The organism is Pantoea sp. UBA5923, from assembly GCF_002431095.1.
Lineage (GTDB): Bacteria > Pseudomonadota > Gammaproteobacteria > Enterobacterales > Enterobacteriaceae > Pantoea > Pantoea piersonii.
In genome coordinates this window covers 1-40626 of the sequence record NZ_DJDN01000025.1, presented here as the reverse complement: position 1 = coordinate 40626, position 40626 = coordinate 1, and the positions used below count along the sequence as shown (strand labels likewise).

Here is a 40626-nt window from a genome sequence, read left to right as displayed (position 1 = left end):
GGCAACCAGCAGAAGGTGCTGCTGTCGCGCTGGCTGGTGACCAGACCGCAGTTTCTGATCCTTGACGAGCCGACGCGAGGCATCGACGTTGGCGCGCACGCCGAGATTATTCGCCTGATCGAATCCCTCTGCGCCGATGGTCTGGCGCTGCTGGTGATCTCCTCTGAGCTGGAGGAGCTGGTGGGTTATGCCGATCGCGTGGTGATTATGCGCGACCTGAAACAGGTGGCGGAGATCCCGCTTGAGCAACTGTCGGTGGCGTCGATTGTTAATGCTATCGCGGATGGAGGGGCACAACATGCTTGAATCCCATATGACAAAGCCAGAACGCCGTAAATTCCGTCTGCCGCCGGGGCTGCCGCAGGTCGCCGCGCTGATTCTGGTGCTGCTGGTGGATAGCCTGGTAGCGAATAACTTTTTCGCTGTGCATCTGCAGGATGGCCGCCTGTTCGGCAGCCCCATTGATATCCTTAACCGCGCCGCGCCGGTCGCGCTACTGGCGATCGGCATGACGCTGGTGATCGCCACCGGCGGCATCGATCTCTCCGTGGGCGCGGTGATGGCGATTGCGGGCGCGACCGCCGCGACCTTAACCGTTGCGGGTCACAGCCTGACAACGGTGATTTTTTCCACGCTGGGCGCAGGTCTGCTGTGCGGGTTATGGAACGGCGTGCTGGTGGCGCTGCTGCGCATTCAGCCCTTTGTCGCCACGCTGATTCTGATGGTGGCGGGGCGCGGCATCGCGCAGCTGATTACCCAGGGGCAGATCGTCACCTTTGACAGCGCAACGCTGGGATGGCTGGGCAGCGGTTCATTGTGGCTGCTGCCGGTGCCGGTATGGATTACGCTGGCGGCGGCGCTACTGGTCTGGCTGCTGACGCGCAAGACCGCGCTCGGGCTGTTTATCGAGGCGGTAGGGATTAACCTGCGCGCGGCGCGCAATGCGGGCGTAAACGGCTGGCTGGTGGTGATGTCTACCTATGTAATTAGCGGACTCTGCGCAGCGATAGCTGGCCTGATCGTGACCGCCGATATTCGCGGCGCAGACGCCAATAACGCCGGTTTATGGCTGGAGCTGGACGCGATCCTTGCGGTGGTAATTGGCGGCGCGTCGCTGATGGGCGGCCGTTTTAACCTGGTGCTGTCGCTGATCGGCGCGCTGATTATTCAGGCGATGAATACCGGCATTTTGCTGTCGGGTTTCCCGCCGGAGCTTAATCAGGTGGTGAAAGCGGTGGTCGTCATGTGCGTACTGCTGCTGCAGTCGCCGCGCTTTCTGGCGATGCTGAAACGGAGAGGCTCCCAATGATTAAACGTCATCTTCCTCTGATGATTACGCTGCTGGTGTTTGTCGCTGGCTATCTTTTCTGTCTGAGCCAGTTTCCCGGCTTCGCCTCAACGCGCGTAATCTGCAATATTCTGACTGATAACGCTTTTCTCGGCATTATCGCCGTCGGCATGACTTTTGTGATCCTCTCTGGCGGCATCGATCTGTCGGTGGGCGCGGTGATCGCTTTCACCGGCGTGTTTCTGGCGCGCGCCATTGGCGATCTGCATATCCATCCGCTGCTGGCGTTCGCCATTATTCTGGCGGCGGGCGCGCTGTTCGGCGCGGTGATGGGCTGGCTGATCGACGCGCTGAAGATCCCGGCCTTTATTATTACGCTTGCGGGCATGTTTTTCCTGCGCGGCTGCAGCTATCTGGTATCGGAGAACTCGATTCCTATCGATCATCCGCTCTATGCCACGCTTTCCAGCCTGGCGTGGAAAGTGCCGGGCGGCGGTCGCCTGAGTTTGCTGGCGCTGATTATGCTGCTGGTGGTGGCGGGCGGGATTTTGCTTGCCCACCGTACGCGGTTCGGCAATCAGGTCTACGCCATAGGTGGCAACGTGACCTCAGCGCAGCTGATGGGGATCTCCACGCGCGCCACCACCATCCGCATTTATATACTGTCGACAACGCTGGCGACGCTAGCGGGTATCGTTTTTTCCATTTATACCTCGGCGGGCTATGCGCTGGCGGGACTGGGCGTCGAGCTGGACGCTATCGCCTCAGTGGTGATTGGCGGCACGCTGCTTTCCGGCGGCGTCGGTACGGTGCTCGGCACGCTGTTCGGGGTGTTGATTCAGGGTCTGATCCAGACCTGGATTAACTTTGACGGCACGCTGAGTTCCTGGTGGACCAAGATCGCCATTGGGATTTTACTGTTCGCCTTTATCGCGCTGCAGCGTCTGCTGACGGTGATGTGGGACCGGCAGAAAAATGCGCCGGTGAAGCGAATAGCGACCTGAGGGTTTGTTGTTAATTAAGCCGCCTGCGGGCGGCTTTTTTTGTGGCGGTGAGAACGTACTGAAGCGGGCCAGCGCTATACGTTGTTCAAAAACGCTCCCGCCGTTTTTGTCCCTGGCTCGGACGCGTTGCTCTTGGGGCAGAACCCTTGCACGCATTGGCTATTGCATTGCTGTTTTAAACAAACCGCACAGAGGTTAATCAAGGAGGGAGATGGGCAGTTCGGTCTTTCGTAAACAACAGCGCCGACTTTTAAAGTCGGCGCTGATTTTTTCTAATAACAACTTAACGTTTTGAACGGTAATAAACTTCATTCCAGCGCAGCGCGTCTTTAAACGCCGGCAGCCGCGTATGCTCGTCAATCACCAGCACTTCGATATCGTTCATCTCGCCGTAGAGGTACATATCATCCAGCGTCAGCGCCTGACTGAACACCGTATGGTGCGCGCCGCCCGCCAGAATCCAGGCTTCCGATGCGGTAGCCAGCGACGGCTGGGCGCGCCACAGCGCACGCGCCACCGGCAGCTTCGGCAGCGGTTTCGGCTGCTCAATCGCATCCACCACGTTTACCAGCAGGCGGAAACGGTCGCCCATATCGATGACGCTGGCGTTAACCGCGCGTCCGGCTGGCGTGGAGAAGATCAGGCGCGCCGGATCGGCTTTGCCGCCGATGCCGAGGAACTGTACGTCGATCAGCGGCTTCTCTTCTTTAGCGATAGAGGGGCACACTTCCAGCATATGCGAGCCTAACACCAGGTCATTGCCGGGCGAGAAGTGATAGGTGTAATCCTCCATAAACGAGGTGCCGCCGGGACGGTCGCCCGCAAGAACTTTGAAAATGCGCAGCAGCGCGGCGGTTTTCCAGTCGCCTTCGCCGGCGAAGCCGTAGCCCTGGCCCATCAGACGCTGTACCGCCAGGCCGGGAAGCTGCGTCATGCCGTGCAGCGTCTGGAAGTTGGTGGTAAAGGCTTTGCAACCCTCGTCGTCAAGGAAGCGCTTGATGCCGATCTCGATCCGCGCCGCGTCCAGCACGTTCTGGCGCTTTTCGCCGCCGCTGGCCGCCACGTCGCTGAAGCGATAGAGGCTTTCATACTCATCGATCAGGGCGTTGACCTCGCCGTCGCTGACCTGATTGATCACCTCGACCAGATCGCCGACGCCCCAGCCGTTGACCGCATAGCCGAACTGGATCTGCGCGGCTACTTTATCCCCTTCGGTAACTGCCACTTCACGCATATTGTCGCCGAAGCGCGCCACTTTCAGCTGCTGGCTGCTCTGCTTCGCGAATGCGGCGCGCATCCAGTTACCGATACGCTGCTGGCTGGCCGGGTCCTGCCAGTGGCCGGTCACCACGCTGTGCTGCAGGCCCATGCGCGCGCCGATAAAGCCGAATTCGCGGCCGCCGTGTGCGGTCTGGTTCAGGTTCATAAAGTCCATATCCATGCTGTCCCACGGGATCTCCGCGTTGAACTGGGTATGGAACTGCAGCAGCGGCTTGTTCAGCACGCTCAGCCCGCCGATCCACATTTTGGCGGGCGAGAAGGTGTGCAGCCAGGTGATGATACCGACGCAGCTGTCGTCGTGGCTGGCATTGCGGCAGAGTGCCAGCGCCTCATCCGGCGACTTCACCAGCGGCTTGACGATAAGCTTTAACGGCAAGGCGGAGGAGGCGTTCAGTCCTTCCACCACCTGGCGCGCGTGCGCTTCGACCTGACGCAGGGTTTCCGGGCCGTAAAGATGCTGCGTGCCGATCACAAACCATACGCTGTGCGCGTTGTACTGATCCATAAAACCACTCCTTAATTAGCGTTGGCGGGGCGCGACGCATACTGCGGCTCAGCCGCCGCGCACCAGAGTTGATAACGTTCATAAAGCTGCTGATAGCGCGCAACTCGCGCGGCGTCGGGCTGTAGCGTGACGGCGACCGGACTGGCCATCGCTTTCTGCGCCTCGGGTACCGTGGCGTAAACGCCTGCGGCGACCGCGGCGAAAATCGCCGCGCCCAGCGCGCAGCACTCATCCGAGGCGATGATATCCAGCGGGCGGTTCATTACGTCGCAGCACGCCTGCATGATGGCAGGTGATTTGCGCGCGATGCCGCCCAGCGTCAGGATGTTCTCTACCGGGATCTGCTGCTGTTCAAAGCACTCCATTATGGCGCGCGCGCCGAAGGCGGTCGCGGCGATCAGGCCGCCGAACAGGGCGGGCGCGTCGGTGCCGAGGTTAAGGTCGGTGATAACCCCTTTCAGGCGCTGGTTGGCGTTGGGGGTACGTCTGCCGTTGAACCAGTCGAGCACCACCGGCAGATGATCCAGCTGCGGATCGGCGGCCCAGGCCTCGGTCAGCTGGCGGATCAGGTTGCGCTGCAGCTCAGCCAGCTGCGGCTGAAGTTCAGGATGTTGCGCCGCCGCCTGCTGCAGCGGCCAGCCGAGCAGGCGGCTGAACCAGGCGTAAATATCGCCGAACGCCGACTGACCCGCTTCACAGCCGATAGCGCCCGGCATGACGCTGCCGTCTACCTGACCGCAGATGCCTTTAATGGCACGATCGCCAACTCGCTGCGCGTCAGCGATCAGGATGTCGCAGGTTGAAGTGCCGATCACTTTCACCAGCGTATAGGGCTGTGCGCCAGCGCCGACCGCGCCCATATGGCAGTCGAACGCGCCGCCAGCAATAGTCACGCTCTGCTGCAGGCCGAGCCGCTGCGCCCATTCGGCGCTGAGCGTACCGACCGGGATATCGGCGGTCCAGGTGTCGCTGAACAGCGGCGAGTCGAGCTGCTGCGTCAGCAGCGGGTCGAGCGCATTCAGGAAGTCGGGATCGGGCAGGCCCTGCCAGTCGGGATGCCACAGCGCCTTATGACCGGCGGCGCAGCGGCTGCGGCGCAGAGTGGCGGGCGCGGTAGTGCCGCTCAGCAGCGCCGGCACCCAGTCGCACAGCTCAACCCAGGAGACGGCGGCGTCGCGAACGGCGGCGTCGGCGCGCGAAACGTGCAGGATTTTTGCCCAGAACCATTCAGAGGAGTAGATGCCGCCGATATAGCGGCTGTAGTCGGTAAAGCGTCCGCTGCGGCACAGCTGATTAATCGCTTCCGCTTCTTCGATAGCGGTGTGATCTTTCCACAGCACAAACATCGCGTTGGGGTTATCAGAAAAGTCGGGACGCAGCGCCAGCACGTTGCCGTCGCGGTCAATGGGGGCAGGCGTCGAGCCGGTGGTATCGACGCCAATTCCCGTGACGCTGTCACGTTGAGCCGGCGTCAGCGCCTCAAGCACGCCCAGCAGCGCCTGCTCCATCGCCTCTATATAGTCCAGCGGATGGTGACGAAAGCGGTTGGCATGAGGATCGCTGTACATGCCCCGTTGCCAGCGCGAATAGTTCACTACGGCGGTTTTCAGCTCGCTGCCGCTGTCGCAGTCCACCGCCAGCGCACGTACCGAATCACTGCCAAAATCGAGACCCAGAGTGATGGCTCCAGCACGCATCGGAAATCTCCTGTTATGAATAATCGTCTCTACATCCTGTGGCGGCGGCGCAGGAAACGTTATTCACCGATCGCTGAGAATATGCACTTTTCTGCCATGAGCAGCGATTTTGTGATCGCCGACAAAAGTTACCTCTCGGTTAAAATTGCTGAATATATGGAAAATTTTGTCGTGATTTCAGGGTGTGATACCGCTCTACATTTTTCATCGGCTTTCCCGCTACAACTAGCCCTGCGTTTGTGCAGGCTTTACTCAATCGTCCGCCTAACGCGCTGATTTTCATCCGTACCCAAAAAAGAAAATTGACTGGTAGCGTTTACACCGATTCGTTAACAGCAGTGAAAAATACCCTAGCGCCGGAGAGCATCATGCATAAATTCACTAAAGCGTTCGCGGCCATCGGCCTGGCAGCGGTTATGTCACATTCCGCTATCGCCGAGACCATGAAGCTGGGATTTCTGGTCAAGCAGCCTGAAGAACCCTGGTTCCAGACCGAATGGAAATTCGCGGACAAAGCCGGGAAGGATTTAGGCTTTGAAGTGATTAAAATCGCCATTCCCGACGGCGAGAAAACCCTTAACGCCATCGACAGCCTCGCCGCCAGCGGCGCGAAAGGCTTCGTGATCTGCACCCCCGATCCCAAGCTCGGTTCCGCTATCGTCGCCAAGGCGCGCGGTTACGATCTGAAGGTGATCGCCGTCGACGATCAGTTCGTTAACGCCAAAGGCAAACCGATGGACAGCGTGCCGCTGGTGATGATGGCCGCGACCAAAATCGGCGAGCGTCAGGGACAAGAGCTGTATAAAGAGATGCAGAAGCGCGGCTGGAACGCCAAAGAGACCGGCGTGATGGCGATTACCGCCAACGAGCTGGACACCGCGCGCCGCCGCACCGGCGGTTCGATGGAGGCGCTGAAAGCAGCCGGATTCCCGGCGGCGCAGATCTATCAGGTTCCTACCAAATCCAACGATATTCCCGGCGCGTTTGACGCAGGCAACTCGCTGCTGGTGCAGCATCCGGAAGTGAAACACTGGCTTATCGTCGGCATGAACGACAACACCGTACTGGGCGGCGTGCGCGCCACCGAAGGCCAGGGCTTTAAGGCGGCCGACGTGATCGGTATCGGCATCAACGGCGTCGATGCGATAAGCGAACTGTCGAAAGACAAAGCGACCGGCTTCTACGGCTCGCTGCTGCCCAGCCCGGACGTGCATGGCTACAAGAGCAGCCAGATGCTCTACGAATGGGTGAGCAAAGGTGCTGAGCCGCCGAAATTCACCGAAGTCACCGACGTAGTGCTGATTACCCGCGACAACTTTAAAACCGAACTGGCGAAGAAAGGGTTGATGTAAACCCGCGTACCGTGTCGCCGCGCCTGCGGCGGCACCTTAACGGTAAACCCAGAGGAGTTACCATGAATAGCGAGCCAACCTTTCTGTCGTTTCATGGCATCAGCAAGACTTTTCCCGGCGTTAAAGCGCTGCAGGATATCTCGTTCGAATGTCGCGGCGGCGAAGTGCACGCCCTGATGGGCGAGAACGGCGCGGGCAAATCCACGCTGCTGAAAATTCTCAGCGGCAGCTATCAGCCCAGCGGCGGCGAAATCCGCATTAAAGGCGAGCCGGTCAGTTTTCAGCATACCAGCGACGCGCTGGATGCGGGCGTCGCCATCATCTACCAGGAGCTGCATCTGGTGCCGGAAATGAGCGTGGCGGAGAACATCTATCTCGGCCAGATCCCGCACAAGCGCGGCCTGGTAAACCGCAAGCTGCTGCGCTACGAAGCGGGCCTGCAGCTGAAAAACCTCGGCATGGATATCGATCCCGATATGCCGCTGAAATATCTCTCGCTCGGCCAGTGGCAGATGGTGGAGATCGCCAAGGCGCTGGCGCGCAACGCGCGCATTATCGCCTTTGACGAGCCGACCAGCTCGCTCTCAGCGCGCGAGATCGACAACCTGTTCCGCGTTATCCGCCAGCTGCGCGCGGAAGGGCGCGTGGTGCTCTACGTGTCGCACCGCATGGAGGAGATTTTCGCGCTGAGCGACGCCATTACCGTGTTTAAAGATGGCCGCTACGTTCGCACCTTTACCGATATGCCCAATACCCATCATGACGATCTGGTGCAGGCGATGGTGGGACGCAACCTCGGCGATATTTATGGCTATACGCCGCGTCCACACGGGCCGGTGCGCCTGGTGCTAGAGAAGGTGGAGGCGAAGGGGGTACGCGAACCCATTTCACTCGAGGTGCGCGCCGGTGAAATCGTCGGCCTGTTTGGGCTGGTGGGCGCCGGACGCAGCGAGCTGATGAAAGGGGTGTTCGGCGCGACCCGACTGCGCGGCGGACGCATCCTGCTGGACGGCGAAGTGGTGAAGCTGCGCGAGCCTATCGACGCGATTCGCGCCGGCATTATGCTCTGCCCGGAAGATCGTAAAGCGGAAGGGATTATTCCGGTGCACTCGGTGCGCGACAATATCAATATCAGCGCGCGGCGCCACAACCTGACCGCCGGCTGCCTGATAAAAAACCAGTGGGAGGCGAGCAACGCCGACAGCCATATTCGCTCGCTCAATATTAAAACGCCCCATGCCGGGCAGCTGATTATGAATCTTTCCGGCGGCAACCAGCAAAAGGCGATTCTGGGCCGCTGGCTGTCGGAAGAGATGAAGGTGATCCTGCTGGATGAACCGACGCGCGGCATCGACGTCGGCGCGAAACATGAGATCTACAACCTGATCTATCAGCTGGCGAGCAAAGGCATCGCGGTGCTGTTCGCCTCCAGCGACCTGCCAGAAGTCATGGGCCTTGCCGACCGCATCGTCGTGATGCGCGAAGGCGCCATCGCTGGCGAACTGCTGCATGACGACGCCACGGAGCAGCAGACGCTGAGCCTGGCGATGCCTAAAACCACCCAAGCGGCCGCTGTGGCCTGACAGAGGAAAATATTATGTCTTCATCCACAACTTCAGGTACGCCGCCGGTTCAGCAGCGCAGCGGCATGCGCTTTGGGCGTATCTGGGATAACTTCGGCATGCTGGTGGTGTTCGCGCTGCTGTTCGTCGCCTGCGCCGTATTCGTGCCGAACTTCGGCTCCTTTATCAATATGAAAGGTCTGGGTCTGGCGATGTCGATGTCGGGCATGGTGGCGTGCGGCATGCTGTTTTGCCTCGCCTCCGGCGATTTTGACCTCTCGGTCGCGTCGGTAATCGCCTGCGCTGGCGTGGTCACCGCGGTGGTGATCAATATGACTGAAAGCCTGTGGATCGGCGTGTTCGCCGGCCTGCTGATCGGTGTTGCCACCGGCTTTATCAACGGCTTTGTGATTGCGCGCCTGAAAATCAACGCGCTGATCACCACGCTGGCGACCATGCAGATCGTGCGCGGCCTGGCCTATATCTTCTCCGACGGTAAAGCGGTCGGCATTGAGGATGAGCGCTTTTTTACCCTTGGCTTCGCCAACTGGCTCGGCGTGCCTGCGCCTATCTGGCTCACCATTGCGACCATGCTGATTTTCGGCTTCCTGCTGAACAAAACCACCTTTGGCCGCAACACGCTGGCGATCGGCGGCAATGAAGAGGCGGCGCGTCTGGCGGGCGTGCCGGTGGTGCGCACCCGCATCATCATCTTTATTCTCTCCGGGCTAGTGTCGGCTGCGGCGGGCATTATTCTCGCCTCGCGTATGACCAGCGGCCAGCCGATGACCTCGCTGGGCTATGAACTTGTGGTGATCTCCGCCTGCGTGCTGGGCGGCGTCTCGCTGAAGGGCGGCATCGGCAAAATCTCTTATGTAGTGGCTGGCGTGTTGATCCTCGGCACCGTTGAAAATGCAATGAATTTACTGAATATCTCGCCATTCTCACAGTATGTGGTGCGTGGTCTGATACTGTTAGCGGCGGTGATTTTCGACCGCTATAAACAAAAGCATAAAGCCTGACGGCAAAAAGACGCGGCGCCTGGCGCCGCGCACTGATTAACCATGACTGAGTGAGGGCGTTATGTACCACCGTGAATCCACAGCGGCGCAGCAAAATCCTCTGTTGCCCGGTTATCCTTTTAACGCCTGGCTGGTCGCCGGGCTGACGCCTATCGCGGCCGATGGCCCGCTCGACTTCTTTATTGACCGTCCCCACGGTATGAAAGGTTTTATTCTTAACCTCACCATTAAAGGCAAAGGTCGCGTTTTCGACGGCGAGAACGGCTTTGACTGTCTGCCGGGCGATATGCTGCTGTTCCAGCCGAAAACCCCGCACTACTACGGGCGTGCGCCGGACAGTCCCGAATGGCATCACCGCTGGGTCTACTTTCGTCCTCGCGCCTACTGGAACGACTGGCTGCAGTGGCAGGACGCGCGCGAAGGCGTAGGGCGGCTGCATCTCAACGAGACGCTGCGCGCCGAATTTGATCGCCTGTTCGCCAGCATTGAGCAAACCCATAATTCAGGTCGCCGCTTCGCCGAAGAGCTGGCGATGAACCTGCTGGAGCGTCTGCTGCTGCGCGCGGTGGAAGAGGATCCGCGCAGTCATCAGCAGGTGCGCGATCCGCGCATTATCGAAGCCTGCCAGTACGTCACCAACCATCTGGCCAGCGAAGTGAAAATCGAAGAGGTAGCGCGCCACGTTTGCCTTTCGCCGTCGCGCCTGGCGCACCTGTTCCGCGAGCAGATGGGCGTTAATCTGCTGCGCTGGCGCGAAGACCAGCGCGTGATCCGCGCCAAGTTGCTGCTGCAAACCACGCAGGAGCCTATCGCCAGCGTCGGGCGGGAAGTGGGTTACGACGACCAGCTCTATTTTTCGCGCGTGTTCCGCAAACGCGTCGGCGTCAGCCCCAGCGACTTTCGTCGGCGCAACCAGGATGCGCAGGATACCTTGCTCGCTGAAACCCCCTGGCCGATGGCGCAGAGTGCTATCTCCTGATTTTTCGGGGGAATCCTGCTTGTTCTAACCGACGCTATGGTCTTAAATCAGTCGGGTATGCGAATAAGAGGAGTGATAATGAGCGACAAACTTCGTGTTGGATTGATAGGGTACGGCTTTGCCAGTAAGACGTTTCACGCGCCGCTGATTGCGGGCACGCCGGACGTCGAGCTGGCCGCTGTCTCCAGTAGCGACGAAGCGAAAGTGCACGCCGACTGGCCGCAGGTGAAGGTGGTGGCTGAACCGCAGGCGCTGCTGGACGATCCTACGCTGCAGCTGATCGTTATCCCCACGCCTAACGATACCCACTTTCCGCTGGCTAAGGCCGCGCTGAATGCCGGTAAGCACGTCGTGGTGGATAAGCCCTTTACCGTGACGTTGTCACAGGCGCGTGAGCTGGAAGCGCTGGCGAAGGCCAAAGGTCTGCTGCTTTCCGTTTTCCATAACCGTCGCTGGGACAGCGATTTCCTGACCCTTAAGCAGCTGTTGAAGGATGGCACGCTGGGCGAGGTGCGCTATTTTGAATCGCATTTCGACCGTTTCCGTCCGGAAGTGCGTCAGCGCTGGCGCGAGATGAAAGGCGCTGGCAGCGGCATCTGGTACGATCTGGGACCGCATCTGCTCGATCAGGCGCTGCAGCTGTTTGGCGCGCCGGTCGCCATTAATGTCGATATGGCGGAGATGCGTCCGGGCGCGCAGACCACCGACTATTTTCACGCCACGCTTACCTATCCGCAACGCCGCGTGGTGCTGCACGCCAGTATGCTGGTGGCTGCCGAGTCGCCGCGTTATGTGGTACACGGCACGCGCGGTAGCTACGTGAAATATGGTCTGGACCCGCAGGAAGATCGGCTGAAAGCGGGCGATTTCCCGCCGGGCGAAGAGTGGGGCTACGATATGCGCGACGGCGTGCTGACGCTGGCGGAAGGTGACGGCGTCACAGAAGAGACGCTGATGACGCAGCCGGGCAACTATCCTGCTTATTATGCGGCGGTGCGCGACGCCATTAGCGGACGCGGCAACAACCCGGTCACGGCGGAAGAGGCGATCCAGGTAATGGAGCTGATTGAGCTGGGGCTACAGTCGGCTGAGAAGCGACAGACGCTGTCGCTGAAGTAACAAAAAAGGTCGGCTACGCGCCGACCTTTTTATTCATAAGGCTGCCGTGGGCCTCTCTCTGTCAGCAGGGTGCTGACGCGGGTGACAAGGCCCGATTGCAAAGACGCAAAAAGCGCCATCCCTGGCGGCTCGGCCCGCGCATTCCCTTGCGCGGGACGCTTTGCTCTTCGGTCCTTATCACCCGCGTTTTACGTTCATCAGCCGCCTGAGGCCGCATCCCGCGGCCTTTATTACGCCTTCACTTTATTGCGAATAGCGGTTTTCTCCGCGTCGCTCAGGAAGGCGATGGTCAGGCCGTTCTCCTGCGCCTGGCGGATCTGCGCGGCGCTCAGCCCGGCGGCTGGGGCGGCGTGCTGATATTCATGCGCCAGCTCAATCCCCTGAACCGCCGGATCGTCGGTGTTCAGCGTCGCCAGAATGCCGTGTTCCAGGAACTGTTTCAGCGGATGGTGCGCCAGCGACGAAACGGTGCTGGTCTGGATATTGGACGTGAGGCAGGATTCAATGCCGATACGATGCTCGGCAAGAAAATCCATCAGCGCGCGGTCTTCAATTGCTTTTACGCCATGGCCGATACGCTCGGCGCCCAGCTCGCGGATCGCCTGCCAGATGCTTTCCGGGCCAGCCGCTTCACCCGCATGCACCGTTACGCGGAAACCGGCGTCGCGCGCCTGCGTAAAGTGGCTGAGGAACTCGCTGCCGGGAAAGCCCAGCTCATCGCCCGCCAGATCGACGGCGGTGATATGATCGCGGTGCGCCAGTAAGCCTTCCAGCTCGCGCAGGCAGGCTTCGTCACCGAAGGTGCGGCTCATAATGCCAATCAGGCGCACATCGACGTTATATTTCTGACATCCCGCCTTGATCCCGTCGATTACCGCTTCTACCACGCCCGCCACCGGCAGGTTATGGTTCATCGCCATATAGCCCGGCGAAAAACGCAGTTCGGCGTAGTGAATGCCGGCGCGCGCCGCATCTTCAACATTCTCCAGCGCCACGCGGCGGCAGGCATCAAGATCGCCCAGCACCTTCACGCCCCAGTCGAGCTTATTAAGAAAGCTCACCAGATCGGGCTGATTTTCAACCACCTGAACGTGCGGACGCAGCGATTCCAGCGTGGTGGCGGGCAGGGCAAGGTTAAACTGGCGGCCTAAATCCAGAATGGTCTGCGCGCGGATATTGCCGTCAAGATGGCGATGGATATCGGTAACGGGAAGGCTGGGATCGAACATGCTGCACTCTCTGACAGGGATAAAAGTGCAGACCATTATAGAAACATCTTGCGCAACATAGCGAGTCATTTGCGCAACCTGCACCGCGTCTGCTGCGATATTAAGCGAAAGGGCGGCTAAGAAGCCGCCCGGTTTTATGCGCCGAGCGCCTGTAGCGCCGCAATCAGGCGGCTGAGACCCTCGTCCAGCTTGCTGCGCGGACAGCCAGCGTTCAGGCGCAAAAAGCCCCGGCTTGCTTCTCCATAGGTCGAGCCGGGCATCATCGCCACTTTCTGTTGCTGAATAAGCTGCTGCTGCAGCGCCGCCTCGTCGACCCCAAGCGGATTAAGATCGAGCCACGCCAGGTAAGTCGCCTGCGGCGGCTGCCAGTTGAGCACAGGAAAGGCTGCATTAAGCCGCTGGGCCACGTGCTGCAGATTCGCCTGCAAACAGGCGCGCAGCGCGTCGAGCCAGGGCGCGCCTTCGCGATAGGCGGCGATATGCGCCACCACGGCAAGTACCGCAGGTGAGGAGAGGCCATCTGCTTTTATCTGCTGCATAAAAGCCTCTCGATCCTGTTGATCGCTAATGATCCCCCATGCGCCTGTCAGCGCAGGGATATTGAAACTTTTCGATGCGGAGGTAAAAAGCGCCCAGTCGCTGCGCGCAACTTCGCTCCAGGGCAAATGCACAAGGTCGCCCCACACCATATCCATATGGATTTCATCGCTGATGACGCGTACCTGATAACGTTCGCACAGCGCGGCCATCTGCGTCAGCTCCTCCCGCGTCCAGACTTTGCCGGTGGGATTATGCGGACTACACAGCAGCATCAGCTTGCATCCTGGGCGGGCGAGCTGCCTCTCCAGCGCCTGCATATCACAGCGCCAGCCTTGCGCATCACGCAGCAGCGGCTGGGCAAGAATCTGCCGTTGACTCTGAGTCAACAAAGTATAAAAAGCATCATAGGCAGGGGTGTGGATAAGTACTTCGTCGCCCGGCACCGTCCAGCGGCGCATCGCTTGCGCCACCATATAAATCACCGAAGGGCCGTATACCACTGATCGCTCATCTGGCGTCGTGTGGAAACGCGTCTGCATCCAGTGGCAAACCGCCGACAGAAAGTCTGTATGCTGCCAGCGGCTGTAGCCGAAGACGCCGTGATCGAGCCGCTGCTGCAGCGCCGCGCGAATAGCGGGCGCAACGGCAAAATCCATATCCGAGATGGTAAAGGGCAGCAGATCCGGCTCGCCGAAGCGGTCCGCGACAAAATCCCACTGCGTGCAGTAGCTACCGCGCCGGTCGATAACTTCGTCAAAATCAAAAGATTCACTCATATTCGTTACACCGTCACATTCATCAGCTGCGCCAGCTCTTCCTTAACGGACTGCACCTGCGGCCCGATAACCACCTGTAGCGTAACAGGACTGAGATGCACCACGCCGATGGCGCCGTTGGCCTTCAGCGCGGCATCATTGACCTTCGCCATATCGACGATGCGCAGACGCAGACGGGTCAGGCAGTTATCCAGCGAGGTAATGTTCTCCACGCCGCCCAGCGCGTCGAGGATGGCTGGCGCGTTGTAGCCAGATTTACCAATGCCCGCGCGGCTGACCTGCTGCTCCAGGCCGCTCTCTCTTTCACGTCCCGGCGTGGCGATATTGAAGCGGATAATGGCGAAGCGAAACAGCAGGTAATAACCTGCAAACCAGATCGCGGCGGCGACCGGCACCCAGTACCACTTCGTTGCAAGGCCATGAAGGATGCCGAACACAACAAAATCAATAATATTGCCGTCCGTGTTGCCGATGGTGACGCCCAGCACCGCCATAAGCGTAAAGCCGAGCCCGGTCAGCAGGGCGTGCAGCAGGTAGAGCGCCGGGGCGACAAACAGAAACAGAAATTCGATCGGTTCGGTCGTGCCGCCAACCACGCAGGCCACCACGCCCGAAATCAACAGTCCTTTGATCTTGTGACGATTCTCTGGCCTCGCGCAGTGATAAATGGCTAACGCCGCGCCGGGCAGGCCACCAAGAAACGCGGGCATTTTTCCCTGCGAGAGAAAGCGGGTGGCGCTTTCCGAGAAGCCATGCACTTCCGGGCAGGCGAGCTGCGCCTGGAAAATTGTCAGCGCGCCGCTGACGCTCTTGCCGCACACCTCCATTGTGCCGCCCGCATCGGTAAAGCGAATAATCGCCACCAGAATATGCTGCAAACCAAACGGCAGCAGCAGGCGCTCGCCGGTGCCGAACAGCATCGGGCCAAAGTCACCCGCACCGTTAATCATCCAGCCAAGTCCGGCAATGCCGCGCGCGAAAAAAGGCCAGATCAGCGGCACCACAAGGCCAAGCAGCCCCGTCACCAGCAGTGTGATGATGGGCACGAACCGCGTGCCGCCGAAAAATGCCAGCGCGTCCGGCAGCCGCACGTTATGGAAGCGCTCGTGCAGCCAGAACACCACGACGCCGACAATTACCGCGCCAAGAATGCCGGTATCGATCGCCTGAATGCCGAGAACTGACTGGATATTGTTCGCTTTCAGCAGCGCGGCATCGCTGGTGGGCAAAATGCCTTTAATCGTGAGCCAGAAGTTGGTGCTGAGGTTCATCACCGTATAGCCAACAAAACCGGCAAAGGCGGCGACGCCTTTATTTTCACGTACCATGCCGAGCGGGATGGCAATAGCGAACATCACCGGCAGAAAGCGAAAGGCGAATGCGCCGGTTGTCGCCATCCAGACAAACAGATGCTGCAGCAGCGGCTGGTCCAGCAGCGGGATTAACGTCAGCACGTCGCGGCTGCTGAGGGAGCTGCCGATGCCGAGCAGAATGCCGCAAAAGGAGAGCAGGGCGACAGGCAGCATAAAGGTTTTGCCCAGGCTCTGAAAAAACTCCCAGAGCGACAGGCGAGGAAGCGGAGCAGACATATTTTCTCCTGGAAAGAAAGCGGACGGGTATTAAGGTAAAATGATGATAAAACGTTTTACCAACCCTTTATGAGCGGGCCGTCACAATGTGAGCGTGGCAGTGTCAGCTAACTTTATTCGTCAGGTTTAACGTTTTACCTATATGATAAGGCGATTAGATAGTGTTTCGCAGGCGAGCATCATGACGCAGCAAAAAGTCACCATTAACGACGTCGCTGAAGCGGCTGGCGTCTCCGTTACCACCGTTTCTCTGGTGCTCTCCGGCAAGGGGCGCATCTCTCCCGCCACGGTGGCGCGGGTTAATCAGGCGATCGAACAGTCAGGCTACGTGCGCAACCGTTCGGCGGCCTCGCTGCGCGGCGGCGCCAGCGGCGTGATCGGTTTGATCGTGCGGGATCTCAGTCAGCGGTTTTACGCTGAAATGACCGCGGGCCTCAGCGAGGCGCTGGAGACGCAGGATAAGATGCTGGTGCTGGCCCAGAGCGGCGCGCAGGGAAAGTATCTGACGCGCTGCTTTGATGCGCTGGTGGCGCAGGGGGTGGATGGAGTAGTGCTGGGCGGCGATGCGGGCAATGGCGCGGCGCTGGCGGCGCGTGCCGCAGAGCTGGAGCTGCCGTTAATCTGCGCGTCGCGCGCCAGCTATCTGGAGGGGACGGACAGCCTGCGGCCTGACAATGCGCTGGGCGCTCGCATGGCGACGGAGTATCTGATCCGCCAGGGGCATCAGCATATCGCCTGGCTGGGCGGCAGCGGCGCGTCGCTGACGCGCGCCGAGCGCATCGGCGGCTACTGCGCCACATTGCTGCAGTACGGTTTACCCTTTAAGCCGGAATGGATTATCGAATGCGAAGAGAGCCAGAATGCGGCGGCTGAGGCGACCACGCAACTCCTGCAGCGCTATCCGCGCCTGACGGCCATTATCGCCGCTAATGGCGCAACCGCGCTGGGCAGTTACTTTGCCCTGCTGCGCAGCGGCCGTACGCTGGGCAAGGGCGCGGTTGACAGCTATTACGCGCAGCAGATGGCGCTGGTTGGATTTAGCGATGAGCCGCAGGCGAACCTGAGCGATCCGCCGCTGACCTTTATCTGCAGCCCGGCGCGTGAGATGGGACGGGCTGCGGCGGCGCGTATTCTGCTGCGTCTCAGCGCGCCGGAGACGGCCAGTCAGCATATGATCCTGACGCCGAGCCTTATTACCAGCGAAAGGAGATAAAAAAAGCGACCCGCAGGTCGCTTTTGTCAGGCTGCCGCTTACTGCGGCATGCCTTCACTGGTTGGCAGGCCGAGCATATAGCGCGACATAAACTGCTCCAGCGTCATCGTATCGCCGTTCATATTTACCTGGCCGCCGTTGTACTGCAGGCTGGTAACGATATTGTTGTCCTGCTGCTGGGTCAGACGGAACATCTGACCCATCGCCGCCAGGCCTTTCACCTGCTGATCCGCCAGCTTCTGCGCGTCGTCGCCAGGGTAACCTTCGGCCAGGCCGACGTTGCGCATCACTTCTGTCGCCATCGGCATATTGATAACCAGTTTGGCGGTTAACCCCTTCAGCACGCGATCCACCATGCCTGCCAGGCTTTGCGGCTGGCCGGTGACGGTAGCGGGATCGTTAAAGTTGGCGGTCAGGTTAAAGGTGCTTTCACCTTTATCATTTTTCCAGCTCAGCGGCGCGATGCTCACCATCGGCGCGCCTTTCAGCAGTGTCGGCAGATTGTTCATCAGAATGGTGTTAACGCCTGCCTGATAGCGAATCGGATCGCTGGCAAGGCCGGGCTGATTCAGCAGATCCTGCATCTGGGCATGGTAGTTATCGGAAAAGGTTTTCACCGCCTGGGCATCAAACTGCGCCAGCTTCATGCTCAGCTTCGCTGCGCCGAAATCATTGCTCTGCAGGTGTACGTTATCGACCTGATAATCGATGTTACCGCTGATTTTGCCCGCTTTGTTATCGAACGATGAAGTGCCGTTGAGTTTTTGCAGCGTCAGCACATCTTTGCCGTTCGCGCTGGCATTAAATTTATCCAGCTCGACTTTCTGATCGCCGATGCGCACGCCTTCCGGCGTCAGATGGGTATTGCCGCTTACGCGGACGCCGTTGGCGGTGAAGAGCACCGGCAGACCCATCTCGTTTTTACTGGTAATGGCGATGCTGTCGATATCGCTGTCCAGAGAGACTTTATCGCCTTTGCTGTCTGCGCTGACGTTCAGCGTGCCGCCGTTGGTCGCCACGCGCTGGCCAGTCTGGGCGTTCTGGTAATTAACCGGCAAAAAGTGCAGCGCGGTATCGGTCGCGCCGCTGTAGCCGATGCGGGTGTCCGCATTGGCTGGCGATTTATTGTCGGTCAGGGCGAAAAGGTTTTTCAGCGCATCGGTATTTTCCAGCTCGGTATGCACCGACGCCATGCTCGGGATCAGCGTAAAGCGACGCAGCTGCGCGAACGGGAAGGGACCGTGATCGATGGTTTCGTTAAAGACGATGCTCTGGCCCGGTTTCAGGAAGGCGTTATCTTCAGTCTGCGAACTGGCCTGCAACACCAGCTTCGCTTTGCTGCTGAAAACGCCGCGCTGATAATCCTGATAGCTGAGCTTGAGTCGGCTGTTGGGCGCATAAGCGTTAAGCTGCGTATTGGCGTTCTGCACCAGTTCATCCATATGGCTTTCCAGCTGCTTACCGGTAAACCATGCCGCGCCGGTCCAGATTACGCCCAGGGCGATAATCACACCTACGGCAACGTTGGTCTTTTTCATTGCTGAGTCGTCCTTATCCTTGTATCCGCTTACGCCGCTCTCCGACGTCCGGCGAGGGAAGAAAAACGCCCGCAGGCGTTTTTCGCTAATAGATTGAAATAATAGCAGTTAGGGCCAGTTTCGTCAGCCGAATCAGCGCAATGCGTTAAAAACACGCGCCAGACGGCCGCTTCCTGTGGCTTTCAGCGCGCCGTCGCTGGCGGGAATAAAGCAGGACTCCCCTGGCTGCAGCACCAGCTGCTGCTGGCCCAGCGTCAGCGTCGCCTGACCTTCGATACAAAACAGGATCGCCGCGCTCTCCTGAGAGAGGGTTTGCGGTTCGCTGTCCAGCGTGTGGATAGCAAAGGCGAAATCATCCACCGGGATGGGAAAGTTCAGGGCGCGATCCTGCAGCTGCGGCTGCGTAAGCAGCTGTGAGGCTGGTTTTGACTGAAACTTAACGTTGGCGAGCAGCTCGGGAATATCAATATATTTTGGCGTCAGACCGGCGCGCAGCACGTTGTCGGAGTTGGCCATTACCTCCAGCGCCACGCCGTTAAGATAGGCGTGCGGCGTCTCTGCATAAAGAAACATCGCTTCGCCCGGCTGCAGCGTAACCACATTCAGCAACAGCGGAGAGAACAGCCCGCTGTCGTCGGGATAATCCACCGCGATCGCCTTGATGGTTTCCCACGGCTGGCCTTCGCGCGCGTTGAGCGCGGCTTTCAGCACGTCCAGCGCCAGCGACTTCGGCTCGCCCTGCAGCGAGAGCAGAGTCGTAAAGAGCGTGGCCAGGTTTTCGCTGTCGGGATGCTGCAAAAAGTGGGCAATTTGCGGATGCGCGCCCGCGACCGGCTGCAGCAGCGAGGCGATTTCCGTCAGCTCGCGAAAGCCGTTCATCGCCTGAAAGGGCGTCAGCGCATAGACCAGCTCCGGCTTATGGTTGGCGTCTTTATAGTTGCGTTCCGCCGCGTTGAGCGGGATCCCCGCGGCGTTTTCGCGCGCGAAACCCTCTTCAGCCGCGCTTTTGCTCGGATGCACCTGAATCGACAGCGGCTGATCGGCACACAGCACCTTAAACAGAAAAGGCAGTTCGCCAAAGCGCTTCGCCACCGCGTAGCCCAGCGTCGCCTCTGGCGCTGCGTCGATCACCTCGCGCAGCGAGCGGCGCTCGCCCTTAACTTCAACCTGCGAGGGGCTCTTAGGGTGCGCGCCCATCCACAGCTCCGCCATTGGTGCGCCGGTGGGATTAGGGATGCCATAGAGTTCTGTTAAGGCGGTTCTACTGCCCCACGCGTAATTTTGCAGCGAATTGACCATTTTTTGCATGATTAACCCTTTAATCACGGGAAGTTATGACGCCTATTAAAGCAGAAAATGGCGCAGAGAATACATATCAAGTGCAAACAGCGGCTCAGACTCGCATAATGTTAAATTCTTGTATGTAAGGATTCTGCGCGTCCAGGAGGCTTGCCGCACTGGACGAACAATCACCACAACCTGTGCTAAAGGAGACGTAGACATGGCAGCCACTCGCATTGAAAAAGATTCAATGGGGCCCATTGATGTACCCGCAGACAAGTTATGGGGCGCGCAAACGCAGCGCTCGCTGGAACACTTCCGTATCTCGACAGAAAAAATGCCCACCGAGCTGGTCTATGCGTTAGCGCAGACCAAGCGCGCCGCCGCCACCGTGAACCGCGATCTCGGCTTGCTGCCTGCCGATCGGGCCGAAGCGATTATCAAAGCCGCCGATGAAGTGCTGGCCGATCAGCACAGCGGCGAGTTTCCGCTGGCTATCTGGCAAACCGGTTCCGGCACCCAGACCAATATGAATATGAACGAGGTGCTGGCCAACCGCGCCAGTGAAATCCTCGGCGGCGAGCGCGGCATGTCGCGCCTGGTGCACCCCAATGACGATGTGAACAAAAGCCAGAGTTCTAACGACGTCTTCCCGACCGCGATGCACGTAGCGGCGGTTATCGCGCTGCGCGAAAAGCTCATCCCGCAGATTGAAGTGCTGAAAAAAACGCTGAGCGAGAAATCCAGCGCCTTTAGAGATATCGTCAAAATCGGCCGTACCCACCTGCAGGATGCGACGCCGCTGACCCTGGGCCAGGAGATCTCCGGCTGGGTGGCGATGCTGGAGCATAACCTCAAACATATTGAGCAGAGCATTCCTCACGTTGCGGAACTGGCGCTGGGCGGCACCGCTGTGGGTACCGGCCTGAATACCCATCCGGAATATGCGGTGCGCGTGGCGAAAGCGCTGGCCGAGCTGACGGGGCAGCCGTTCGTCACCGCGCCGAATAAGTTTGAGGCGCTGGCAACAACCGATGCGCTGGTGCACGCACACGGCGCGCTGAAAGGGCTGGCGGCCTCGCTGATGAAGATCGCTAATGACGTGCGCTGGCTGGCCTCAGGGCCGCGCTGCGGCATCGGCGAGCTTTCTATTCCCGAGAACGAGCCGGGCAGCTCCATTATGCCGGGCAAGGTGAACCCGACCCAGTGCGAAGCGATGACGATGCTCTGCTGTCAGGTGATGGGCAACGACGTGGCTATCAATATCGGCGGCGCCTCGGGCAACTTTGAACTGAACGTCTTCCGTCCAATGGTCATTCACAACTTCCTACAGTCGGTGCGTCTGCTGGCTGACGGTATGGACAGCTTTAACCATCATTGCGCTATTGGCATCGAGCCGAACCGCGACCGCATTTCGCAGCTGCTCAATGAGTCGCTGATGCTGGTAACCGCGCTGAATACCCATATCGGCTATGACAAAGCGGCTGAAATCGCGAAAAAAGCGCACAAAGAGGGGCTGACGCTGAAAGGCTCGGCGCTGAAGCTGGGCTATCTTACCGAAGAGGAGTTTGACGCCTGGGTGCGTCCGGAAGATATGGTCGGCAGCATGAAGTCGTAACCAGCAGAGTCAAACAAGGCCAGCGCTGCTGGCCTTGTTGCGTTATATCGGGCAGTCAACCCACAGATGCAGTCGCGGGATCAGCAGGTTGAGCGGCTCCGCCGCTGGCTTATAGCGATGCTGTACGTTATCCGCGTTGTAGTTCAGCAACTCTCCCAGCACCGGCACCTGAGTGCGGTCGCGGCAGAGCACGATAATCGGCGACGGGCAGGCGAGCTGGGTCTGCTTTTTCTCCTCGGCGCGCCAGACGCGCGCGATCGGCTGCACTTTCACCGGGCGTTTTATCTTCAGCCGCGCGGTGGCGGGCAGGGCGCGGACGCTCTCCAGCTCATCCTGCACTTTTTCCGCCCACTGTTCGCGCGTCCAGGGCGCCTGCGCGCGGTTAGCGCTCAGGCTTTTCTCCAGCTGCGCGATAATCTCTTCTCGCTTCACGTTTTTAATGACGTGCTTGTTAGCCCAGCCGAATCGCAGGCTGTCCGGCGCCTGCAGCAGGGTAATGGCGCGATAGGCGTTGAGCGTAATCAGGCCGCGCAGATGCTGATGCACGAACTCAAACCGCGCCTCGCTCGGCAGGCCGGACTCCACCGTGATGATCTGCTCCAGCCGCGCCTTGTATTGATTCACCTGCGCGATTTGAGCGGAGAGGGCGGCTTCGCGTTCGCCTTCCGCTTCGATGCAGATGGCGCCGGGCAGGCGGACGGCGGCTTTGGTGCTCAGCTTCTCGGACTGATGCTGCATAAAGAGCCGACAGAAGTGCGCCAGCGCCATCTCGCGCGCGGTTTCGCCCAGATGCTGTTCAACGGCGATTTCGGTCACCGCGTCATGTTCGTGGCCTTTTTCGACTGGCGGCAGCGAGAACACCCGCGCAATCAAGAGCGGCTGCGCCATGATCATCTCACGTAACTCGGCCAGCGAACGTTCGAGGCTATTGGCGCAGTCATGCAGGTCCGAAATCAGGTCGTAACGCATTATTTGTCTCCATAGTTACAACATACCTTACTGTGGCAGAGGATCACCTGTCCCGCAATCTGCTTAAATAGTTACAACATACATATGGAGTATATTATGAAAACAGTGCAGTCTGCCAGCCTGACAGGAAAAGCAGGCCGCAGAGCGCCGTTTCGGTTTTTTCCTTATGTCATAACATGTTATAAAAGCCGCTACCTGTACAAAACGGTGATGGATGTGAATCAACAGAATAAACCCGGCGTGCTGGCGGTAGTGGTGCTGGGACTGGTGCAGATACTTTCGTGGGGCGGGTCGTTTTACCTGATGGCCGTGATGGCGGCCCCCATCGTCGCTGAAACCGGTTGGTCGCAGCAGTGGGTCTATGGTGCGCTGTCGACCGGTATTCTGGTTTCCGGCCTGCTGGCGCCGCTCAGCGGACGCATTATCGCGCGTACCGGCGGCCGCATGCTGCTGGCGCTGAGCGGGGCAGTAATGGCGGCCGGGCTCGTTATTATGGGAGTAAGCCACTCGCTGCCGCTGTTTCTTGGCGCCTGGACGATTATTGGCGTGGGTATGGCGATGGGGCTTTACGATGCGCTGTTTGCCACGCTGGGCACGCGCTACGGCGGGCAGGCGCGCAGCGCCATTACCAGCATTACGCTTATCTCTGGGTTTTGCACCACGCTGGTCTGGCCCGGCACCGCGTTGCTTATTCATCTGCTTGGCTGGCGCGACGCCTGTTTCGCTATTGCCGCGATGATGCTGCTGCTGGTGTTGCCGGCCTATTTTTATGCGCTGCCAGATAAGTCTCTGGCCCTGAAACCGAGAGCGCCTGCCGCGCGTGCGCAGCAGAGTGATATTGCGCCGTCGCTGTTCTGGCTGTTATGCGCTATTTTCACGCTCGCCTCAGTGATCATGACGGCTATCTCAGTACAGCTGATCGCTCTGCTGCAGGCGAGCGGCTATACGCTGGCCTCTGCGCTGGGGATCAGCGCCATACTCGGGCCTTGCCAGGTAGGATCGCGGGTAGTGGATATTCTTTTTAAGCGCGGCCATCCCATCTGGACGGCATTTTTCTCGGTGGGACTGGTGGCGCTCGGTTTGCTGGCGCTGGCGTTGTTCCCGCAGTTTGCGCTGCTCAGCATGGTGCTCTACGGCGCGGGGAATGGTTTGCGCGCTATCGTGCGGGGAACTTTACCGCTGGCGATGGTCAAACCGGAGGCGTACGCCGTTGTCGTGGGTCGTATGGCGCGTCCGGCGCTTATCGGTCAGGCGCTGACGCCGGTAGCGGGCGGCTATCTGTTTGAAACGCTCGGCGCTTCCGCTACGCTGTGGATACTTTGCGCGCTGGCGCTGCTTAACGTCGCGCTGGTTATGGCGCTTAAACAGCGGCTGCCGTTGGCGCCGGCAGAGCCGCGTTAAGGGCAGGGCGAAAGCCGGTAAGGCGCGGGCTGAACAGCTTGTGCTGTCGGCAGCCGGGTTTTAATGAATACGTGCCCTGGCGCAGTAGCCTTGCTTCTAAAAAGCAACAGTGTTTGTTATATTTATTGCTCACTGAATGTTCACTTACGCGGCAATAAAACAATAAGATGCACCGCAACTCAGGATAAAGAAATGCTTGATTACCGCTTCCCGACAGCTTTGCAAATGGTTCTTAGCGTAGCGATGGCGGAGCAAATGGGTAAACGCTCGACCAGCGCTATTCTGGCATACGGCCTTGAGGCGAACCCCAGTTTCATCCGTAAGCTAATGGTTCCGCTAACCCGCGACGGCATTATCGTCTCGACGCTTGGCCGCACCGGTTCGATCCATTTAGGTCGTCCGGCCAGCGAAATCACGCTGCGCGATATTTACACCTCAGTGATTGAAGACAAAAAGCTCTGGGCGTCGCGTCCAGACGTTGCGCCGCGCTGCCTGGTCAGCGCCAATCTCTGCTGGTACTTTAAATCCATTGCGGATGAGGCCGAACAGGCGTCGCTGGAAGTTCTGGAAAAACGCACCGTTGCCGACGCGCTCGAAGAGCTAAAAAAAGGCAATGAAACCGAGTGTGCAGCGGTACTGGAGCCGGGTGCGATAGAGGATCTCTGTAAAAAAAGCCGCTGATGCGGCTTTTTTTATGCCTGCCGGGGCGGTGTGCCTGGGTTCAGTGCCCGCCGCGCCTGCATTGCAACATACTCAAACCCATTCAATGTGATCCGAGCGTGGACACTCTGTGGACGTTTTGTCCGTGATTTTAGCCTTACCTTTAAGCGGATTAAGACGTACTGCATCTGCCAGGTAATCAGGTGCAAAATGTGCCTATCTCATCGTTTGAGAGATATCCTGATGTCCCAGTATTCGTTGCAGCGTAATTATATTCCCGCCGTTTATCATGAAATGAGTAGCGAACGTATGCCGCATAACGTGCGTCGCCTGACCTTTGGGCAGGTCGGGTTTAACTTCGCGTAGGATGGTGCGAAACAATACGTAATCTTTTTCAGAAAATAACAATCCGGTTTCCCGTTGCAGTATCGCTGATGCAACGTCGCCAGAAATGGGAACTGAGCGCACGCGATGCGTTTTGGTCTTGAGATAGGTCACGCGATTGTGAGTAATCTGTTCTCTCCTCAATCCTGCTGCCTCGCTCCAGCGGGCACCTGTGCTCAGGCACAAAATAGCGATGCGTTTGTTATCCCCGTTCAAAGCATCGAGTAGCGAAGATATTTCAGTCTGCAAAAGGTAAGTTGTTGCTGGATGTGCTTCTTTGAGCTTAGCTATGCCCCTGATTGGATGCTCATCTCTAAAAAGACCGGCATTGATCAGAGCGGTATACAAACCGCCTAGAACTGAGATTTCACGATTTATCGTACTTGGACTCGCGGCAATAACTGTCGCACAGATGAAAATTTCGGCAGTTTGATTCCGCCCGATGGTGATGCCGCGCCAACAACGGTGGAGAATATTGCAACTATGACACGGCGGGAGCGGCGTGAAATGTTAACGCGGCTCAGAAATGACGCACAGCACAAGAAACTACCGACCTCACTGTCAGGTGATGCTTGCTTGGCGGAGCTAATCGCTGAAGCAAGATCGTTTGGCTGGTCTGAAGATTTGAATGATGCCGGCCTAGCCCTTCTGGCGCGCAGTTTCGCTGCTGGCGGTTCGTTTGTGAAAGACGGAAGGCGATATTATGCGCGTGACAAGAAGATCAAATCCGAACCAGTTGGATTTGTTAGTAACTGGTGGCGCGTGTCACGTCGCCGAAATAAAGGCGCGGTTTGATATGTCATCTGACTGAACCATGGGCAGAAGAAAAAGCCCTGCACAAAGACTGATGCATGAGAATCTAAGTAAATATTGCTTCTACAGCAACGATTAGCGAGCCGCGTTAATCGGTCGAGCGTGGAAGGTGTTCCCACATAAGTCTTTAGACAAAATAAGTATCTGGGCTGTATTTTCAATATCTGCTTACACCCTGTATCCCTAACCTCAGATTCTTCCAGATTCAGGAACCTAAACTTTCCAGATTTAAGCCAAATGGAGGGTATGTGATGCGAACTGACTTTCAGCTCTTCCTGTACATTTATATAGTGTTTCTGTCTTTCCAAATTTCTCAGAAGATGCCATAATTACAACTATTCCAGTGATGCAAATCTTAATCAATTGTTTTATAAGAGGTTTTTATTTTTATGGGCGAACTATCAGGTTTGAAGTCAGATTTAGCCCAGCTAGTGAGGCTGGTTCTGAACAACCAATATGACGACGTCCGTTTGTATGTTGCACGTTTAGTTCGTAAGTATCGGGAGACATCACCTGACTTGGCGACGCAGCTTGATCAATACTTGCGTGCGAAGCCTGCAGGCAGCCATCAAAGTTTGCGTAAGGGCCCAAATCCTGCAAGCATTGTTTCTGAGCAAGCGCTGCCCGTTGACAATGAATCACGTTTGAGTTTACTTAAAATACCTGTTTTGAAAGATGTGCTTGAGAAGCCTGTGCTTTCTGAAAAAAATGAGTCGGCTCTGGATAGACTTATACTTGAGCGTAAGAATATTCAGCGGTTAAATGACTTGGGTTTGCCCCCCACCCGATCTGCAATTTTTGTAGGCCCCCCAGGAGTGGGGAAAACTTTAACTGCGGCTTGGTTGGCAAAAAAACTTAATGTGCCTTTTTATACCCTTGATTTAACAGCAGTTATGAGTAGTTATCTTGGGAAAAGTGGTAATAACCTAAGAGCGGCATTGGACTATGCAAAGAAAAAACCATGCATACTATTACTCGATGAAATTGATTCTATAGCAAAAAAAAGAAGTGACGATTCTGATATTGGAGAGCTCAAAAGGCTGGTGACTGTGATCTTGCAGGAAGTTGATGAATGGCCTGCAGAATCTCTATTGCTTGCAGCGACTAACCATGAGGAGCTAATTGATCCTGCTTTATGGCGTCGTTTCGACATGATTGTTAATTTTGATAGGCCTGATGCTGCAAGCATTTCTGATGCGATAAAAAGGTTTTCTGGACCTGATTTTGCCATGTTCTCACGGTGGGTTGATATTCTAGTTCTAACTTTTAAAAATGAATCCTTTAGCAATATTGAAAAGGAAATAAATAAATTTCGCAGAGCTGTGGCCTTAGGTATTGCATCCGATCAAGAATTAATTGAAGAGTTTGTAAAAAGCAGAATTTCTCTATTGGAACGCCCTGAGAAGTTGGAGGTGGCTTTAAGTCTCAGTAAAGAGACTAAGCTCTCACAGCATTCTATCTCAGATATTACCGGGGTTAGTCGAGACACGATACGTAAACATCGTGCTTCCGAAGGCACAATTACATAAAAGGAATTGAGATGGCTACTAACTTTTTAATAGGTCGTGGTGAGTTGCTGGCAAGTGCTGTTGCTGGCCCTCGTCGTGGTATGGATAAATCTGAGGTTTATACTCTTGCTGAAGCAAAGCAGAGGTTAATGCCTCAGCTTGAACAAGCTAATTCTGATTTTGACGGCTTACCGGCTGGTGCTTGTCCAAATGATTATGCCGTCGCTAGCTTAACACTTAACCCTAGTTATATTGCTCGTTCTTTTTTCCCTGACACAATGCTTAGGGAAAATAATTTGCAATCAGTAGGGAGCAAAACAGTAAAGATTAAGCCAGACGGTTGGAAACGGAAAGTTGAGGTTACTGAGTTTCCAACTACTCTAATTTTTGTGGCAGGTAAGCGCTCTTCTTTTAAAAATATACTTCCATGGGTACAGTCTCTGGAGGATGGTAGTGACGAAGCGATAGATTTTGCGCGAATTGAAGCGTTTTCTGCTTATAAACCACAAGAAAGGATTGTTGCGGCTAATAAGAAAGACGCTGGTGAGTTTTATGAGGTAGGCATACATCTTTTACCGAGTGACAATAGCGATCTTGTTCAGTCTGCTTTTATACGTTATGCCGAAGCTAATGATGTTACTCCTTACTCGGAACTTTCATTTAGTGCGGGCAATCTTTGGTTTGTACCGGTTCAGTGTGAACCAGCAAAAATTGAGGTTTTATCCTTATTTACATTTGTTAGGGTGATCCGGCCTGTGCCTCCTTTACGGGGCATTCGTCCAATTCAAAGAGCTGCTGGGGCTCAAATTCAAACGTTATTGCCAAGCGATCCACCTGTGAGTGACTTAAGGGTTGCTATTTTAGATGGCGGTCTGCCCCAAAAACACCCTATACAGAAATGGCTTAATTCATATAGAGTTTTGGATGATGGAGCAGCAGATGATAGTGATGCATTACAGCATGGCCTTGCAGTAACCTCTGCTTTTCTTTTTGGTCCTTTAAAAGCCAGAACTATTGCTCCTCGTCCATATTCTTATGTTGACCATCTGAGAGTTTTAGATGCTGATATATGCAAGGAAGACCCCCTTGAGCTTTACAGAACACTAGGTTTAATAGAAGAGGTATTGCTTTCGAGGCAGTATCAATTTCTCAATCTGAGTTTAGGACCTAATTTGCCTATAGAAGATTCAGAAGTTCATGCATGGACTTCTGTGATCGATGATTTACTCAGCGATGGTGAAACTTTAATGACAATCGCTGTAGGTAATAATGGTGAAATGGATCAGGAGTCTGGTAATGCAAGAATTCAAGTCCCAGCGGATTCTGTAAATGGACTTTCAGTTGGGGCGGCTAACTCCACAGATTCTAATAAATGGGCACGTTCGTCTTATAGCGCTTTAGGCCCAGGTAGAAGCCCCGGCGTTATCAAGCCCGATTTAATTGCTTTTGGTGGTGAAGAAAGTGAGTATTTTCATGTTTTAACTGAGGATGCAACCCCTGCAATTGCACCTCAACGAGGTACAAGTTTTGCTGCGCCATATGCATTACGAACGGCCGTTGGAATCAAAGCTCTTTTGGGCGGGGATTTGACAATTTTAGCAATAAAAGCACTTATGATTCACTCATGCTCTCAAAAGGGCTTCCCCCATGCAGAAGTTGGATGGGGGAAGTTACCTGAAGATATCAATGATATAATTGTAAGTCCTAATGGAGTAGCTCGAATAGTATATCAGGGTGAGCTGAAGCCCGGTAAGTATTTGAGAGCCGCTTTACCAATACCTGATGGCGGCCTTAACGGAATGGTTAATCTAACTGCTACTTTCTGTTATTCGACATCTGTTGACCCTCAGGATTCTGCTTCTTATACAAAAGCTGGTCTCGAAATTTCGTTCCGACCAGACGAAAGCAAGATCAAAAAGGGTGCTCAGAATGCTGATACTAAAGGTTTTTTTGAGCTTAAAAAATATGCAAATGAGCAAGAGCGCCGTTCCGATATGGGTAAGTGGGAAACAGTTCTACACGCATCAAAAGGAATGCGTGGCTCTTCTCTGAATAAACCTGTATTTGACATTCATTACAATGCAAGGCAGGGAGGAGGAGCCATACAAAATAATAAGGCAGATAAAATAAAATACGCCTTAATACTAACAATAACTGCAAACAAGCACCCAGATTTGTATAACGATATCTTAAGGAGTTATAACCAAATTTTGGCTCCTATTCAGCCTCAGGCGACAGTGCCTATCAGAACTTAATATTTCATTCAAAAGCCTCATTTCTGGGGCTTTTTATTATCATCTATGGAAAATTCGAATACATTTGCGCAGCGTCTCCCGGTTGAAAATCTCCCGCTAGCCAAGCTTAGTTACTGCACTTGAATCAAGTAAAAAGTTTCGACAAACGTTGTACCGCAAAAAAAGGCACAATTTTGCACAATTTCATTCACTGGATCTTATCGCGCTCAAGCCGCGCTGCGCCTGCCATCGCGAGGATCTACGCTTGCACGAAAAAAAGAGGGATTGATGCGCGCAGGTGCGGGGGGCCAGCCCGCGCAACGAGTTAAGGTAAGGGGGTTATCAAGATCGGATGTTTCTGGCGAACCCTGCCGTTTTTACGAGGGTTTTGGGATGATAATAAGTCCGCACCAGATAAACGCCGGGTAGCTCGCACGTACGCAGCTGTGGTGTACGTTGCTGCATTTTCATACGAAGATTTAAGGGAAACGAAAGGAATGAAGCAGACGGGCCGGGCGGCCCGGCGGGTTACAGTTGCTTTTCGAGAAGGGCGTAGGGATTAAAACGGATCACTTCTTCACCGAGCCATTCATCGACGTGTTTTAATGCCGCCATGGTGGGGGCAAGTTCATTAATCGCGTATACGCGCGCGGCTTTTTCAATGTCACCGAAAGATCCATTGCCGTCTGGCATGGCACCCATTAGCTGCGACGGCACGCGATGAGCAGCTAACATATCGTCACGCGAAACGCCTTTAATATTCACAAACTCATCCTTTGCCGTAATCTGGCTGAACGGCAAAATCTGTACACCATCTTTACCACCGCCCGGCGCGTGCAAAAGCAGATTCTTAAATGCGCCACGTCCGCGCGCGCCGGTCAGAGTCTCTTTAACAGCCGCCATGCTCTTATCATCAATCTGACCGGCGCCGACATAAACGATGCAACCTGCGTGCGATCCGTTGTCGTAGTAGAGCTTGCGGAAAGTGTCAGCAGAGTGCGACAGTGCTGCGGCGAGCAGCGCAGACATATATTCAGGCAGCCCATAGATCTCCTGATGTATATCGGGATTAATGACGTGGCAGACACTACCTGGCGCAAACTGATGTTCCTCATTCCACCGTTGGACAAACCAGTAATTATCAAGATCGCTGCCCCGGTGGGTATATTTTGCGAGCGAATGCCGAAACCCTAGCGGACCGCTTAACCGGTTTTTTCGCATTTCAAGATAGCCATTGCCAAATACGAACCAGTCTAAAGCAAGGGTTGAGAATACCGGGTGGGACAGCAAGGTATACGCAATAAAACAGCCAGTTCACACGTTGCGTTTAAAATAAAGCGCCGACTTATGCAAGGGCCGTTTTCAAAGGGCTGGGGGCAAGCGGAGAGGTAGTCAACAATGCGGCTTCTGATGCTGAGCGGGCCGGAGCTGCTTTAGGCGCGGGCATGGGAGCGATGATGCTAGGTATTCTCTGGGTAGTCGGCGATATTATCATCGGCACCCTGGTTTTCCTGACGCGTCCTAAGTCGTAATAAAAAGTCTTATCATGCAAAATGATTAAAAGCCGCATCAGCGGCTTTTTTTATTTCTGCAGTAAGAGAGTGATAAAGGGCAACCCAGAGATTGCCCTTTATTCATTACACAGTCTGCAACGTTTCTTTCGGCGCTTTGCGCGTCACCAGCTTACGCAGCGTCACGTAAAACACCGGCGTCAGGAACAGGCCGAACAGGGTGACGCCCAGCATCCCGGCGAACACGGTAATACCGGTAACGCCACGCACTTCGGCGCCCGCGCCTTCGCCCAGAATCAGCGGCACAGTACCGGCGATAAAGGCGATAGAGGTCATCACAATAGGACGCAGACGCAGGCGACAGGCTTCCAGCGCTGCCTCCACGATGCCTTTGCCCTGCATCTCCAGCTCGCGGGCGAACTCCACGATAAGAATGGCGTTCTTACACGCCAGCCCCATCAGCACCACCAGGCCGACCTGTACGAAGACGTTGTTATCGCCGCCCGTCAGCCAGACGCCGACCAGCGCCGACAGCATCGTCACCGGCACAATCAGAATTACTGCCAGCGGCAGCGTCCAGCTCTCATAGAGCGCGGCAAGCACCAGGAACGCCAGCAGCACCGCCACCGGGAAGACGATAAAGGCGGTATTCCCCTGCGTCGCCTGCTGATAGCTCAGATCGGTCCACTCGATATTCATGCCGTTCGGCAACAGCTGACCGGACATCGCTTCCAGCTGGGTCATCGCCTGCGCAGAAGAGAGTACGCGCGGGTCGGCATCGCCAATCAGATCCGCTGCCGGATAGCCGTTATAGCGGATCACCGGATCGGGCCCGTAAGTGGTGGTGATATGTACCATGCTGCCGACCGGCACCATTTCGCCGCGATCGTTGCGGGTGCGCAGGTTGGCGATATCTTCCACGCTGTCGCGGAATTCACCGTCCGCCTGCGCCATCACGCGCCAGGTGCGACCAAAACGGTTAAAGTCGTTAACATATGAGGAGCCGAGATAGGTTTGCAGCGTGCTGAAAAGATCGGTCAGCGACACGCCCTGCGCCTTGGCTTTATCGCGATCGACCTGCACATCCAGCTGCGGCACGTTCGCCTGGTAAGAGGAGATCGGATAGTGCATGCCTGGGGTCTGCATGACCGCGCCGGAAAGGGTGTTGATCGCCGTCTGCAGCGCGCCGTAGCCCAGACCCGCGCGATCCTGCACGTAGAGCGAATAGCCCGAACCCTGGCCAAGGCCCAGAATCGGCGGCGGCATAATCGAGAAGCCGAACCCTTGCTGCAGCTGAGAGATTTTCGCGTTGATTTCAGCGTTGATCTCCGCCGCGCTGTGCTTACGCTCGCTGAACGGCTTCAGGCCGAAGAACACCGTACCGGTATTCGGCGTGTTGGTGAACTGCAGCGCATTCAGGCCGGGGAAGGCGACGGAGTAGGCAACGCCTTCGGTGTTCATACCGATTTCGCTCATCTTGCGGATCATCTCATCGGTACGCTCCAGCGATGAACCTTCCGGCATTTTCACGCCGCCGATCAGGTAGAGCTTATCCTGCGTCGGGATAAACCCGCCCGGCACAGCGTGGAACATAAAGGCCGCGCCCGCCAGCAGCAGCACATAGACGCCGAAGACCGCGCCGCGTCGACGCAGCGTTTTGCCGACCAGCCCTTCATAGCCGTGTGCGCTGCTGTTAAAGAAGCGGTTAAACGGACGGAACAGCCAGCCGAGCAGGCGATCGATAATGCGCGTTGGAATATCTTTCGGCGCGTGGTGGTCTTTCAGCAGCTTCGCCGCCAGCGCAGGCGAGAGCGTCAGCGAGTTAATGGCGGAGATCACCGTCGAAATTGCGATGGTTACCGCGAACTGCTTATAGAACTGACCGGTAACGCCAGAGAGAAACGCCATCGGCACAAACACCGCGCACAGCACCAGCGCGATAGCGATAATCGGCCCGGATACTTCGCGCATCGCCTGATGCGCCGCTGCCTGCGGCGAGAGGCCCAGCGCGATATTACGCTCAACGTTTTCCACCACCACGATGGCGTCATCCACCACAATGCCGATAGCCAGCACCAGCCCGAACAGGCTCAGGGTGTTGAGCGAAAAGCCGAGCAGATAGAGCACGCTAAAGGTGCCGACCACCGAGACCGGTACCGCCAGCAGCGGAATAATCGAGGCGCGCCAGGTTTGCAGAAACAGGATCACTACCAGAACCACCAGGGCGACCGCTTCCAGCAGCGTATGCACCACCGCGCTGATGGAGTCGCGTACGAACACCGTCGGGTCGTAAGGCGCGGCCCACTGCACATCATCCGGGAAACGCGTCGCCAGCTCGTTCATTTTGGCGCGCACCGCGTTAGAGAGATCGATGGCGTTTGCGCCCGGCGCCTGGAAAATACCGATACCGACCGCATCTTTATTATTGAGCTGCGAACGCAGCGCGTAGCTGCCGGAACCCATCTCAATGCGCGCCACGTCGCGCAGCCGCACCAGCGAGCCGTCGTCAGAGGTTTTCAGAATGATATTGCCGAACTGCTGCTCGTTTTCGAGGCGGCCCGCGGTATTGATGGATAACAGAAAGTCAGACTGCTTTTTCAGCGGCTCAGCGCCGAGCTGACCAGCCGAAACCTGCACGTTCTGCTCCTGCATCGCCGTTACCACGTCGGCGGCGGTCAGGCCGCGCGCGGCCACTTTATTGGGATCGAGCCAGACGCGCATCGCATATTCGCCCGCGCCGAAGATCTGGATCTGACCGACGCCCGGCAGGCGCGCCAGCTCATCCTTCACCTTCAGCGTGGCGTAGTTGCGCAGGTAGAGCGAGTCATACTTGCCGTGTGGCGAGAACATATGCACCACCAGCGTCAGCGTCGGCGACATCTTCTGGGTGGTGATACCGAGGCGGCGCACATCTTCCGGCAGACGCGCTTCCGCCTGCGCAACGCGGTTCTGCACCTGCACCTGCGCCTGATCGGGATCGGTGCCCGGGCGGAAGGTGACGGTAGTCACCAGCACGCCGTCGGAACCGGCCACCGACTTCATATACATCATATTTTCAACGCCGTTGATCGCTTCTTCCAGCGGCGTCGCCACGGAGTCGGCGATGACCTTCGGATTCGCGCCGGGATATTCAGCGCGTACCTGCACGCTGGGCGGCACGACGTCCGGGTATTCGCTGATCGGCAGCAGCGGAATGGCGATCAGGCCGGTCACAAAAATCAAAATCGACAAAACGGCGGCAAATATCGGCCGGTCGATAAAAAAGCGGGAAAAGTCCATAGCGGCAGTAGCCTCAGTTAGTTGGCGTTAGCCGCGCGCATCGCGACCTGCTGGGCCGTTACCGGCATTCCGGGCATAAACACTTTTTGCAGCCCATCGACAATCACCCGATCGCCCGACTGCAGCCCGCTTTTCACGATGCGCAACCCTTCGGCCATCGCGCCGGGCTGAATATCGCGGCGCTGCGCCTTGCCATCTTTGTCCACCACATAGACATATTTGCGGTCCTGGTCGGTGAGCACCGCTTTATCGTCAATCAGCAGCGCCTGGAACTGCGCGCTGCCCGGCAGGCGTACGCGAGAGAAGAGGCCGGGCGTAAACTGACGCTGGCGGTTATCAAGCTGGGCGCGCATGCGGATGGTGCCGGTGCTGGCGGTAAGCTGGTTGTCGGTAAAGTCAACCATGCCGCGGTGCGGATAGCCGTTTTCCCCCGCCAGGCCGATCTCGACCGGCAGCGACCCGCGCTGCTCTCCCTGACGCGCCATCGCCTGGTAGTGGAGGAAGGTGGTTTCATCGACATCGAAGTAGACATACATGCGATCCTGCGACACCAGCGTGGTAAGCACGCTGGCGCTGTCGCCGGCGGTCACCAGGTTGCCAGTGGTGATCATGGCGCGGCTGGCGCGTCCGTCGATCGGCGCGGTCACGCGGGTAAAGTCAAGATTGAGCTGCGCCATATCCACGGCCGCTTCGGCAGAGAGCACGTCCGCCTGCGCCTGGCTGGCGGCAGAGCGACGCTGTTCCCACTGCTCGCGCGAAATCGCCTGGGTGCCGATCAGCTTTTCGGTACGCGCCGATTCGCTGCGCGCCAGCGCGGCCTGACTGCGGGCGCGCGCCAGTTCGGCTTTCGCCTGCTCCAGCGCGGCGCGGTAGGTGCGGTCATCGATAGTGAACAGCACCTGTCCTTTTTTCACTTCGTCGCCTTCACGGTAGTTTACGGCGTCGATATAGCCGGAGACGCGCGGACGCAGCTGCACGCTCTGCACCGCCTCGATGCGCCCGTTAAAGCTGTCCCACTGGCTAACCGGTTTCACCACCACATCGGCGACGCTGACCTGAGGGGGCGGCGGCGGGGCGTTTTGCGCCACGCCTTTGTCACATCCGCTGAGTATGCTGCTTAGCAGCACCGCGCCCAGAAGGGTTGAACCCTGACGAACCCACTTCGTTTGTCTGTTCATTATTGTTATTCCGCATAGCGTTAAAAAAGAGCCCACAAGGGCGGGCCAATATTTGCAACTTTTAAGATTGCAATTTATCGCGAGGAGTGTAGGCTCGGGTATCCAGCAACTGCAAGAATATCTGATACACTTTATGTGCGGTTTTGGCTGATGCCATGCGCAGGCGTAGCGGGGCGCAGAATGACCTTACGGCGAGTGCGGCATTTAATGTATCAATTCAACTTGCATTAAATGGCAAAGTCAGTCACCCTTAAAGTGTAATTGCAACTGATACTGATACTGTTCGCAACGGCGACGGGAGAAAATGGGATGATGAGCGACGCATTTATTCACGATCTAATCGACTGGATTGATAACAACATCGAAGCACGTCTGGATCTGGACACCGTATCGGAGCGCGCAGGCTATTCCAAATGGCACCTGCAGCGTATGTTTAAAGAGCACACCGGCTACCCGCTGGGTGAGTACATTCGCATCAAGAAACTGAAGAAATCCGCGGATCGTCTGACTACCACCAACGAGCCTATCCTCAACGTAGCGATTTCGCTGGGCTTCGACTCGCAGCAATCCTTCAACCGCAGCTTTAAACGCCAGTATGGCGTCGCGCCAGGCGCATGGCGTCGCCATGGGTCGCAGATGCAAGCGATGCAGTGATCCCCGCAGGGCCAGCAATGCTGGCCCGCGCTGTATCTGAACGTTAAAGCTGGTATCATCAGCGTCCTGTTGTCTGGGATGCCATCATGTCGAAAAAACTCTGGATTGCACTGGTTATCGTGCTTGCGGCCGCCTGGGCCGGTTTTAAACCCCATCTGAATTCATCACCTTCGTCAAACGCCAGCGATATCAGCTCGCTGACGGATGCGCGCACCGTGGCGCGTTACCTGCTGCAACATCAGCAGCTGCCAGCCTATTACATCAGCAAAAACGACGCGCGGCGCCTCGGCTGGGATCCCGCTAAAGGCAACCTGTGCGAAGTTCTGCCGGGCAAGGCGATCGGCGGCGATCGCTTCGGCAACCGTGAAAAGCGCCTGCCGCAGCGCAGCGGACGCTTATGGTATGAGGCGGACGTCAACTATCGCTGCGGCCACCGCGAGGCGGACCGGCTGGTCTACTCCTCAGACGGTCTGGTCTATATCACTACCGATCACTATCGCAGCTTTAAGCAGGTGCCCTGAAGATGCTGAAGATTACGCTCGATTTTCAGCGCCTGCCGAATCGCGACGCGCTCTATCAGACGCTGGCGCAGCAGAGCCACTGCCCGTTCGCCTTCGGCAATAATCTCGACGCGCTGTGGGACTGGCTGACCGGCGGCATGGCGCTGCCGGCGCGTATTCATCTGCGCCATGCGGCGGGTCTGGAAAAGAGCGACGAGTTCGCCGCCGTACTGGAACTGCTGGAAGAGGCGGCGCAGGCGCTGGACGGCGACCTGCACCTGAAGCGGGATTAGCTGCGCAGCGTCTTGAGGATGGCGGCCAGGGCGTCGCGCGCCGCAGGCGTGACATCGCGGCCGCCGGCGTACCCGTTGTTCTCGAGGATCACAGAGTTCAGTCCCACCAGCCAGTCATAAATATAGTAGGCGGTATGGTTGGCGGGCGCGGCGGATAAGCGCGTCAGACGCTGCCCGGCGGAAAAGTTGACGCTCGGCGCGGGCGGACGCGCAAAAACAGGCTGACCGCGATTGACGCGGCTCGGCGGCCGTTCGGCGTCGTCGCGTTGTAAAAAACCCAGCCAGGCGACAAAATCGCCCAGCACCGTCATCGCGCGGGACACCTGGCGATCGGCGCGCGACTCATGGCTAACGGACGGGTTTTCCGGCTCATGCAGCGCCTGCTCCAGCGAAGTCAGCATATCGAGACGGAAGCTGGCGACAATTAACTCCTCTACCAGCCACTCCAGCGTAACGCGATCCACATTCAGCAACGTCAGCAGGCTGCGGTTCTCCGGCAGTTCGCGCAGGTGATCGAGCCACAGCGCCATCACCTGACGGGCAAAACTCTGACCGGCGGCGCTGACGTGATGCGGCACGCTCGCAGGCTCTGCCAGCGGCGTATCGCTAAAGAGATCGAATTCAAACCCGACGCCGAAGTGCTGCGCCGGCGCCTCTGTGCGGATCGCGGCAGCGGTGGCGGGCGCGTCATGCTGGCTGAGCCAGAGCTGACGCAGCGCTTCCCGCGGCGGCTGCAGCCGCTCCAGCAGTTCGCCATGCAGGCCGGTGCGGTGCTGCAGACATTTCAGCAGCGAATCGGCGATGGTCTGCTTGCGCGCGGCCTGCTCAGGGCTGGCGTCGGCTTCGGTCCAGGGCAGCAGGCGACGTTCCAGCACGCTGTGCTGCAGGGCGCGCAGCTCTGTCAGCAGCCTGTCGCGGCGCGCATCAGGCTGCATCTCTTCCTGAAGCCACTCCGCCATCCGATCGACGCCGGCGCGATCGAGCGCCAGCATCGAGCCCCAGCGCTGACCGGGCTGGCCGATCTGGCGCTGCACCGCCTCATCCACGTTGATCTGCTGATGTCGCGCGTCGTAAGGGGTAATCGCCCAAATCAGGCGCGGCTTTTCGCCGCTTTCCCGCGGCGGCTGATGCAGCTGCCATTCGCGCAGGGCGCGGCTGGCGAGATCGGCATCCTGCCGCTGGCTGGCGGCAGTACAGACCAGCATTAAATCGATCCCCTGGCGCGCGGCGTAGAGGCCGGGCAGCAGGGCGCGTTTCTGTTCGAGCAGCCGGGCGCGCAGCGGATCCTGCTGTTCCAGCCGCTGACGCTCCTCCTGCGCTGCTGCATCGGCAGGCATGCCGGGCGCAGGCAGATCCAGCATATCGGCGTCGTCATAGAGTGCGGTGCGCGGCGTCGAGCTCAGAGGGAGCACCAGCTCCAGCGTCAGCAGCGCCAGCCAGCCGAGCGGCACCTGCTGCGGCTTGCCGATGCGGTTGCCGTTAAGCGGGCAGACTTCCACTTTCATCTGACGATCCTGCTCGCTGGCGTGTGCGATTAGCTGTTCGCTCGGCAGCAGCGCGTCGTCGACCAGCAGGCTGAGCGGCGCAAGCACGCGGCTGGCGCTGCGCAGCTGATGACGTAAATGCAGCAGCGCGCGCAGCGCCTCGCTCAGCTCTGGCTGGTTTGGCCACAGCAGCGCGAAAAGCTGTACCCGGTCGTCCACGCTGAGCGCGGGGGCAAGCTCTACCGCCTGCGGCCAGAAATGGCGATCGAGCCGCGCGTCATGACAGCGGTGACGGCGGCTCCAGGCCCAGAGCGTGACCAGCGCGTCGCTGTCGAGCCCGCCGACCGGCGTAGTGAGGCGCTGGCGTTGCAGGCGCTGCAGCTGCTGATCGAGATGCCCGCTTTCCGGCTGCGGCGCTTCGCCGCGGCAGCTCAGCACCAGACGTACAATTTCCGCCTCGTTCAGCAGCGCCAGCTCTACCGGCCATTCGCCGGAGAGCGCTTCGCGCTGGTGGCAGTAGCGGGTCGCGGCGGCAAAGTCGAGGTTGCCGGGATTGATCTGCTGAAAAACGTTCAGCGTTTTTTCGCCGAGGCGCGTCAGCATCTGGCCCTGCGCGTCGGCGACCATTTCGTTCAGCAGCCAGGCTTTGCCCGCCTGCGACTGGCCAAACAGCGCCAGCGTAACCGGGCGCGCCACCTGCTGGGCCAGCGCATCGCTCTGCGCGCGGGCGCGGCGCAGCTGGCGCGTAAAGGTGTCCGCTTCCAGCGCCAGACGCGGCGAGGCGTCGCGGTATTCGGCAACCCACTCCAGGCTGGCGTTAAGCGCCTCCTGCAGCAGGCCAAGACGTTTTGCCAGCGTTTGCGGCTGGCGGGGCTTTACAGTTCTCATCGTTTACAAAGGCTTCCGCTGTCAATCCAGTACTGGGCGTTGGCGTTGCCCGTCGGCGAGAGAGTATTAAGCTTCAGGCTCAGCTGTTCAAGCGGCACGCGCGTGCCGTCGTCAAGACGCGCGTCGCTCAGCACCAGACGCTCCGGGCCGGGCAGCGTCGGGCCCGGCGCTACCGCCAGCTTCACGCGCAGCACGCTCTCCCCGGCGACTTTACGCGCCAGCTGGGCGTCGTTCAGCGTCAGGCTGTAGAGCGGCGAAGCGGGCCAGCGGGCATTATCCAGCTGGCGGAAGCCAAGACAGACGTTGCCGCGAATACGGAAGCTGCTCTTACGATCCAGCGCAAAACCCTGATCGTCGAGATCGATATCGCTGTAGCAAAGGTTATCGTCGGTCAACGCCTGGTTCTCGTCGAGCACGCCGAGGTAGCGAATGGTTGAGTAGGGCTCGAAATCGCCCGCGCGGAACCAGAAGCTGTTCAGACGCAGATCCAGCGCCAGCAGGCAGAGCATCGCGCCAACCGCCGCGGTGGATTTCGGGTTATCGATACGGCCATGTTTGTTGAAGGGATACCAGTCACTGGTGTGATAGCCCTCCAGCGACAGGATGCGGCTGCCCGGCAGCGGCTGCAGATGGCGCACCAGCGCCTGAATGCCGGGGAAGCGCGACGGCCGACCGGTGAGCAGCAGCACGTCGCACTGATAGAGCGACACCACCTCGCACATCGAGCGCAGCGCCGGAATAATCGCCATGCGGTGCTGCATAAACTCGGCGTGCAGCTGCGCCAGGCTGACGATCAGCGGCACTTCCAGCAGATCGAAACCGCTGCCCGCACCCAGCGCACGCTGGATTTCGCCGTTGATAAAGGCGAGCACCGCGTCGGCCGGCGGGCTGGCCACCAGTTCGCCGAACAGGGCGTTGATCTCCGCATGGCTCTCCAGCGGGTCCCAGTTCTCATAACGCTCCAGCACCGCCTGCGCCAGTGGAATAAACAGCTGCAGCGTCGCCTGCTGGCGCAGCGTGGCCTGACCGTCGAGGCGGCCATCATGACCGAACAGCTTGTTCAGCAGCGGCTCGGCAAGGGCAAGACCCGCCTTTTGCAGGCTCTGCTGCAGAGCGGGCAGGATCCAGAGCTGAATGACGTCCAACAGAATATCGTCGCCCGCGACTTTGAATCCCTCGCGGAACAGCAGGCGCGGGGTGATTTTGACGTTATTGCCCTGGCCGTCATCAAGGCGGTAGTGGGTGATCGCCAGATCGGTGGTGCCGCCGCCGATATC

Annotated in this window: 30 protein-coding genes and 3 pseudogenes; 19 read left to right on the top strand and 14 right to left on the bottom strand. The window is 57.7% G+C overall.

The window, feature by feature from the left end:
* From B3797_RS06130 to yjfF, 3 genes and pseudogenes are all read left to right on the top strand, one after another.
* Positions 1–306, top strand: a pseudogene (locus B3797_RS06130) (sugar ABC transporter ATP-binding protein); the annotation flags it as partial.
* On the top strand, positions 299–1309 hold the full coding sequence (gene ytfT, locus B3797_RS06125) for a galactofuranose ABC transporter, ATP-binding protein YtfT (RefSeq protein ID WP_311790643.1): 1011 nt from the start codon (positions 299–301) through the stop codon (positions 1307–1309). The pseudogene B3797_RS06130 and the gene ytfT, both read left to right, overlap by 8 nt.
* Positions 1306–2292 (top strand): galactofuranose ABC transporter, permease protein YjfF, encoded by a 987-nt coding sequence (gene yjfF, locus B3797_RS06120; protein WP_311790642.1) that lies wholly within the window; start codon positions 1306–1308, stop codon positions 2290–2292. The genes ytfT and yjfF overlap by 4 nt, the downstream gene beginning before the upstream one ends.
* A 283-nt stretch (positions 2293–2575) precedes the next feature.
* On the opposite strand, the gene araA is transcribed toward yjfF, so the two are convergent.
* Entirely contained in the window at positions 2576–4078 is a 1503-nt protein-coding gene (gene araA, locus B3797_RS06115; protein ID WP_311790641.1) for an L-arabinose isomerase, read from the bottom strand.
* 11 nt (positions 4079–4089) lie between these two features.
* On the bottom strand, positions 4090–5775 hold the full coding sequence (locus tag B3797_RS06110) for a ribulokinase (protein WP_311790640.1): 1686 nt from the start codon (positions 5773–5775) through the stop codon (positions 4090–4092).
* A gap of 15 nt (positions 5776–5790) precedes the next feature.
* On the opposite strand from B3797_RS06110, the gene B3797_RS06105 reads away from it, so the two are divergent.
* The 6 genes from B3797_RS06105 to B3797_RS06080 all read left to right on the top strand — a co-directional run bounded on the left by B3797_RS06105 (position 5791) and on the right by B3797_RS06080 (position 11809).
* Positions 5791–6051 (top strand): hypothetical protein, encoded by a 261-nt coding sequence (locus tag B3797_RS06105; RefSeq protein WP_311790639.1) that lies wholly within the window; start codon positions 5791–5793, stop codon positions 6049–6051.
* A gap of 92 nt (positions 6052–6143) precedes the next feature.
* Positions 6144–7127 (top strand): arabinose ABC transporter substrate-binding protein, encoded by a 984-nt coding sequence (locus tag B3797_RS06100; RefSeq protein ID WP_311781499.1) that lies wholly within the window; start codon positions 6144–6146, stop codon positions 7125–7127.
* A 62-nt stretch (positions 7128–7189) separates the two neighbouring features.
* Positions 7190–8710: an L-arabinose ABC transporter ATP-binding protein AraG gene (araG, locus tag B3797_RS06095; RefSeq protein ID WP_311781498.1), complete on the top strand. Its 1521-nt coding sequence runs from the start codon at positions 7190–7192 to the stop codon at positions 8708–8710.
* A 14-nt stretch (positions 8711–8724) separates the two neighbouring features.
* Positions 8725–9711, top strand: a complete 987-nt coding sequence (araH, locus tag B3797_RS06090) for an L-arabinose ABC transporter permease AraH (RefSeq protein ID WP_103795668.1) — start codon at positions 8725–8727, stop codon at positions 9709–9711.
* A 61-nt stretch (positions 9712–9772) separates the two neighbouring features.
* Positions 9773–10690 (top strand): arabinose operon transcriptional regulator AraC, encoded by a 918-nt coding sequence (gene araC / locus B3797_RS06085; protein ID WP_120452490.1) that lies wholly within the window; start codon positions 9773–9775, stop codon positions 10688–10690.
* 78 nt (positions 10691–10768) lie between these two features.
* A complete protein-coding gene (locus tag B3797_RS06080) occupies positions 10769–11809 on the top strand; it encodes an oxidoreductase (protein WP_311790638.1) in 1041 nt (346 codons plus the stop codon).
* A 230-nt stretch (positions 11810–12039) separates the two neighbouring features.
* On the opposite strand, the gene add is transcribed toward B3797_RS06080, so the two are convergent.
* The 3 genes from add to malX form a co-directional block, all read right to left on the bottom strand.
* Positions 12040–13038, bottom strand: coding sequence for an adenosine deaminase (add, locus tag B3797_RS06075; RefSeq protein ID WP_311781496.1), 999 nt, complete (start codon positions 13036–13038; stop codon positions 12040–12042).
* A gap of 134 nt (positions 13039–13172) precedes the next feature.
* Complete coding sequence (locus B3797_RS06070) at positions 13173–14354, bottom strand: MalY/PatB family protein (protein ID WP_311790637.1); 1182 nt, start codon at positions 14352–14354, stop codon at positions 13173–13175.
* A gap of 5 nt (positions 14355–14359) precedes the next feature.
* A complete protein-coding gene (malX, locus tag B3797_RS06065; RefSeq protein WP_271151999.1) occupies positions 14360–15943 on the bottom strand; it encodes a maltose/glucose-specific PTS transporter subunit IIBC in 1584 nt (527 codons plus the stop codon).
* 181 nt (positions 15944–16124) lie between these two features.
* Between malX and malI the strand changes: the two genes are divergently transcribed.
* Positions 16125–17156, top strand: a complete 1032-nt coding sequence (gene malI, locus B3797_RS06060; protein WP_311790636.1) for a Mal regulon transcriptional regulator MalI — start codon at positions 16125–16127, stop codon at positions 17154–17156.
* A 38-nt stretch (positions 17157–17194) separates the two neighbouring features.
* Here malI and B3797_RS06055 read toward each other — a convergent pair whose 3' ends face one another.
* On the bottom strand, positions 17195–18694 hold the full coding sequence (locus tag B3797_RS06055) for a YdgA family protein (protein WP_311790635.1): 1500 nt from the start codon (positions 18692–18694) through the stop codon (positions 17195–17197).
* Between the two features lie 132 nt (positions 18695–18826).
* Positions 18827–20002, bottom strand: a complete 1176-nt coding sequence (manA, locus tag B3797_RS06050) for a mannose-6-phosphate isomerase (protein ID WP_311790634.1) — start codon at positions 20000–20002, stop codon at positions 18827–18829.
* A gap of 193 nt (positions 20003–20195) precedes the next feature.
* Between manA and fumC the strand changes: the two genes are divergently transcribed.
* Positions 20196–21593, top strand: coding sequence for a class II fumarate hydratase (fumC, locus tag B3797_RS06045; protein ID WP_311781491.1), 1398 nt, complete (start codon positions 20196–20198; stop codon positions 21591–21593).
* Between the two features lie 42 nt (positions 21594–21635).
* Here the strand turns inward: fumC and tus are convergent, their stop codons facing one another.
* The gene (gene tus / locus B3797_RS06040) at positions 21636–22565 is read right to left on the bottom strand and encodes a DNA replication terminus site-binding protein (RefSeq protein ID WP_311790645.1); all 930 of its coding nucleotides are present in this window, start codon (positions 22563–22565) and stop codon (positions 21636–21638) included.
* 213 nt (positions 22566–22778) lie between these two features.
* Between tus and B3797_RS06035 the strand changes: the two genes are divergently transcribed.
* The gene (locus B3797_RS06035) at positions 22779–23963 is read left to right on the top strand and encodes an MFS transporter (protein WP_414693036.1); all 1185 of its coding nucleotides are present in this window, start codon (positions 22779–22781) and stop codon (positions 23961–23963) included.
* Between the two features lie 192 nt (positions 23964–24155).
* Entirely contained in the window at positions 24156–24644 is a 489-nt protein-coding gene (locus B3797_RS06030) for an RrF2 family transcriptional regulator (RefSeq protein WP_311781489.1), read from the top strand.
* Between the two features lie 72 nt (positions 24645–24716).
* On the opposite strand, the pseudogene B3797_RS06025 reads toward B3797_RS06030, so the two are convergent.
* Positions 24717–25394: pseudogene (locus tag B3797_RS06025) on the bottom strand (tyrosine-type recombinase/integrase); the annotation flags it as partial.
* A gap of 120 nt (positions 25395–25514) precedes the next feature.
* Here B3797_RS06025 and B3797_RS06020 point away from each other — a divergent pair.
* The 3 genes from B3797_RS06020 to B3797_RS06010 all read left to right on the top strand — a co-directional run bounded on the left by B3797_RS06020 (position 25515) and on the right by B3797_RS06010 (position 29583).
* A complete protein-coding gene (locus tag B3797_RS06020; RefSeq protein ID WP_311790632.1) occupies positions 25515–25802 on the top strand; it encodes a hypothetical protein in 288 nt (95 codons plus the stop codon).
* Positions 25803–26209: 407 nt separating this feature from the next.
* A complete protein-coding gene (locus B3797_RS06015) occupies positions 26210–27349 on the top strand; it encodes an AAA family ATPase (RefSeq protein WP_311790631.1) in 1140 nt (379 codons plus the stop codon).
* 11 nt (positions 27350–27360) lie between these two features.
* Positions 27361–29583, top strand: coding sequence for a S8 family peptidase (locus B3797_RS06010; RefSeq protein WP_311790630.1), 2223 nt, complete (start codon positions 27361–27363; stop codon positions 29581–29583).
* 507 nt (positions 29584–30090) lie between these two features.
* On the opposite strand, the pseudogene B3797_RS06005 reads toward B3797_RS06010, so the two are convergent.
* The 3 genes and pseudogenes from B3797_RS06005 to B3797_RS05995 form a co-directional block, all read right to left on the bottom strand.
* A pseudogene (locus tag B3797_RS06005) lies at positions 30091–30912 on the bottom strand (phage portal protein); the annotation flags it as partial.
* Between the two features lie 287 nt (positions 30913–31199).
* Positions 31200–34352 (bottom strand): multidrug efflux RND transporter permease subunit OqxB, encoded by a 3153-nt coding sequence (gene oqxB / locus B3797_RS06000; RefSeq protein WP_311790629.1) that lies wholly within the window; start codon positions 34350–34352, stop codon positions 31200–31202.
* Positions 34353–34369: 17 nt separating this feature from the next.
* Positions 34370–35530, bottom strand: coding sequence for an efflux RND transporter periplasmic adaptor subunit (locus B3797_RS05995; protein ID WP_126688838.1), 1161 nt, complete (start codon positions 35528–35530; stop codon positions 34370–34372).
* Positions 35531–35839: 309 nt separating this feature from the next.
* Between B3797_RS05995 and B3797_RS05990 the strand changes: the two genes are divergently transcribed.
* The 3 genes from B3797_RS05990 (at position 35840) to B3797_RS05980 (ending at position 36977) form a co-directional block, all read left to right on the top strand.
* Positions 35840–36184: a helix-turn-helix domain-containing protein gene (locus tag B3797_RS05990; protein WP_311781485.1), complete on the top strand. Its 345-nt coding sequence runs from the start codon at positions 35840–35842 to the stop codon at positions 36182–36184.
* Positions 36185–36270: 86 nt separating this feature from the next.
* Positions 36271–36705, top strand: coding sequence for a ribonuclease domain-containing protein (locus B3797_RS05985; RefSeq protein ID WP_311790628.1), 435 nt, complete (start codon positions 36271–36273; stop codon positions 36703–36705).
* Between the two features lie 2 nt (positions 36706–36707).
* On the top strand, positions 36708–36977 hold the full coding sequence (locus B3797_RS05980; RefSeq protein ID WP_311781483.1) for a barstar family protein: 270 nt from the start codon (positions 36708–36710) through the stop codon (positions 36975–36977).
* On the opposite strand, the gene B3797_RS05975 is transcribed toward B3797_RS05980, so the two are convergent.
* Both B3797_RS05975 and B3797_RS05970 read right to left on the bottom strand, forming a co-directional pair.
* The gene (locus B3797_RS05975) at positions 36974–39349 is read right to left on the bottom strand and encodes a virulence factor SrfC family protein (protein WP_311790627.1); all 2376 of its coding nucleotides are present in this window, start codon (positions 39347–39349) and stop codon (positions 36974–36976) included. The two genes, B3797_RS05980 and B3797_RS05975, sit on opposite strands and share 4 nt — an antisense overlap.
* A partial coding sequence (locus tag B3797_RS05970) for a virulence factor SrfB (RefSeq protein ID WP_311790626.1) occupies positions 39346–40626 on the bottom strand: 1281 nt, incomplete at its 5' end. The genes B3797_RS05970 and B3797_RS05975, both read right to left, overlap by 4 nt.

Bases quoted from the DNA above. Each gene is read 5' to 3' on its own strand.
- B3797_RS06055 (WP_311790635.1), bottom strand. From the start codon at position 18,694: ATGAAAAAGACCAACGTTGCCGTAGGTGTGATTATCGCCCTGGGCGTA.
- oqxB (WP_311790629.1), bottom strand. From the start codon at position 34,352: ATGGACTTTTCCCGCTTTTTTATCGACCGGCCGATATTTGCCGCCGTT.
- araG (WP_311781498.1), top strand. From the start codon at position 7,190: ATGAATAGCGAGCCAACCTTTCTGTCGTTTCATGGCATCAGCAAGACT.
- manA (WP_311790634.1), bottom strand. From the start codon at position 20,002: ATGCAAAAAATGGTCAATTCGCTGCAAAATTACGCGTGGGGCAGTAGA.
- B3797_RS06070 (WP_311790637.1), bottom strand. From the start codon at position 14,354: ATGAGTGAATCTTTTGATTTTGACGAAGTTATCGACCGGCGCGGTAGC.
- yjfF (WP_311790642.1), top strand. From the start codon at position 1,306: ATGATTAAACGTCATCTTCCTCTGATGATTACGCTGCTGGTGTTTGTC.
- B3797_RS06110 (WP_311790640.1), bottom strand. From the start codon at position 5,775: ATGCGTGCTGGAGCCATCACTCTGGGTCTCGATTTTGGCAGTGATTCG.
- B3797_RS05995 (WP_126688838.1), bottom strand. From the start codon at position 35,530: ATGAACAGACAAACGAAGTGGGTTCGTCAGGGTTCAACCCTTCTGGGC.
- B3797_RS06105 (WP_311790639.1), top strand. From the start codon at position 5,791: ATGAATAATCGTCTCTACATCCTGTGGCGGCGGCGCAGGAAACGTTAT.
- B3797_RS06020 (WP_311790632.1), top strand. From the start codon at position 25,515: ATGTTAACGCGGCTCAGAAATGACGCACAGCACAAGAAACTACCGACC.
- B3797_RS06100 (WP_311781499.1), top strand. From the start codon at position 6,144: ATGCATAAATTCACTAAAGCGTTCGCGGCCATCGGCCTGGCAGCGGTT.
- B3797_RS06080 (WP_311790638.1), top strand. From the start codon at position 10,769: ATGAGCGACAAACTTCGTGTTGGATTGATAGGGTACGGCTTTGCCAGT.
- B3797_RS05990 (WP_311781485.1), top strand. From the start codon at position 35,840: ATGATGAGCGACGCATTTATTCACGATCTAATCGACTGGATTGATAAC.
- malX (WP_271151999.1), bottom strand. From the start codon at position 15,943: ATGTCTGCTCCGCTTCCTCGCCTGTCGCTCTGGGAGTTTTTTCAGAGC.
- araA (WP_311790641.1), bottom strand. From the start codon at position 4,078: ATGGATCAGTACAACGCGCACAGCGTATGGTTTGTGATCGGCACGCAG.
- B3797_RS06010 (WP_311790630.1), top strand. From the start codon at position 27,361: ATGGCTACTAACTTTTTAATAGGTCGTGGTGAGTTGCTGGCAAGTGCT.
- B3797_RS05975 (WP_311790627.1), bottom strand. From the start codon at position 39,349: ATGAGAACTGTAAAGCCCCGCCAGCCGCAAACGCTGGCAAAACGTCTT.
- B3797_RS05980 (WP_311781483.1), top strand. From the start codon at position 36,708: ATGCTGAAGATTACGCTCGATTTTCAGCGCCTGCCGAATCGCGACGCG.
- malI (WP_311790636.1), top strand. From the start codon at position 16,125: ATGACGCAGCAAAAAGTCACCATTAACGACGTCGCTGAAGCGGCTGGC.
- add (WP_311781496.1), bottom strand. From the start codon at position 13,038: ATGTTCGATCCCAGCCTTCCCGTTACCGATATCCATCGCCATCTTGAC.
- araH (WP_103795668.1), top strand. From the start codon at position 8,725: ATGTCTTCATCCACAACTTCAGGTACGCCGCCGGTTCAGCAGCGCAGC.
- B3797_RS05985 (WP_311790628.1), top strand. From the start codon at position 36,271: ATGTCGAAAAAACTCTGGATTGCACTGGTTATCGTGCTTGCGGCCGCC.
- B3797_RS06030 (WP_311781489.1), top strand. From the start codon at position 24,156: ATGCTTGATTACCGCTTCCCGACAGCTTTGCAAATGGTTCTTAGCGTA.
- B3797_RS06015 (WP_311790631.1), top strand. From the start codon at position 26,210: ATGGGCGAACTATCAGGTTTGAAGTCAGATTTAGCCCAGCTAGTGAGG.
- araC (WP_120452490.1), top strand. From the start codon at position 9,773: ATGTACCACCGTGAATCCACAGCGGCGCAGCAAAATCCTCTGTTGCCC.
- ytfT (WP_311790643.1), top strand. From the start codon at position 299: ATGCTTGAATCCCATATGACAAAGCCAGAACGCCGTAAATTCCGTCTG.
- fumC (WP_311781491.1), top strand. From the start codon at position 20,196: ATGGCAGCCACTCGCATTGAAAAAGATTCAATGGGGCCCATTGATGTA.